Origin of the sequence: Niallia circulans (assembly GCF_007273535.1) — a bacterium.
GTDB lineage: Bacteria > Bacillota > Bacilli > Bacillales > Cytobacillaceae > Niallia > Niallia circulans_B.
On sequence record NZ_RIBP01000004.1, the window covers coordinates 942501 to 1000171 of the forward strand.

Annotated in this window: 53 protein-coding genes, 5 tRNA genes and 3 rRNA genes (2 of these 61 cut by a window edge); 2 read left to right on the plus strand and 59 right to left on the minus strand. The window is 39.2% G+C overall.

Features of this window, described 5'->3' with window-relative positions; translation table 11 throughout:
• The 25 genes from CEQ21_RS12675 to spoIIE form a co-directional block, all read right to left on the minus strand.
• Positions 1-71 (minus strand) — tRNA-Leu (locus tag CEQ21_RS12675); it reaches 14 nt to the left of the window's first position.
• Between the two features lie 4 nt (positions 72-75).
• Positions 76-151: transfer RNA gene (locus CEQ21_RS12680), tRNA-Lys, on the minus strand.
• A 16-nt stretch (positions 152-167) separates the two neighbouring features.
• Positions 168-243, minus strand: a tRNA-Thr gene (locus tag CEQ21_RS12685).
• A gap of 7 nt (positions 244-250) precedes the next feature.
• Positions 251-326, minus strand: a tRNA-Val gene (locus tag CEQ21_RS12690).
• 7 nt (positions 327-333) lie between these two features.
• Positions 334-450 (minus strand): 5S ribosomal RNA (rrf, locus tag CEQ21_RS12695).
• 192 nt (positions 451-642) lie between these two features.
• Positions 643-3576: ribosomal RNA gene (locus CEQ21_RS12700) — 23S ribosomal RNA — on the minus strand.
• Positions 3577-3782: 206 nt separating this feature from the next.
• Positions 3783-5331 (minus strand): 16S ribosomal RNA (locus CEQ21_RS12705).
• The 16S, 23S and 5S rRNA genes sit together here with 4 tRNA genes alongside, the layout of an rRNA operon.
• A 399-nt stretch (positions 5332-5730) precedes the next feature.
• A complete protein-coding gene (gene lysS, locus CEQ21_RS12710) occupies positions 5731-7224 on the minus strand; it encodes a lysine--tRNA ligase (protein ID WP_185764856.1) in 1494 nt (497 codons plus the stop codon).
• Between the two features lie 180 nt (positions 7225-7404).
• A complete protein-coding gene (gene dusB, locus CEQ21_RS12715; protein ID WP_185764857.1) occupies positions 7405-8397 on the minus strand; it encodes a tRNA dihydrouridine synthase DusB in 993 nt (330 codons plus the stop codon).
• Positions 8398-8417: 20 nt separating this feature from the next.
• On the minus strand, positions 8418-8633 hold the full coding sequence (locus CEQ21_RS12720) for a helix-turn-helix domain-containing protein (protein ID WP_127742490.1): 216 nt from the start codon (positions 8631-8633) through the stop codon (positions 8418-8420).
• Positions 8582-9112, minus strand: coding sequence for a 2-amino-4-hydroxy-6-hydroxymethyldihydropteridine diphosphokinase (gene folK, locus CEQ21_RS12725; protein ID WP_185764858.1), 531 nt, complete (start codon positions 9110-9112; stop codon positions 8582-8584). The genes CEQ21_RS12720 and folK overlap by 52 nt, the downstream gene beginning before the upstream one ends.
• The gene (gene folB, locus CEQ21_RS12730; RefSeq protein ID WP_185764859.1) at positions 9112-9471 is read right to left on the minus strand and encodes a dihydroneopterin aldolase; all 360 of its coding nucleotides are present in this window, start codon (positions 9469-9471) and stop codon (positions 9112-9114) included. The genes folK and folB overlap by 1 nt, the downstream gene beginning before the upstream one ends.
• Positions 9464-10294, minus strand: coding sequence for a dihydropteroate synthase (folP, locus tag CEQ21_RS12735; protein WP_185764860.1), 831 nt, complete (start codon positions 10292-10294; stop codon positions 9464-9466). The genes folB and folP overlap by 8 nt, the downstream gene beginning before the upstream one ends.
• The gene (gene pabC, locus CEQ21_RS12740; RefSeq protein WP_185764861.1) at positions 10295-11164 is read right to left on the minus strand and encodes an aminodeoxychorismate lyase; all 870 of its coding nucleotides are present in this window, start codon (positions 11162-11164) and stop codon (positions 10295-10297) included.
• A gap of 2 nt (positions 11165-11166) precedes the next feature.
• Complete coding sequence (pabA, locus tag CEQ21_RS12745) at positions 11167-11748, minus strand: aminodeoxychorismate/anthranilate synthase component II (protein WP_185764862.1); 582 nt, start codon at positions 11746-11748, stop codon at positions 11167-11169.
• An 8-nt stretch (positions 11749-11756) separates the two neighbouring features.
• The gene (locus CEQ21_RS12750) at positions 11757-13154 is read right to left on the minus strand and encodes an anthranilate synthase component I family protein (protein ID WP_235907246.1); all 1398 of its coding nucleotides are present in this window, start codon (positions 13152-13154) and stop codon (positions 11757-11759) included.
• Between the two features lie 114 nt (positions 13155-13268).
• Positions 13269-14201: a cysteine synthase A gene (gene cysK / locus CEQ21_RS12755; protein ID WP_185764863.1), complete on the minus strand. Its 933-nt coding sequence runs from the start codon at positions 14199-14201 to the stop codon at positions 13269-13271.
• Positions 14202-14391: 190 nt separating this feature from the next.
• On the minus strand, positions 14392-15270 hold the full coding sequence (gene hslO / locus CEQ21_RS12760; RefSeq protein WP_185764864.1) for an Hsp33 family molecular chaperone HslO: 879 nt from the start codon (positions 15268-15270) through the stop codon (positions 14392-14394).
• A gap of 42 nt (positions 15271-15312) precedes the next feature.
• On the minus strand, positions 15313-16086 hold the full coding sequence (locus CEQ21_RS12765; RefSeq protein ID WP_144458390.1) for a type III pantothenate kinase: 774 nt from the start codon (positions 16084-16086) through the stop codon (positions 15313-15315).
• A gap of 197 nt (positions 16087-16283) precedes the next feature.
• Complete coding sequence (gene ftsH, locus CEQ21_RS12770) at positions 16284-18203, minus strand: ATP-dependent zinc metalloprotease FtsH (RefSeq protein ID WP_185764865.1); 1920 nt, start codon at positions 18201-18203, stop codon at positions 16284-16286.
• Positions 18204-18310: 107 nt separating this feature from the next.
• Positions 18311-18859, minus strand: a complete 549-nt coding sequence (gene hpt / locus CEQ21_RS12775; protein WP_185764866.1) for a hypoxanthine phosphoribosyltransferase — start codon at positions 18857-18859, stop codon at positions 18311-18313.
• A gap of 22 nt (positions 18860-18881) precedes the next feature.
• Positions 18882-20267, minus strand: a complete 1386-nt coding sequence (gene tilS / locus CEQ21_RS12780) for a tRNA lysidine(34) synthetase TilS (RefSeq protein ID WP_185764867.1) — start codon at positions 20265-20267, stop codon at positions 18882-18884.
• A gap of 145 nt (positions 20268-20412) precedes the next feature.
• On the minus strand, positions 20413-21423 hold the full coding sequence (locus CEQ21_RS12785) for a protein kinase domain-containing protein (RefSeq protein WP_185767259.1): 1011 nt from the start codon (positions 21421-21423) through the stop codon (positions 20413-20415).
• Entirely contained in the window at positions 21395-22132 is a 738-nt protein-coding gene (locus tag CEQ21_RS12790) for a vWA domain-containing protein (RefSeq protein WP_127742514.1), read from the minus strand. The genes CEQ21_RS12785 and CEQ21_RS12790 overlap by 29 nt, the downstream gene beginning before the upstream one ends.
• A gap of 77 nt (positions 22133-22209) precedes the next feature.
• Entirely contained in the window at positions 22210-24687 is a 2478-nt protein-coding gene (spoIIE, locus tag CEQ21_RS12795; RefSeq protein WP_185764868.1) for a stage II sporulation protein E, read from the minus strand.
• A gap of 391 nt (positions 24688-25078) precedes the next feature.
• Here spoIIE and CEQ21_RS12800 point away from each other — a divergent pair.
• Positions 25079-25152, plus strand: a tRNA-Met gene (locus tag CEQ21_RS12800).
• A gap of 154 nt (positions 25153-25306) precedes the next feature.
• On the opposite strand, the gene CEQ21_RS12805 is transcribed toward CEQ21_RS12800, so the two are convergent.
• The 28 genes from CEQ21_RS12805 to metG form a co-directional block, all read right to left on the minus strand.
• Positions 25307-25777: a S1 domain-containing RNA-binding protein gene (locus tag CEQ21_RS12805; RefSeq protein ID WP_185764869.1), complete on the minus strand. Its 471-nt coding sequence runs from the start codon at positions 25775-25777 to the stop codon at positions 25307-25309.
• Between the two features lie 95 nt (positions 25778-25872).
• Positions 25873-26271, minus strand: coding sequence for an FtsB family cell division protein (locus CEQ21_RS12810; protein ID WP_185764870.1), 399 nt, complete (start codon positions 26269-26271; stop codon positions 25873-25875).
• An 18-nt stretch (positions 26272-26289) separates the two neighbouring features.
• The gene (yabQ, locus tag CEQ21_RS12815; RefSeq protein ID WP_185764871.1) at positions 26290-26916 is read right to left on the minus strand and encodes a spore cortex biosynthesis protein YabQ; all 627 of its coding nucleotides are present in this window, start codon (positions 26914-26916) and stop codon (positions 26290-26292) included.
• On the minus strand, positions 26913-27215 hold the full coding sequence (yabP, locus tag CEQ21_RS12820; RefSeq protein WP_185764872.1) for a sporulation protein YabP: 303 nt from the start codon (positions 27213-27215) through the stop codon (positions 26913-26915). The genes yabQ and yabP overlap by 4 nt, the downstream gene beginning before the upstream one ends.
• Before the next feature lie 138 nt (positions 27216-27353).
• Entirely contained in the window at positions 27354-27611 is a 258-nt protein-coding gene (locus CEQ21_RS12825; RefSeq protein WP_185764873.1) for an RNA-binding S4 domain-containing protein, read from the minus strand.
• A gap of 14 nt (positions 27612-27625) precedes the next feature.
• Entirely contained in the window at positions 27626-29095 is a 1470-nt protein-coding gene (gene mazG / locus CEQ21_RS12830; RefSeq protein WP_185764874.1) for a bifunctional methyltransferase/pyrophosphohydrolase YabN, read from the minus strand.
• Between the two features lie 6 nt (positions 29096-29101).
• Positions 29102-30697, minus strand: a complete 1596-nt coding sequence (locus tag CEQ21_RS12835) for a putative polysaccharide biosynthesis protein (RefSeq protein ID WP_235907247.1) — start codon at positions 30695-30697, stop codon at positions 29102-29104.
• A 128-nt stretch (positions 30698-30825) separates the two neighbouring features.
• Positions 30826-31920 carry a DUF1648 domain-containing protein gene (locus tag CEQ21_RS12840; protein WP_185764876.1) on the minus strand — a complete coding sequence of 365 codons (1095 nt, stop codon included), beginning with the start codon at positions 31918-31920 and terminating at the stop codon, positions 30826-30828.
• A gap of 2 nt (positions 31921-31922) precedes the next feature.
• The gene (locus tag CEQ21_RS12845; RefSeq protein ID WP_185764877.1) at positions 31923-32303 is read right to left on the minus strand and encodes a GntR family transcriptional regulator; all 381 of its coding nucleotides are present in this window, start codon (positions 32301-32303) and stop codon (positions 31923-31925) included.
• 141 nt (positions 32304-32444) lie between these two features.
• The gene (gene spoVT / locus CEQ21_RS12850) at positions 32445-32981 is read right to left on the minus strand and encodes a stage V sporulation protein T (protein WP_127742536.1); all 537 of its coding nucleotides are present in this window, start codon (positions 32979-32981) and stop codon (positions 32445-32447) included.
• 408 nt (positions 32982-33389) lie between these two features.
• The gene (gene mfd / locus CEQ21_RS12855) at positions 33390-36932 is read right to left on the minus strand and encodes a transcription-repair coupling factor (RefSeq protein ID WP_185764878.1); all 3543 of its coding nucleotides are present in this window, start codon (positions 36930-36932) and stop codon (positions 33390-33392) included.
• Positions 36933-37171: 239 nt separating this feature from the next.
• The gene (locus tag CEQ21_RS12860; protein ID WP_127742540.1) at positions 37172-37402 is read right to left on the minus strand and encodes an anti-sigma-F factor Fin family protein; all 231 of its coding nucleotides are present in this window, start codon (positions 37400-37402) and stop codon (positions 37172-37174) included.
• A 105-nt stretch (positions 37403-37507) separates the two neighbouring features.
• Positions 37508-38071: an aminoacyl-tRNA hydrolase gene (gene pth, locus CEQ21_RS12865; RefSeq protein ID WP_185764879.1), complete on the minus strand. Its 564-nt coding sequence runs from the start codon at positions 38069-38071 to the stop codon at positions 37508-37510.
• A gap of 216 nt (positions 38072-38287) precedes the next feature.
• Positions 38288-38926, minus strand: a complete 639-nt coding sequence (locus tag CEQ21_RS12870; protein ID WP_185764880.1) for a 50S ribosomal protein L25/general stress protein Ctc — start codon at positions 38924-38926, stop codon at positions 38288-38290.
• A 159-nt stretch (positions 38927-39085) separates the two neighbouring features.
• The gene (locus tag CEQ21_RS12875; protein WP_185764881.1) at positions 39086-40042 is read right to left on the minus strand and encodes a ribose-phosphate diphosphokinase; all 957 of its coding nucleotides are present in this window, start codon (positions 40040-40042) and stop codon (positions 39086-39088) included.
• A gap of 95 nt (positions 40043-40137) precedes the next feature.
• On the minus strand, positions 40138-41508 hold the full coding sequence (gene glmU / locus CEQ21_RS12880; RefSeq protein ID WP_185764882.1) for a bifunctional UDP-N-acetylglucosamine diphosphorylase/glucosamine-1-phosphate N-acetyltransferase GlmU: 1371 nt from the start codon (positions 41506-41508) through the stop codon (positions 40138-40140).
• Between the two features lie 299 nt (positions 41509-41807).
• Positions 41808-42098, minus strand: a complete 291-nt coding sequence (gene spoVG, locus CEQ21_RS12885) for a septation regulator SpoVG (protein ID WP_101658244.1) — start codon at positions 42096-42098, stop codon at positions 41808-41810.
• Between the two features lie 159 nt (positions 42099-42257).
• Positions 42258-42632: a RidA family protein gene (locus tag CEQ21_RS12890; protein WP_185764883.1), complete on the minus strand. Its 375-nt coding sequence runs from the start codon at positions 42630-42632 to the stop codon at positions 42258-42260.
• Between the two features lie 12 nt (positions 42633-42644).
• Positions 42645-43469, minus strand: a complete 825-nt coding sequence (purR, locus tag CEQ21_RS12895) for a pur operon repressor (RefSeq protein ID WP_185764884.1) — start codon at positions 43467-43469, stop codon at positions 42645-42647.
• A gap of 57 nt (positions 43470-43526) precedes the next feature.
• Complete coding sequence (gene ispE / locus CEQ21_RS12900; RefSeq protein ID WP_185764885.1) at positions 43527-44396, minus strand: 4-(cytidine 5'-diphospho)-2-C-methyl-D-erythritol kinase; 870 nt, start codon at positions 44394-44396, stop codon at positions 43527-43529.
• Positions 44397-44803: 407 nt separating this feature from the next.
• A complete protein-coding gene (locus tag CEQ21_RS12905) occupies positions 44804-44983 on the minus strand; it encodes a small, acid-soluble spore protein, alpha/beta type (RefSeq protein ID WP_127742555.1) in 180 nt (59 codons plus the stop codon).
• A gap of 148 nt (positions 44984-45131) precedes the next feature.
• Positions 45132-45395, minus strand: a complete 264-nt coding sequence (gene veg / locus CEQ21_RS12910; protein ID WP_031537121.1) for a biofilm formation stimulator Veg — start codon at positions 45393-45395, stop codon at positions 45132-45134.
• A gap of 295 nt (positions 45396-45690) precedes the next feature.
• The gene (gene yabG / locus CEQ21_RS12915) at positions 45691-46569 is read right to left on the minus strand and encodes a sporulation peptidase YabG (protein WP_185764886.1); all 879 of its coding nucleotides are present in this window, start codon (positions 46567-46569) and stop codon (positions 45691-45693) included.
• A 183-nt stretch (positions 46570-46752) separates the two neighbouring features.
• On the minus strand, positions 46753-47628 hold the full coding sequence (gene rsmA, locus CEQ21_RS12920; RefSeq protein ID WP_185764887.1) for a 16S rRNA (adenine(1518)-N(6)/adenine(1519)-N(6))-dimethyltransferase RsmA: 876 nt from the start codon (positions 47626-47628) through the stop codon (positions 46753-46755).
• Positions 47621-48181: a ribonuclease M5 gene (gene rnmV / locus CEQ21_RS12925; RefSeq protein ID WP_185764888.1), complete on the minus strand. Its 561-nt coding sequence runs from the start codon at positions 48179-48181 to the stop codon at positions 47621-47623. Before rnmV ends, rsmA begins: the two co-directional genes overlap by 8 nt.
• Before the next feature lie 259 nt (positions 48182-48440).
• Complete coding sequence (locus CEQ21_RS12930) at positions 48441-49628, minus strand: G5 and 3D domain-containing protein (RefSeq protein WP_185767260.1); 1188 nt, start codon at positions 49626-49628, stop codon at positions 48441-48443.
• A gap of 238 nt (positions 49629-49866) precedes the next feature.
• A complete protein-coding gene (locus CEQ21_RS12935; RefSeq protein ID WP_185764889.1) occupies positions 49867-50634 on the minus strand; it encodes a TatD family hydrolase in 768 nt (255 codons plus the stop codon).
• A gap of 135 nt (positions 50635-50769) precedes the next feature.
• Positions 50770-52764 (minus strand): methionine--tRNA ligase, encoded by a 1995-nt coding sequence (metG, locus tag CEQ21_RS12940; protein WP_185764890.1) that lies wholly within the window; start codon positions 52762-52764, stop codon positions 50770-50772.
• Positions 52765-53332: 568 nt separating this feature from the next.
• On the opposite strand from metG, the gene CEQ21_RS12945 reads away from it, so the two are divergent.
• A complete protein-coding gene (locus CEQ21_RS12945) occupies positions 53333-53617 on the plus strand; it encodes an AbrB/MazE/SpoVT family DNA-binding domain-containing protein (protein ID WP_127742567.1) in 285 nt (94 codons plus the stop codon).
• Between the two features lie 40 nt (positions 53618-53657).
• Here CEQ21_RS12945 and rsmI read toward each other — a convergent pair whose 3' ends face one another.
• The 6 genes from rsmI to holB form a co-directional block, all read right to left on the minus strand.
• Entirely contained in the window at positions 53658-54524 is an 867-nt protein-coding gene (rsmI, locus tag CEQ21_RS12950; protein WP_185767261.1) for a 16S rRNA (cytidine(1402)-2'-O)-methyltransferase, read from the minus strand.
• Positions 54502-54789: a GIY-YIG nuclease family protein gene (locus CEQ21_RS12955; protein WP_185764891.1), complete on the minus strand. Its 288-nt coding sequence runs from the start codon at positions 54787-54789 to the stop codon at positions 54502-54504. The genes rsmI and CEQ21_RS12955 overlap by 23 nt, the downstream gene beginning before the upstream one ends.
• A complete protein-coding gene (locus CEQ21_RS12960; RefSeq protein ID WP_185764892.1) occupies positions 54776-55519 on the minus strand; it encodes a tRNA1(Val) (adenine(37)-N6)-methyltransferase in 744 nt (247 codons plus the stop codon). The genes CEQ21_RS12955 and CEQ21_RS12960 overlap by 14 nt, the downstream gene beginning before the upstream one ends.
• A gap of 132 nt (positions 55520-55651) precedes the next feature.
• A complete protein-coding gene (gene yabA, locus CEQ21_RS12965; protein WP_144458366.1) occupies positions 55652-56029 on the minus strand; it encodes a DNA replication initiation control protein YabA in 378 nt (125 codons plus the stop codon).
• A 12-nt stretch (positions 56030-56041) separates the two neighbouring features.
• Positions 56042-56869: a PSP1 domain-containing protein gene (locus CEQ21_RS12970; protein WP_127742573.1), complete on the minus strand. Its 828-nt coding sequence runs from the start codon at positions 56867-56869 to the stop codon at positions 56042-56044.
• Positions 56862-57671, minus strand: partial view of a DNA polymerase III subunit delta' gene (gene holB / locus CEQ21_RS12975; protein WP_185764893.1) — the 3' portion only. Its footprint extends 198 nt past the window's final position; the window shows 810 of its 1008 coding nt (coding positions 199-1008); its start codon lies beyond the right edge, outside the window; the stop codon is at positions 56862-56864. The genes CEQ21_RS12970 and holB overlap by 8 nt, the downstream gene beginning before the upstream one ends.

The following is a 57671-nucleotide window of genomic DNA, read 5'->3' on the forward strand; positions in this document are numbered from 1 at the left end:
GGAGTCGAACCCCCACGCCTTGCGGCGCTAGATCCTAAGTCTAGTGCGTCTGCCAATTCCGCCACACCCGCATTATGGTGAGTCATGCAGGATTCGAACCTGCGACCCTCTGATTAAAAGTCAGATGCTCTACCAACTGAGCTAATGACTCATCTTATTTTAAAAGATGGTGCCGACGAGAGGACTTGAACCCCCAACCTACTGATTACAAGTCAGTTGCTCTACCAATTGAGCTACATCGGCGTATATATGGTGGAGGATGACGGGATCGAACCGCCGACCCTCTGCTTGTAAGGCAGATGCTCTCCCAGCTGAGCTAATCCTCCGTTATATGCCTGGCGACGTCCTACTCTCACAGGGGGAGAGCCCCCAACTACCATCGGCGCTGAGAAGCTTAACTTCCGTGTTCGGTATGGGAACGGGTGTGACCTTCTCGCTATCGCCACCAGACTATTATGTTTTTATGAGTTGTTCTCTCAAAACTAAATCATATAAGAAGAAAAGCAAGAACCAAGTAATCTTTTGTCCAGCTTCAAAAGCCAAATCGTACGGCTGTTTCACTCACTCACACACAGTCTTACGACTGCTATTCGTGCGCTCCAACACCCTACCGATTTAAGCGGTCTTTTTCCGCTTTTCATTTTAGTTAAGTCCTCGATCTATTAGTATTTGTCAGCTCCACATGTCACCATGCTTCCACCTCAAACCTATCAACCTGATCATCTTTCAGGGATCTTACTAGCTTACGCTATGGGAAATCTCATCTCGAGGGGGGCTTCATGCTTAGATGCTTTCAGCACTTATCCCTTCCGCACATAGCTACCCAGCTATGCCTTTGGCAAGACAACTGGTACACCAGCGGTGCGTCCATCCCGGTCCTCTCGTACTAAGGACAGCTCCTCTCAAATTTCCTACGCCCACGACGGATAGGGACCGAACTGTCTCACGACGTTCTGAACCCAGCTCGCGTACCGCTTTAATGGGCGAACAGCCCAACCCTTGGGACCGACTACAGCCCCAGGATGCGATGAGCCGACATCGAGGTGCCAAACCTCCCCGTCGATGTGGACTCTTGGGGGAGATAAGCCTGTTATCCCCGGGGTAGCTTTTATCCGTTGAGCGATGGCCCTTCCATGCGGAACCACCGGATCACTAAGCCCGACTTTCGTCCCTGCTCGACTTGTAGGTCTCGCAGTCAAGCTCCCTTGTGCCTTTACACTCTACGAATGATTTCCAACCATTCTGAGGGAACCTTTGGGCGCCTCCGTTACTTTTTAGGAGGCGACCGCCCCAGTCAAACTGCCCACCTGACACTGTCTCCCACCCCGATAAGGGGTGCGGGTTAGAATGTCAATACAGCCAGGGTAGTATCCCACCAATGCCTCCACCGAAGCTGGCGCTCCGGCTTCCAAGGCTCCTACCTATCCTGTACAAGCTGTACCAAAATTCAATATCAGGCTACAGTAAAGCTCCACGGGGTCTTTCCGTCCTGTCGCGGGTAACCTGCATCTTCACAGGTACTATAATTTCACCGAGTCTCTCGTTGAGACAGTGCCCAGATCGTTACACCTTTCGTGCGGGTCGGAACTTACCCGACAAGGAATTTCGCTACCTTAGGACCGTTATAGTTACGGCCGCCGTTTACTGGGGCTTCAATTCAGAGCTTCGCGCGAACGCTAACCCCTCCTCTTAACCTTCCAGCACCGGGCAGGTGTCAGCCCCTATACTTCGCCTTACGGCTTCGCAGAGACCTGTGTTTTTGCTAAACAGTCGCCTGGGCCTATTCACTGCGGCTCTCTCGGGCTTGCACCCAAAAGAGCACCCCTTCTCCCGAAGTTACGGGGTCATTTTGCCGAGTTCCTTAACGAGAGTTCTCTCGCTCACCTTAGGATTCTCTCCTCGCCTACCTGTGTCGGTTTGCGGTACGGGCACCTTGAATCTCGCTAGAGGCTTTTCTTGGCAGTGTGGAATCAGGAACTTCGGTACTATATTTCCCTCGCCGTCACAGCTCCGCCTTCACGGTAATGGGATTTGCCTCATTACCAGCCTAACTGCTTGGACGTGCTAATCCAACAGCACGCTTACCCTATCCTCCTGCGTCCCCCATCGCTCAAACGATTCATAAGGTGGTACAGGAATATCAACCTGTTGTCCATCGCCTACGCTCTTCAGCCTCGGCTTAGGTCCCGACTAACCCTGAGTGGACGAGCCTTCCTCAGGAAACCTTAGGCATTCGGTGGATGAGATTCTCACTCATCTTTCGCTACTCATACCGGCATTCTCACTTCTAAGCGCTCCACCAGTCCTTACGGTCTAGCTTCAACGCCCTTAGAACGCTCTCCTACCACTGACATCATAGATGTCAATCCACAGCTTCGGTGATACGTTTAGCCCCGGTACATTTTCGGCGCAGAGTCACTCGACCAGTGAGCTATTACGCACTCTTTAAATGGTGGCTGCTTCTAAGCCAACATCCTGGTTGTCTAAGCAACTCCACATCCTTTTCCACTTAACGTATACTTTGGGACCTTAGCTGGTGGTCTGGGCTGTTTCCCTCTTGACTACGGATCTTATCACTCGCAGTCTGACTCCCAAGGATAAGTATTTGGCATTCGGAGTTTGTCTGAATTCGGTAACCCGATGGGGGCCCCTAGTCCAAACAGTGCTCTACCTCCAATACTCTTACCTTGAGGCTAGCCCTAAAGCTATTTCGGAGAGAACCAGCTATCTCCAAGTTCGATTGGAATTTCTCCGCTACCCACACCTCATCCCCGCACTTTTCAACGTGCGTGGGTTCGGGCCTCCATCCAGTGTTACCTGGACTTCACCCTGGACATGGGTAGATCACCTGGTTTCGGGTCTACGACCACATACTCTATCGCCCTATTCAGACTCGCTTTCGCTGCGGCTCCGTCTCTTCAACTTAACCTTGCATGTAATCGTAACTCGCCGGTTCATTCTACAAAAGGCACGCTATCACCCATTAATGGGCTCTAACTACTTGTAGGCACACGGTTTCAGGATCTATTTCACTCCCCTTCCGGGGTGCTTTTCACCTTTCCCTCACGGTACTGGTTCACTATCGGTCACTAGGGAGTATTTAGCCTTGGGAGATGGTCCTCCCTGCTTCCGACGGGATTTCTCGTGTCCCGCCGTACTCAGGATCCACTCAGGAGGGAACGAAGTTTCGACTACAGGGTTTTTACCTTCTGTGACTGGCCTTTCCAGACCTATTCATCTACCCCGTTCCTTTGTAACTCCATGTAGAGTGTCCTACAACCCCAAGAGGCAAGCCTCTTGGTTTGGGCTAATCCCGTTTCGCTCGCCGCTACTAAGGGAATCGCGTTTGCTTTCTCTTCCTCCGGGTACTTAGATGTTTCAGTTCCCCGGGTCTGCCTTCTGTTACTCTATGTATTCAAGTAACGATGCTATCCCATTACGGATAGCGGGTTTCCCCATTCGGAAATCTCCGGATCAAAGCTTACTTACAGCTCCCCGAAGCATATCGGTGTTAGTCCCGTCCTTCATCGGCTCCTAGTGCCAAGGCATCCACCGTGCGCCCTTTCTAACTTAACTTGATTTTGGCTAAAGATGTTACTCTTTACCCTAATTCTTCTATTTACATAGAGAATCTAAGATGGCGATTACTCGGTTTAATCTTGGTTTTTCTTCTATATGATTTAGTTTTCAAAGAACAATTTTATATCATGAGGAATTGCTCCCTCAAAACTGAACAACAAACTATCAACAATCTATGAATGGAATAAATCCATTTTCCTTAGAAAGGAGGTGATCCAGCCGCACCTTCCGATACGGCTACCTTGTTACGACTTCACCCCAATCATCTATCCCACCTTAGGCGGCTGGCTCCCAGAAGGGTTACCCCACCGACTTCGGGTGTTACAAACTCTCGTGGTGTGACGGGCGGTGTGTACAAGGCCCGGGAACGTATTCACCGCGGCATGCTGATCCGCGATTACTAGCGATTCCAGCTTCATGTAGGCGAGTTGCAGCCTACAATCCGAACTGAGAATGGTTTTATGGGATTGGCTCGACCTCGCGGTTTTGCTGCCCTTTGTACCATCCATTGTAGCACGTGTGTAGCCCAGGTCATAAGGGGCATGATGATTTGACGTCATCCCCACCTTCCTCCGGTTTGTCACCGGCAGTCACCTTAGAGTGCCCAACTGAATGCTGGCAACTAAGATCAAGGGTTGCGCTCGTTGCGGGACTTAACCCAACATCTCACGACACGAGCTGACGACAACCATGCACCACCTGTCATCCTGTCCCCGAAGGGGAACGTCCTATCTCTAGGATTGTCAGGAGATGTCAAGACCTGGTAAGGTTCTTCGCGTTGCTTCGAATTAAACCACATGCTCCACCGCTTGTGCGGGCCCCCGTCAATTCCTTTGAGTTTCAGCCTTGCGGCCGTACTCCCCAGGCGGAGTGCTTAATGCGTTTGCTGCAGCACTAAAGGGCGGAAACCCTCTAACACTTAGCACTCATCGTTTACGGCGTGGACTACCAGGGTATCTAATCCTGTTTGCTCCCCACGCTTTCGCGCCTCAGCGTCAGTTACAGACCAAAGAGTCGCCTTCGCCACTGGTGTTCCTCCACATCTCTACGCATTTCACCGCTACACGTGGAATTCCACTCTTCTCTTCTGCACTCAAGTCCCCCAGTTTCCAATGACCCTCCACGGTTGAGCCGTGGGCTTTCACATCAGACTTAAAGGACCGCCTGCGCGCGCTTTACGCCCAATAATTCCGGACAACGCTTGCCACCTACGTATTACCGCGGCTGCTGGCACGTAGTTAGCCGTGGCTTTCTGGTTAGGTACCGTCAAGGTACGAGCAGTTACTCTCGTACTTGTTCTTCCCTAACAACAGAGTTTTACGATCCGAAAACCTTCATCACTCACGCGGCGTTGCTCCGTCAGACTTTCGTCCATTGCGGAAGATTCCCTACTGCTGCCTCCCGTAGGAGTCTGGGCCGTGTCTCAGTCCCAGTGTGGCCGATCACCCTCTCAGGTCGGCTACGCATCGTCGCCTTGGTGAGCCGTTACCTCACCAACTAGCTAATGCGCCGCGGGCCCATCTGTAAGTGACAGCGTAAACCGTCTTTCAGCTTTCCTACATGAGTAGAAAAGGATTATCCGGTATTAGCTCCGGTTTCCCGAAGTTATCCCAGTCTTACAGGCAGGTTGCCCACGTGTTACTCACCCGTCCGCCGCTAACTTAAAAAGCAAGCTTTTTAAGTCCGCTCGACTTGCATGTATTAGGCACGCCGCCAGCGTTCGTCCTGAGCCAGGATCAAACTCTCCGATAAAGAGTAAGATTAGCTCATTGCTAAACTCTAGCTTTTTGTTACTTGTTTTTGTTTCTATAACGAAGTTATAAAAACGATTATTGTTGACGTTTGTTTGTTCAGTTTTCAAAGAGCAATTTTCTGTCGCTATCAGACGACTTTATTAATATTACCAGAAGTCATTTATGTAGTCAACAGTTTTTTAAATTTATTTTTCATTTTCGTTACTATCTTGTTTCAGCAACGAATATAAATATACCACCGTAATTAATAGGATGCAACTATTTTTTTAAAGAAAAAATATTCTAATAACTATATTTCCATTTTACCCATAAGAATTGGTTCAAAACCAATAGACAACCTAAATATTTTCTTTATATTAAAAGCCCCGGAATGACAGTCCATTCCGGGGCTTCTACATTATGAGCGATGTCTCATTAATGGGAATAATAGTACATCTCGGATAGATGGTGCATTTGTTAAAAGCATAACTAGTCTATCGATACCGATTCCTAGTCCACCTGTTGGAGGCATGCCATATTCAAGTGCCTCTACAAAATCATCATCCATAAGATGCGCTTCATCATTTCCTTGCTCACGTTCTTTCACTTGCGCTTCGAATCTTTCTCTTTGATCGATTGGATCATTTAATTCAGTGAAGGCATTTGCATGCTCTCTTCCTACAATGAATAATTCAAAACGATCAGTGAAGCGTGGATCTTCATCATTCTTTTTCGCTAATGGTGAAATTTCAAGCGGATGCCCATAAATAAACGTAGGCTGAATCAGCTTTTCCTCTACTCTTTGCTCAAAGAACTCGTTAACAATATGTCCGTAAGTCATATTATCATTGATTTCAATATTGTTTTCTTTAGCTAATTTTCTAGCTACCTCAACAGTCATATGCGGCCAGAAATCAACGCCAGTATATTGTTTAATTGCATCAACCATATGCAGTCTTGTCCACTCTGGTTTTAGATCAACTTCATATTCACCATATGGTATTGTTGTTGTTCCATGTATTTCTTGAGAGATATGTGCTACAAGGTTTTCTGTCAGGCTCATAATATCACGATAGTCTGCATATGCCTCATAAAGTTCAATCATCGTAAACTCAGGGTTATGTCTTGTAGAAACCCCTTCATTTCTAAATACACGCCCAATTTCATAAACCTTCTCCATGCCGCCGACAATCAGTCTTTTCAGATGAAGTTCAATAGCAATACGCATATATAAAGGCATATCTAATGCATTATGATGTGTAATAAACGGACGCGCGGATGCACCGCCTGCAATTGAATGCATCATCGGTGTTTCTACTTCTAGATAACCGTTATCATCAAGATATCTGCGCATAGATTGGATGATTTTGCTGCGAAGAATGAATGTATGCTTACTTTCTTCACTTGAAATCAAATCAAGATAGCGTTGACGGTAACGCTGCTCAATATCTTTTAGACCGTGGAACTTATCTGGCAGTGGACGCAATGCTTTTGTCAGCAATGTGAAATCCTTAACCTTAATAGAAAGTTCACCAACATTTGTCTTGAACAGAGTTCCCTCTACTCCAACTATGTCCCCTAAATCAACCGTATTAAAGATAGCATATTGTTCCTCGCCAACCGCATCTTTTCTTACATAAAGCTGTATTTGTCCTTCAAGGTCTTGAATATGAGCAAAACCTGCTTTACCTTTACCTCTTTTTGTCATTACTCTTCCTGCAATAGAAACGATAATGCCTTTTTCCTCAAGCTCTTCCTTTGTAAAAGCATCGTATTGGCTTTTCAATTCCTGTGATAAGTGAGTACGCTCAAATCTTTTACCAAAAGGATCTATACCTTGATCACGAAGATCAGTCATTTTGTTTCGTCTTACTTGTAATTGGTCATTTAAATTCAATTCTTCATGACTCATACTAAAATCATCTCCACTATCTTTATTTATGTATGACACCCATAAGGAAACCGTAATTTTAATTACATACTTTATTATTCTACACAATGTTACAACTACAGACACTAAAAAAGAAAAAAAACTGCCAGTTTTTTTCACCGGCAGCCTTTAAGTCAGGTATATGCAATAGAAATAAGGTAATTATCCTACTTGTATTTCCTTTTCTTTCGTTTCTAGTACTAAACTATTTAATACAGAAACAAGCTGCTCACGAGTTTCACATTCATTAACAGCATTACGTACCTTCCCATTGCCAGGGACTCCCTTTAAATACCATGCTGCATGCTTTCTCATTTCTCTAATGGCGACATATTCACTTTTCAATTCAATTAAACGGTCTAAATGAAGAATACATACATCTATTTTTTCACGTGCAGTTGGCTCTTCCACAAGCTCTCCTGTTTCGAGATAATTCACAGTGCGGTAAATCATCCATGGATTACCTAATGCAGCTCTACCGATCATTACTGCATCACAACCAGTTTCCTCAAGCATTCTTTTAGCATCCTGCGGCGTGTTCACATCTCCATTCCCGATAAGTGGAATGTTAATAGATTGCTTAACCTCACGAATAATGTCCCAGTTTGCTTGACCTTCATACAACTGCACTCGAGTACGTCCATGCAGTGACACTGCTGAACCACCGGCACGCTCAACCGCCTGGGCATTTCGCACAGCATATATATGCTCTTCATCCCAGCCCATGCGCATTTTCACTGTAACTGGTTTATCTACCGCTTCAACTACAGCTGAAACCATGTCATAAATCTTATTTGGATCAAGAAGCCATTTTGCACCTGCATCGCATTTCGTAATCTTAGGAACAGGACATCCCATATTGATATCAATAATGTCAGCATTAGTATTTTTATCTACAAACCGAGCCGCTTCTACTAATGTATCCTTTTCTCCACCGAAAATTTGCAAGCTTAGAGGATTTTCTCGTTCATCTATATATAACATATTCATTGTCTTTTGGTTTTTTGAAACAATCCCCTTGTCACTGATCATTTCTGCACAAACCAAACCAGCTCCGAATTCCTTTACTGTTAAGCGAAATGCCGAGTTAGATATTCCTGCCATCGGCGCTAAAACAACACGGTTTTTCATCTCAACATTGCCAATCTTAAACAAGCAATTACCTCCTTCTTGCATTACCTATTAACATTTGGGTCTAACTCTTCTCTGCTTATATTTAAAACTCTAACGATTGAGTCAATAATCTCATCAGAGGGAACTCTGTTTCCTCTTTCTATTTCTCCCAATATCGATACAGACACAAGCAGTTCTTTTGCCAACTTCTCTTGTGTATATCCTTTTAGTTTTCGAAAAGCGCGAATACGTCTTCCCCATTTTTCTGATGTCTCCATACTCTTACTCCTTCTTTATCATGCAAAAGCTCTAGACTTTCTTTTAAATGCGTTGATTTATTCGGTACTTTCACGAAAGGAGCTATCTCTATAAGCGGAATTAATACAAACGCCCGCTCCTCCATTCTTGGATGTGGAATAATTAGCTTCTCTGATTCTATATTTTCGTGATTAAACAATAAAATGTCAAGGTCTATTGTTCGTGGCCCCCATCTTATTATCCTTTTCCTTCCAAGCTTTTGTTCTATATCTTGGCAAGCCCCTAATAAATCAAACGGTGAAAGCAAAGTCCTTACTTGTACAGCTATATTCAAAAACATTTCCTGCTCCTCATACCCTACAGGATCTGTTTCATAAATAGAGGAAACACTTACCACCTCTATACTATTATTTTGTTCTAGCATAAGCACAGCTTCTCTTAAATTTTCTAGCCGTTCACCTATATTTGAACCTAATGATAAAAATGCAGTGTTACTCATTAGCGTTTCCTCAATATCTCAACAGAAACAGATTGATAATGACCAGGAATAGGCGGGTCGGGCTTAATAACACGTACCATTACACCGTGCACTCGATTATAGCTGTTTAGCATTTTATCAGCTATCGCTTCAGCGACAGCTTCAATTAATTTGAACGGTTTACCTTCTACAATTTCCTTGACATCAAAATAAAGCTGCCCATAATTAATGGAATACTCCAAGTTATCTGTTGTGCCTGCTTGTTGTAAATCTGTCTCTACTTCTAAATCAACTATAAATCTTTGTCCTAATTTAGTTTCCTCTTGAAAAACCCCATGATAGCCATAGAATTCCATCTTGTTTAATGCTATCTTATCCACTGTACTGCCCCTTTCCCATTAAAGCATCCATCATGCGCGCCATTCTGGTCATTTCCTTAACATCATGAACTCGAACAATTTGGCAGCCTTTTTGTATACCAAAGCACACTGTAGCTCCCGTTCCTTCCATTCTTTCTGATACAGGCAAATCTAGAACATTACCGATCATAGATTTTTTGGAAGTACCAAGCAGAACAGGATAACCTAACGCTACAAACTTGTCCAAGTTCCGCATCATTTCTAGGTTAGTTGTTAAGTTCTTTGCAAAGCCTATTCCAGGATCAAGAATGATCTTATCTTTGTTAACACCGAATTTTAGAGATATATTAATGCTTTCCTCCATGTCAGCAAGTACATCATCTATGAAAGACTGATAGTCCTGATCGTTGCGATTATGCATAAGGATAATCGGCGCATCATAATCCGCTGCTACAGTAGCGATTTCTGGCTCTCGCTTTGCTCCCCATATATCATTAATAATATGTGCCCCTGCTTCCATAGCTGACCTTGCCACACTTGCCTTATAAGTATCAATAGAGATAGGAACATCCACTTCCTTCGAGAGCAACTCAATAATAGGAGCAACCCGATCGATTTCTTCCTCTGCTGTTATCTCGATATATCCCGGTCTTGTTGATTCCCCGCCAATATCTAAAATATCAGCCCCGTTTTCTACCATTTCCACTGCATGCTTCAGTGCCTTGTCCAGTTGATTATACTTTCCTCCATCTGAAAAAGAATCTGGATTAACATTCAATATCCCCATAATCAGTGTTTTTTCATTAAAAGGAAGTGTATACTTTCCGCAACGTATTTCCTGCATTCACCTATTACCTCCCAGCTCCGCTATTGACCATAATGTCGAACAGCTTTTTTTGTATTCCTTATGAAGCATTTGTACCATTTGGCCAGCTGCTCCTTTATAATTTTTCAATCCAATGCTTTTGATTGGAATAATTTCCTGAATGGAGTTTGTGGCGAAAACCTCATCTGCCTGTAGCAGCTCTTCAGGTAAATAAAGTCCCTCCCTTACCTCTAAACCTGTCCGGTTTGCTTGTGCAAGAATATATTGTCTAGTGATTCCATTCAATATCCCCGTTTCCAAACTCGGTGTGTATAAGACCTTATCTTTTATCCAAAAAAGATTGGAGGTTATCCCTTCAGCAACATAGCCTTCTTTTGTTAGAAAGATCCCTTCCGTCAACAAATCATCACCAATTTCTCTTTTCGCTAAAAGATTATTTAAATAATGGTGTGACTTAAGCCTTTCACTACCCTCTGGTGTATTTCTGTTAATCTTCAGCCATTCTGCTTTTTTCTCTACCAGCTTTTCTATTGCTTGTAATGGTTTCATATACATTATAACGTTTGAATCATTATAGGGAGTTGTTTGAAGTCCTATTTCTCCTATTCCTGCAGAAACATTAAAACGAATATACGCATTTTCCAGACTGTTCTTTGTTAATAATCGCTGGATTATAGCATTTATTTCCTCCCTTTGAAACCTGCGGGTAATATTCAACTGTCCGAGTCCCCTATTCAACCGCTCTAAATGGCTGTCTAATAGGAATGGATGTTTGTTGTATGTGCGAAATGTCTCAAACAATCCGGCTCCATACATAAACCCATGATCAAAAACCGATACATATGCCTTTTCCTTAGGGAGGATTTCTTCATTTATATAAATATACATAATCAGGCGTCCCCTTTTTTATATAGCTCCACAAAGTTAGACAAAAGCTCCATGCCGGCAGTTGTCATAATTGATTCAGGATGAAATTGAACGGCCTCAATGGGCAACTCTTTATGGCGTAAGCCCATAATTTCTCCTGCATCAGTCCAAGCAGATACCTCTAAACAATCAGGCAGGGAGTGTTTCTCTACAATAAGAGAATGATATCTTGTTGCAGGGAAAGGATTTGGAAGCCCCCGAAATATTGTTTTGTTATCATGATGGATAAGGGATGTTTTTCCATGCATTAAGTTTTCAGCTTGAATTACTGTGCCGCCGAACACTTGAGCAATCGCCTGATGCCCTAAGCACACTCCAAAAATAGGAAGCTTTCCAGCAAAAGCCCTAATCGCCTCAAGACTTATCCCTGCTTCATTTGGTGTACACGGCCCTGGTGATATCATTAAATATTCCGGCTGATTCCTTCTTATCTCTTCGATAGATGTCTTATTATTACGGCTGACGGTCAGTTCCTTCCCTAATGAGCCCAAGTATTGCACTAGATTATACGTAAATGAATCATAATTATCGATCATGTATATCATTTTTCCACCTACTTCTCTTCTGCCAGCTCTTTTGCATTCCATAAAGCTCTGGCTTTTTTCATTGATTCCTTATATTCATTACTCGGGACAGAATCGATAACAATTCCAGCTCCTGCTTGTACATAAGCTTTATTGTCCTTCACGAGCATTGTCCTAATCATAATATTTAATTCAACATCGTTATTAAATCCGATCCAGCCTAGTGAACCAGTATACGGCCCTCTCCTGACAGGCTCAAGCTCTTCAATAATTTCCATCGTTCGTATTTTCGGAGCTCCCGTTATCGTTCCTCCTGGAAACATACTGTCAATTAAATCATATTCATCACAGTCAGGAGCAAGCCTGCCTCTTACATTTGATACAATATGCATGACATGTGAATACTTTTCTATCGCCATAAATTCATTAACTTCAACAGAGCCGTATTCACTTACCCTGCCCAGGTCATTTCGCTCTAGGTCAACAAGCATAACATGCTCTGCCCGTTCTTTTTCGCTTCCGATTAGTTCATCCGCAAGCTTTTGATCTTCCTGATCATCTTTCCCTCTTGATCTTGTCCCCGCTATTGGACGTGTACTAATCTCATTGTCCTTTTTCTTCACTAACAGTTCAGGTGAACCGGAAACAAGCTGAAATTCAGGTGTGTGGAAATATCCCATATACGGTGATGGATTCAAAATGCGCAGTTGATTATATACATCTAAAGCTGAAACGCCCAAAGGAGTCATTTGCCGAACCGATAAGTTCACTTGAAAAACGTCTCCCTGAGCAATATAATCTTGTATTTTTCTAACCGATTGCTGGAACTCGTTATCCTTTATCGAAACTTGTTGGCCCTCTGTTTTTTCAGGTGCTATCGTTTGAAGTGTGGAATCTTTTCGCTCATGAAATTTTTTCACTGCTGACTCTACACCATCCTTCACAGCAGTAATATTTTCGTCTTTGTAAAGGTTTGATAACCAAAGCTTCTTTTCCTGCAAATCGTAAACATACCAATTGTCAAAGAGCATGAAGAAAACATCTGGCGTTTCTAAATCATCTGCTGCTAGATTTGGCAGTTCTTCGATATAGCGAATATAATCATAGCTGATGAATCCAATTGCTCCTCCTTGAAACTCAGGAGACTCATGGTTACTCTCCACTTCATATTCCTTCATCTTCCTTTTAACAGAATGGAGCGGGTTGCCTTTAATTATTGTTGTACCATCTATGTCTGCTACTTCAAGTGAATTATTCTTTCCAATCATTGTGACAATAGGGTTCATTGCAGCAATACTGTATCTTCCGCCCCTTCCACTTTCCAAAATGGTATAATATTGCGCTTCCTGAGCCATCTGGATAAACTGTTCATAAAACTGTTCATATGAAATGCTTATACTTCTGCTATAAACCTTATATTTTTTCACTTCACTATCGCTCCTTCGAATTCTCTTTTATCATCATACATGATGAATTGGAGGAAAACCAAAAAAATTTGACAACAAAAAAAGCAGCCGATAGGCTGCTTTTTTTCTTTTCTATTACTCTTCATCAAATTGATACAACGCTGTGCTCAAATAACGTTCTCCGTTACTTGGGATAATTGCTACAACTTTTTTGCCCTTACCTAGTTCTTTAGCAACCTTCAAGGCAGCATAGATCGCAGCACCAGAAGAGATTCCCCCAAGAATACCTTCCTCTTTACCTGCTTTTCTAGCGTAATCGAACGCTTGTTCCGTTGTCACTTGAATGATTTCATCATAAACTTCGCTGTTTAGGATTTCTGGAACAAAGCCTGCACCGATTCCTTGGATTTTGTGGGGACCAGGTTTCCCACCAGATAACACTGGAGAATCTGTTGGTTCCACTGCATAAATTTTAATATCATTATACTTTTCCTTCAGAACTTCTCCAGCACCCGTGATTGTTCCGCCAGTTCCAATTCCGGCGATAAATGCATCCACGCTATCATCACCAAAAGCTGCAATGATTTCTGGTCCTGTAGTGTTTCTATGAACTTCGGGATTAGATACGTTCTTAAATTGCTGTGGAAGGAAATAGCCGTTTTCCTTAGCTAATTCTTCCGCTTTGCGGATAGCACCGCCCATGCCCTCAGGACCTGGTGTCAATACTAGTTCAGCACCGTATGCTCTTAGCAGGTTACGGCGTTCTAAACTCATCGTTTCAGGCATTACAAGGATTGACTTATAACCTTTTGCTGCAGCAACCATTGCTAGCCCAATTCCAGTGTTACCACTAGTAGGTTCAATAATTGTGCTGTCCGGTTTCAAGTCACCGCTCTTTTCAGCTGCTTCTATCATTGCTAGAGCAATACGGTCTTTAACACTGCTTCCAGGATTCATATATTCTAATTTAAGGTATACATCTGCACTTGATTCATCTGTTAAACGGTTTAATTTCACAATAGGAGTTTGACCTATTAAATCTACAACTGAGTTAGCAATACGAGTCATTCTTAATCTCTCCCTTATCTTTAATCCGAGTATATTAATTGGTATTGTATTATTAATTTATCAATGAATGCCTATTTTGTCAATTGATTTGTTCTTATTTTCTGAAAAAAGCCAAACGGATTATTTACTGTAAAAACTTACGATAACACAGAAAAAAGAGCCTGTGCACTTTGGCACTTGGCTCTCATCTTCACTTCGCTTCTTCAAGAAGCTCTTCTAGCTCTTCTTTAGTGAAAAGGTACTTTTCATTACAGAAATGACAGTGTGCTTCAGCCTTTTCATCTGTTGCAATCATATCTTCAAGCTCCGCTTTACCTAAGCTGATGATTGCATTAGTAAACCGTTCTTTAGAGCATGTACATGTAAAGGAAATCGGCATTGTTTCAATAATCTTCAAATTATCTTTTTCGAATATCTCTTCAAGAATTTCCTCTGGAGTAAGACCTCTTTGAATTAATTTGGAAATTGGCGGTATTTGTTGTAATCTCTGCTCAATTTTCGTGATTGTTTCGTCATCTGTTCCCGGTAAAAGCTGAATGATAAAGCCCCCAGCTGCTAGAATTGAATTATCAGGATTTACAAGCACCCCAACACCAACAGATGATGGTACTTGCTCAGAAGTTACTAAATAGTAGGTGAAATCATCTCCAAGCTCACCAGAAACAATCGGTACTTGGCCAGTAAAGTAGTCACGCATGCCAATGTCCTTCACAACAGAAAGCGTTCCTTCTGTCCCAACAGCTCTTCTTACATCTAGTTTTCCATTTTCGTTAAGGTCAAAATGTGTTTGTGGGTTTGTTACGTACCCTCTCACTTCACCCTTTGCATTACCATCAGCCAAAATCGCACCTATAGGTCCGCCGCCGTCAACTTTTACAGTTAATTTTTGATCACCTTTTAGCATCGCTCCCAGCATTGCCGTTGCAGAAAGTGTTCTTCCCAACGCTGCAGATGCAGTCGGCCATGTGTAATGTCTGCGCTGTGCCTCTGCAACTGTCTCTGTGCTTTTTACAGCATATGCTCGCACTTGGTCATTAAAAGCTAATGCTTTTACTAAATAGTCACTCATATAATACCCCTTTTCTAATTAGCTTCTCCCAGCAATATGGTGTTATTTGCTTTCTTTGTTCTTTTTATATATAAGCTGCAATCCCTTTAATGTTAAAAACGGATCTACAATGTCAATCGCATTTGATTCTTGACTAATAAGGTTAGCTAAACCTCCAGTTGCAATAACTTTCGGATTTTCCTTGCTCTGTTCCTTCATTCTTTTTACAATACCCTCAACTTGTCCAACATATCCATATAATATCCCAGATTGCATTGCCGAAACCGTGTTTTTACCAACGACTCCATCAGGGCGGGCAATCTCTATTCTTGGCAGCTTAGCAGCCTTTGAGTAAAGTGCTTCTGTCGCAATATTAATGCCAGGTGCAATTGCTCCACCCATATATTGCTTATGTTCGTTTATATAACAAAAAGTTGTCGCTGTTCCAAAATCTACAACGATTAATGGGCTGCCGTACTCATGAATAGCTGCAACTGCATTCACTATTCTGTCAGCACCAACCTCTTTTGGATTATCATATTTAATGTTTAATCCTGTTTTCGTTCCAGGTCCCACCACTAAAGGTTTAATATTAAAGTACTTCTGACACATTCTCTCTAAAGAGAACATGATAGGAGGAACTACAGAGGAAATGATAATCCCATCAATATCCGAGAATTTCAAACCAACATGATCAAACAAGGACTTGATTATCATGCCATACTCATCCTCTGTTTTAAACCGGTTTGTCTCAATTCTCCAATGTTGAGTCAATTTATCGCCATCATATACTCCAAGCACAATATTTGTATTCCCAATATCAAAAACAAAAATCAAAGTCAGTCACCACTTTTTTAGTATTCTTCAAACACCATCTATTTAAGCAGCGGCTGCCTTCAATAGATGTATGGATTATCAGCACTAAATATCATAACATACGAGCATTTGTAAGTGAAATCCAATGACCTCAGGCAAAATAAAAAAAAGGGATGCACCATGTGCATCCCTTCTCGTAACAGCCTATTCACTGAAGATTAATCTTCTTTAGGCTCTTCATCTTCTTTTTTCATGTTGATGTTAACTTTCACATCATCATTAGTGAAAGAGTCAGCTTTTTTTGAACGATCTGGAAGAACTCCATCCTTATAAAGGCTGTTGATTTGCTCTGCATCCAATGTTTCGATTTCCAACAATGTTTCAGCAATCAAGTTTAGTTTTTCCCTGTTTTCAGTTAAGATTGTTTTCGCTCTTTCATAGCTCTCTTTAATGATGCGTTGAATTTCCTGGTCAATATCGTAAGCAATAGCATCTGAATAGTTTTGCTCATTATTCAAATCTCTGCCAAGGAATACTTGACCTCCTTGCGCTTGGCCAAACTGAAGTGGTCCTAGCTTTTCACTCATTCCATATTCAGTAACCATTTTGCGTGCAATATTTGTTGCTCTTTGGAAGTCATTATGTGCACCAGTGCTGACTTCGCCAAAGACGATGTCTTCTGCCACACGACCACCCAGCAAACCAGTAATCTTATCTAATAACTCTTTTTTCGTCATTAGGAAACGATCTTCTTTAGGAAGCATTACTGCATATCCTCCAGCTTGACCTCTTGGAACGATAGTAACTTTGTGCACCATATCTGCTTCATCAAGAACAACCCCAATGATTGTATGACCAGCTTCATGATAGGCAACAATGTTTCTTTCTTTTTTAGAGATGACACGGCTTTTCTTAGATGGACCAGCGATAACACGATCTGTCGCCTCATCCATATCTTCCATATCAATCTTTTTCTTATCTGATCTTGCAGCAACAAGTGCTGCTTCGTTCAATAGGTTTTCCAAATCTGCACCTGAGAAACCTGGTGTACGCATTGCAATACTCTTTAAGTCAACAGATGAATCTAATGGCTTATTGCGAGCATGTACACGTAATACAGCTTCGCGGCCTGTTACATCAGGTCTGTCAACAGTGATTTGACGGTCAAATCGGCCTGGACGTAATAATGCTGGGTCAAGAATGTCCGGTCGGTTAGTTGCAGCGACAATGATTATCCCTTCGTTTGCACCAAACCCGTCCATTTCAACCAATAGCTGGTTCAAAGTCTGTTCACGCTCGTCATGGCCTCCGCCAAGACCTGCTCCACGCTGACGCCCTACAGCATCAATCTCATCTATAAAGATAATACATGGCGCATTCTTTTTCGCTGTTTCAAATAGGTCACGTACACGAGATGCACCGACCCCTACAAACATTTCTACGAAGTCAGATCCGCTGATGGAGAAGAACGGAACGCCTGCTTCACCTGCTACTGCTCTTGCAAGCAATGTTTTACCTGTACCTGGAGGTCCATTAAGAAGGACACCCTTAGGAATTCTTGCGCCTAACTCAGCAAATTTTCTTGGATCTTTCAGGAATTCTACAACTTCCACTAGCTCTTGCTTCTCTTCATCCGCTCCTGCTACATCTTTAAAACGGACTTTCTTCTTCTCTTCATTATAAAGCTTCGCTTTGCTCTTACCGAAGTTCATAACACGACTGCCGCCGCCTTGCGCTTGGTTAAGCAAGAAGAAGAACAAGATGAATATAATGACAAAAGGAATAATAGAAGTAAAGAATGTCACCCAGCTGCTTGTTTCTTGTGCAGGAAGGACATCAATTTTTGATCCTTCTGTAGCCGCTTTATCAATACGGTTTTGAACAGTTTCATTATTCGTTACATAGGATACGAAGTATTCATCCTTGCTGTAAGAGTCTAGCTGTCCTCGTAATTCTAAAACGCCTCGTTCTGGCTGCTGTGTAATCGAACTTACATCACCTGCTTCAAGGTGCTCAATCAGCTCGGTATACGATAATTGCTTGGTTGGTTCGTTATTTCCATTAAAGAAACTTACCACACCAATAATTACTAAAAATATCAATAAATAAAAGATGGTATTACGGAAAATACGGTTCATCCCTTACCTCCTCCCACGGTAAACAAACTATATTGTATAGTAACATAGAAAATTGTGTAAATTCAAGAAATTACCCTCTTGAACTCGAAACTTCCCAGTTACTCCACTTACTCGTTAGTGTTAGTATAAACTTCTGGTTTTAAAACGCCGATATAAGGCAAATTGCGGTATCTTTCTGCATAATCCAGACCGTAACCAACTACAAATTCATCTGGGACGATAAATCCAATGTAATCAGCTTGTAAATCTACTTTCCTTCCAGAAGGCTTATCAAGCAGTGTCACAATCTTGATTGATTTTGCTTTGCGATAGCGGAATAGTTCAACAAGATAGCTCAATGTCAAACCGCTGTCAATGATGTCTTCAAGTATAAGGATATCTCTACCCTCAACAGAAGTATCCAAATCCTTAAGGATTTTCACTTCACCTGAAGAAACAGTGGAATTTCCATAGCTTGATACATCCATGAAATCCATTTCAAGATATGTATCCATGCGTTTTAAAAGGTCGGCCATAAATGGCATTGCCCCTTTAAGCACTCCAACAGCCAAAGGAAACTTATCCTTGTAGTCCTCTGTCAATTGGTGTCCAAGGTCTTTAATCTTGCTTTGTAATTCTTCCTCAGAAATCAATATTTTTTCGATATCATGTTTCATTGCTTGTGTGCCCCCTAGAAGATCATTGCTTTTTATATGTTATTAATAGATTATAACCACTATTCGCCTGCTTTAAAGAATAAACAGATTTTTTTAAACCTGGGAGCCATAAAATGTTATCGTTCCCATCTGTAACAATTGGCCAGCTGTCTCTCTCTTGCAGAGGAATCTTTGCATCGATGAATATACCCTTTACTTTCTTCATCCCATCCATTCCTCTAACTTTTATCCTGTCTCCATTCCTCCTTGTTCTTATAACAATAGGTAATGTAATTAAATCAGAATCGACTATAATAGCATCTCCAGTCACATATGGAGTGTTGCTAGTATATTCTACCCTAATATAATACCCATTTGGTAATAATATCTCTCCCGTTTTTAAAATTTCATAATAAAAGGGTTCATTTGGAGAAATGTTTAATTGAAAGTGCGCCAAATTGTAGGATTTGACTACCTTCAAACCTTCTGGGAGATCAATCTTTCCGGAAGAATGTGGATTTTGAAATAATGTAATTATTTGGTTAGTATGTAAGGCGGATAATGAAGATATCTTCTCTTTATAGAGATAGTTTAATATTAGATGAATACATCTTCTTTGTAAAGAAATAGCTATTGAGAGAAATGCTTCAATGTCAATGGTTATTTCATTTTCCTTCTGATTCTTTACAACTTGCTCCCAAACGGCTTTTGTTGCTGCCATTAAAAAAGTCTCATCCTCAGCCGCTTCTTCGCTAAACCGTTGAAAATGTGCCGTAGCATTTGGGTTCTCTTTTTTCAAAAAAGGAAGAATATGCTTGCGAAATCTATTCCTGCTGTAAACTTCCTTATCGTTACTCGGATCTCTTCTAGGGAAAAGCATATACTTATTACAGTATTCCTCTATTTCCTGTTTTTCTAAACATAAAAATGGCCTAAATAAACTTCCTGGCCCAAACGGACGGCTGAAAGGAATTCCAGCTCTAGCTTTAGCACTGCTGCCTCTAGTCAAGCGCATCAAAATTGTTTCCACCTGATCATCTCCATGATGACCAAGAGCAAGGAAAGGAATCTCATATTCATCCATTACTTCCTTGTAGAATGCATAACGGTACTCTCTTGATGTCATTTGACCATTTTTCCCTGTTTCCTCTATTATTGCCGGCATATTAATTTGTTTCCACTTGATAGGAATAGACCTATCTCTACAAAAATCTTCAACAAATTTTGCCTCATCCAGCGATTCCTCCCCTCTGAACATATGATCCATATGGGCAGCCATCACACTAATATTCCAAGTCGACTCCCTGCTCCATAGGAAATGGAGGAGGGCAAGGGAATCAGGTCCTCCAGATACGCCTACCAAAACTTTTTTCCCGCTTAGGAATACTCCTTTTTTTGTTAAATAATCTTCTACTTTTTCTTCTAACATAAAAAATACTTCCTTAATTTATCACTATTCTGCATAGTAACTTCTTATGACCTTTTTATGTATGCAGTCTGCTTATGTAAGAATAACATTTTTGAGAATGTAACACCAAGTGCTTTACCCACTACCTACTTTCATCAGACTTATATCAGGTCAATTGTCCATAAATATATACAATATACAACAGTGATATGACAACGATTAATAGGATAGATTCCAAATAGCCAGTCCTTTTTTTCTTTTTCGTTATCTTTCCTTGTTGTGCTTGCATCCTTCCCCTTGTTCCTCTAGTACTAACAGTAGGGGTTTTTGTTCTACTTGCTGTATTTAAGCTTGTCCTTGTTGTTGTCCTTGTTTCGTTACCGCTTGAAAGCTGTATTAATTCCTTTCTCATTTCAACAGCACTTCTATAACGGCCTGTCAGTGCCTTTATAAGCACGTTTTCATATTGCACTAGCTCATGTTTTTTTTGAATCATTATTTGGATCTGTTTTAGACCACCTTCTACTTTGTTGAATCTGTTTGGATAATAGATATTTATCATAATCATTGCAACCGCAAACAGGTCATATGAGGGTTCTGCCTTTCTTGAGCCGAGTCCCCAGTAGCCACGATCGTAAAACTCTGTAAATTCCTTGATTGCTCTCCCAATAATGGTAGTACCGCCAACGTCAATGCATCTTATTCTTGTAGGCGGCCCATTAATAATTAAGTTTTCGGGCTTTAAGTCACCAAATACCCAGTTATTTTCATGCAGGACCTGCAAATCTTTTAAAAGCTGAATCATTAGAACATTAACCCAAGAATTATCCTTATTCTCAATAAAGGCTAGAAGATTAGGGCCGTTTATATACTCCATGACGTAAAAAGAAATGGTGCCACTTGTTGTGTTCCAATCATCAACATCTATTAAAGAAGGTCCAAGGCTGTAACCTTGGACCTTAGCAAAGGATTTCAATACATTTACCTCTGAAATAATGGACATGCCATTTTCACTTAGCTTTAAAGCCACTTTTCCGAGACTGGAATCTGCAAGAAAAACTGTGCCATTCGCGCCAAAACCAAGCTCTTTAATAATAGTATATTCCTTTTTATGCCATTTGCCTCTAATTACCGTTCCCCGATTTATCTTAAATGGACTCTTCATAGAATTCATCATCGTCACGTCTAATCAGACTCCTTAATGAACGTTTTTGCTTAAAGTATTGGATAGCTTCCTTTAAAGCAGGACCTGTTGGAGTAATGCCTCCCGTTGTAAGCTTAGAGAAAATACTAGTTAATGATTCTAGACGTGGAGTCCAATCAAGCATTTTTTCGACATCTTTCTTTTTCCCGGGAAATACGAACACAGAATACCTGTTTTCACCTGATCTTGCATTCAAGCTTAAAGATAAATCAATCAGTGCTTCTTTAACTGTTGGAAGCTTATGCTTCATGCTTGCACTAGTATCAACCAAAACAAGTACTTCTAGTTCAACCGTTTCGCCGAGCTCATCCACAACCTCCATCACTTCTCCTCTTTTTTCCGGGGGCAAATCCTCCACCTTGCTTGCACTGCCTAATATTTGCTGTAATTCTTTGTTTACAACTCCCTGCAAGGTTTGCGTCATCGCTTTTTTTGTTACCATTTGAACTGTTTGAGCAAGCTGCTGTGCATAAACAACTTGGCTCACGCCACCACCGGAAAGAGCAATCTCCTCTATTTCCTTTAATCCGCGATCATCAATTATATCCTTTTCCATCACACCAATTACATTTACTGTAATTCCTTGCTCATTTGCTAAGGCAGCCATTGCAATAGGGTCATTCCCCTGATTGGAGCAACCATCTGTAATGAGCAAAATTTGCTTTAATGTACCTGTCTTCATTGTTTCTCCCCTCCATCTCGAATGATTAGTCCCATTTTCGACGGAAAGAAGAGCATTTATACCTCTAATTTATAGAACTAGTTCGCTTTTTGATGAAAACCTCTCATTGGAATAGAAGACCATTTCGGAATATTGTGATTAATTTGCGCAACTAGAACTGTCATATCGTCTTCAATAAGGCCAGAACGTGAGCGAATCACTTCTTCCATAATAAGGTCAGCAACCTCCTGCGGGCTATCTGTCTTCAATTCTTTAATTTTTCTCTTCATCCACAGGTCAAAGTTTTCGACATGCTTCGGCCCTTCAAAAACGCCATCACTCATCATAATTAACAGGTCCCCTGCTTTTAACTGCTCACTGACCACATCGACATCAAACTCCTGAACAATTCCCATTGGCAGGTTGCTTGCTTGAATTTTAATTACCTTTGATCCTCTTTTAATAAAGCTTGGTGTTGAACCAATCTTGAGAAACTTAGCATTTGCATTTTGCAAGTCAATCATGGCTAAATCTAAAGTTGCAAAAATTTCATCTGTTGTTCTTAGGGACAGTACAGAGTTGATTGATTTAATAGCAACCTGTTCTTCTATTCCAGACTGAAGTATTTTTTGGAGGAGCTGCAATGTTTCTTCACTTTCTAAATGTGCTCTTTCCCCGTTACCCATGCCGTCACTTATTGCCACAGCATACTTTCCTAACCCTAACTCTATTGTCGAATAGCTGTCTCCAGATATAAAACCTCCGTCCTTAGCAGCATGTGCTACACCAGTTTCCACCACAAATGCCTTCGCAGAACGGAAAGTAGCATGGCTATAATCATGGCCGTAACCTGCACTCTCCTCTTTATTAACAATGATAGTTTCTTTTAAGATGTCTGAAAGCATTGGTGCTATCAGCTTTTCACATTCTCCAAAGCCAGTATTATATGGAATGGTTATATCTATATCCACATTACCTTGCTCAAGACTGTAAATTTCCACATTTTCAATATGAATGCCAAAATCCTGGATAGCTTCAAGTATAAGCTCCTCTTGTTTGTGGTGATTTTCTCTTTCTCTCTGTATTTCCTTTGCAAAATCACCCATAACCTCTGAAACTCCGAGCAATTGGTCTGCAACTAGCTTTCTGCTCTCTTGTACTTGTTTTTTCAGCTTTTGATTTGCCTGATATAATGTCAATTCTTGATGAATGGCATCCGTTACTTTTTTTGATCTAGTGCAATGTTTTTCCCATTCTCTTGATAGTCCTAAAGAAATACTTCCGTCTGTCTCTGACATTTCTGTCATAATATCTTTCATATAATCATATGTTGTATTAAAGTTTCTTGCCCAGCAAGCTTCCTTTCTAAAGCATGTTTGACAAGTTTTTTCTGTCACATTGCTTAGGAAGTAATCGAGCTCTCTGTCTGTGTCATCTATATCATTTGTTGTGCTTTTAGCAGAAAAACTGTTTGAAAGAGCCTCAAAGACTGTGGAAAATTGAGAAACCCTTTGTGCTGTAACATCACGCATTTTCCTCATATATTGCTGCTGTTCCTGCGAATATTCTGTAGTGCCTGGAATATGCTTGGCTATTCGGGACGTTAAGAAAGACGGAGTTAACATAAATAGAAAAACAGAGACGGTGGTTTCCATAAGAGATACTGACAATACCCCTCCGCCTTCTCCATACATACCAATTAATAGTGTTGCAATATACAGTCCGAGTGCTACGCCTACCTTCCTGCCTTCCTTCAGTAAACCTCCGAGCAAACCAGAAAATGCAAGCAAACTCATATGATAAAAGCTTGAAATACTGGCAAGACTAAATATCAATCCTGTCACTACTCCTACAGTAGAACCGATTGTCGCACCTGCTATAAATGCAAATAAAAGGACCAGATACCGCGACATAATATGCTCAATCGACAAGTCATATATTGACCATCCGATTGTTCCGGTCATAACAGAAGCAAGCATGATGATAAGACAAACAATTTCTTCTGTCTTTAAAGCTTGCCTTCTTTTGCTAATTGTCAGTAATGGAAGACTTTGCATGAATATTAATGTGAGAATATATCCTAAGCTAGCTTCTACAAGTGCCATCATAGCTCCGTACATAGTAATTGTGTCTAATAAAATATAAGACTCTGTCAAAGATCCTAGCAGGACAGTCGCAAGTACAAGCATCGGAACAAATGTATTCTCATTTCTCCTCCATTTGCTTAGGAGTTTGTACGCTATGAGGAATAGAAACGCAAGTATAAAGCTAACAAAAGCCTCTTTCAAGGAAAGGGTTGCAGCTCCTCCAATTAATCCAACTAGTGCTAATGGAGCCTTGTCCTTCCGTGTCAAGTAAACTGCTGCAAAGAAAGGGAGGACAAACGGTGTTAAGGTCGCAAGTATCAGCGCTCTCCCTAAAAGAAAACCAATAACCAAAAGTATATAGCCTTTGGCCAAAAAAAAGTTCTCTACTTTTGTATGGAATTTATGATAAATCACGCCAAATCCCTCTTTTGATTTGCCAAAGTCTACATCTGCAATACCGTCGATAATATCCCTTTCCACTTTTTCCATTTTACTCAACTCCCTATCAGGTATCGTTGCACATCATTATAAAAGTTGTATTAGTAAAAGTTTGTCAAAAGAGCGGACAAGCTTTCATGTTTCTCTCGACTTGTTTCAATCAATTTCTTGAATTAAAACAAATTTCGCTAAAATAAAAATAGACAGTCTCTCTCTTTCTATTAACTATCAACAAGCTGCCGCCCTTTTTTACTGCTGTAACTTTCCTATCCTTCACACGATAATTTTTCGTTTTACCCTTTTTCAACATTTGTTCTATTCCTGAATCAATTTGTCAAAATATGAATTATATCTACAACTAATTTCCTCTCAAAAAAAATAGTTGACTTTTAACATAGAATTTTGTAATATATACCTTGTGCTTATGACGCATTAAATACATGGCGGTGTAGCTCAGCTGGCTAGAGCGTACGGTTCATACCCGTGAGGTCGGGGGTTCGATCCCCTCCGCCGCTATCTGTAAAGGGCGATAGATTATTCTATCGTCTTTTTTTATTCTTTTTTAAGAATAAAAAACAAAAAAGCAAGCCGTAATGGCTTGCTTAAGCTATGGGAATATATAAACGATAAACCCTGCTTTTATTTATAATAAAAAATTTTCAGCAGCAAGTTACCCTCGTCTAGCGCCTCTTCCCCCGCGTTTAGACTCAGTATTTCGTTTAAGAGAAGCTAACCGATCTTCACTGTCTTTTAAGAAACGGGCCACTTTGGATTCAAAGTTCTCTTTTGGAGCACGATTATCATGGTGCGATTTCGTGTTACGAGGTCTTGACGAGTTATTTGAATAGCCGCCTCTTGACTCTCTACGATCTCCGCGGTCATTTGATCTTTCTGGTCGTTCCGGTCTGTCTTTAGCTTTTTTAATAGACAGGCCAATCTTGCCATCTTTCTCAACATTAATAACTTTCACTTCTACTGCGTCTCCGACTTTCAAGTGATCATTAATGTCTTTTACATAATTGTCTGCGACCTCACTTATATGAACAAGACCAGTTGCGCCTTCTGGTAGTTCAACAAACGCACCAAAATTAGTAATTCCTGTTACCTTTCCTTGTAACTTGCTGCCTACTTCGATTGACATAAAAAAGTTTTGCCTCCTTAAGGATTTAAAAAATCGTACTTATATTATATTATACAAAATGAAAAAAAAGGGTGTCAATATAACTGTTGTCCTTATTATTTTCCACTATCGCTTGTTTTATTTTTTCCGTCTGGAATATTAAAAATTATTTCTCCTTTTTCTGAGAGAAGTAAATCTTTTCTTGCAAGCTTGGCCAAATAATCTTCATCGTTTAATTTTACGATTTGTTCCTTTAAACTCTTTTCGTCTTTCTCCAACAGAGCTATCTTTCCATCAAGCTTTTTCTTTTCAGCAGCCTTTTCTTCCAAAACGGAGCCCTGGGATATGAGTGCTGAAATCATAAAAAAGCCTATTGCCAGTGCACAGATAGAAAAAGCAGCCAATCTCCGGAATAAAAGCTTCTTTTTTCTCGCTGCACTAATGCTTAATTCTTCTTGTTGTACGGTATAGTCTGTTTGTAGTTTTGTCACGTCCGGTTTTCTTAATACACTCATACTCTGCTCCTCCCTTCCTTACTGTTTTTTTCTATTTTTTATCCATTCCTTAACATATTTCTTTATCATGGTATAATATCCTGCCAATTTCCCAGAATATTTATCGACGTTTAATTTAACCTTTTTCGGCAAAACCAGCCATATTAAGGATAATAGCCATTTAAGAGGTAATAAAACAACCTTCAGAATAAATCTTAATACCCTGATTACACCATTGACAAGTGCCATAAGTCCCTTTAGAAGGAAAATTACAACTGACACCAAAAATAGGATAAGTGTTTTTATAGGTTTATAGATAAGATTCACCACTAGCTTGACAGTAAGCTGGTAGAATCGGACACTGAGGGAAATAATTAGCTTTAAAAAGGATAGATAAATTGATTTCAAAAGGGCCTGGTATGTGGCAAACCCCAATAATAATGCCAATACTAAGTAGATTCTAATTTCACCTTGGTTCACTAAAAATAACACATAAAACATTAACAAAGCCTGCAGGACCCAGAATAGGAGATCATGAAAAAAGACGATAATTCGTTTTCGCTCAGCTCTTTTTAGAAAGAACTGATACGTATCTAAGCTAATTCCAAAAAACAGACCCATGCCAACCATAGCCAGCATGGTCATGAATTGAGTGGATAAAGTCATCGGAATATCTTGCTAAAGAAGCCTTTAGCTTTATCTCCACTTTGCTCATCTACATACAACAACTCGAATACTTTGCCTTTAATAGAAACAATCCCTTTTTCTACGTCCAAGTTTTTCATTTGCAGGTTTTGACCCCTAATAGATAAGAAGCCCATTACTGTTTCTAATAAAAATTCTTCATTATCAAAGCTCTCTACTTGCTTGACTCCTGTTATATCAAGGAGCCTTCTTCCTCTCATAATGACATCATGCTCTATGTTGCTAGTTTTTGCAGTATTAGAATCATAATTTTGGTTCATCTTAATCCCTCACAATCACAAAAGTACAATCATTTGTACAAGTGTATGAGAAGGGATAAGAAAAAAGAACAAGCTCTTATTTGAAAATTGCTTCTTTCATTATTCGCTCATTTATACCCTGATACGTCACAGATGAAACTAGGAAACAGTTTCTTCTTTAATAATTTTATACATATTTGCTGCATCTTCTTTTTTCGTTGAGTCCTGCAGTAACTCAATTTTTACCGTTACAACTTTTTGGCCGAACCTCACTTGCAGTTCATCGCCAACTTTAACATTACTGCTCGCCTTTGCTTGAATTCCGTTTATGAGAATTCTACCTTGGTCTGCAACCTCTTTAGCTAATGTTCTTCTTTTTATTAAGCGGGAGATTTTCAAAAATTTGTCTAAACGCATATTATCAGCACTCCTTATTTGTTTTTATCAACCTGTTTAGCCTCTTCCCAATATCCATCTAATGTTTCCAAAGGAACTTCCTGCACCTCTTTACCCATTTCCTTCACCTTTGCTTCAATATAGTGAAATCTGTTAATGAACTTTTGGTTTGTACTAAAAATCGCTAACTCTGGATCTATTTTGTAATATCTAGCTACATTAACAAAGGAAAACAAAATGTCACCAAACTCTTTTTCCATTTTTTCCGGACTGGCTCCATTTTCTACTTCTTCCCTAAACTCACTGATTTCTTCCTTTACCTTTTCCCAAGCGCCTGAAACATCTGGCCAATCAAAGCCTGCTTTTGCCGCTTTCTTTTGAAGATCATAAGCTCTGGAAAGATTCGCTGAGCTGTTCAGTACTCCATCAAGCACTGACGCTGGTTTATTTGGTTTTTCTGCATTCTTCGCTTGCTGCCATGTGTCTAAAACATCTTCCACTGTTTCTGCTTTTGCCTTTCCAAACACATGCGGATGCCTGCGCACCATTTTAGCAGCTATTCCCTCAATTACGTCATCGATAGAGAAATATCCCTCATCTTCTCCAATTTGGCTGTGAAGCATAACCTGAAGCAACACATCCCCAAGCTCTTCTATCATATTGTCTATATCGTCTTCATTAATTGCCTCAATCAGCTCATAAGCCTCTTCAATAAGATGGCTTCTTAGTGACTCGTGGGTCTGCTCTCTATCCCATGGACATCCGTCTGGAGCACGCAGTGCCGCAATTATTTTCCTTAAGCTCGAAAACTGCTTATAAAGCATGCGTTCCTCTTGAACTGGAGGTACATATAGTGAGGTTAAATTATTTAACTCCATCTCTCTATCCAACTCATGAAGTTCTATTCTTCTTATTTGCTCCTGTTTACTGCCTGCAGCCGTTACGATTGTTACAGGATAATCATACGGAAGCTTCTCCATTAAGGTAAGCTTAACCTCTGATGCGGAAAATGCATCATACACTTGTCCGATTATTAAATGCTGTGTGAACTGCAGCTCATCCTTACGTAAATCTGTTCCGTCCAAAAGCTGAAATCCATCGATAGGATCAATTTTCAAAGCTTGAAAAATACTGTCCAAAAAGCTTTGGCCACCGCCAATTTCAAGGTTGACCTCACCTTCTTCACTTCTTTCTATTAGAAGCTGCACCGTTTTTTCCGCTACGAGCGGATGTCCAGGTACGGCATAAACTATATCCTCTTGCTCTGCTTCCTTCATAAGAACAGCTACAATTTCATTGTAAACTGCCTCAAATTGGTCGTACTTCTCATATATATAATCCATATAAATAAAGTTGCTACCCTCTTGTTCTAATACAGTTAAAACAGGGTGATCCTTTGTACGCACATAAACCTTATTTTTATTATTTGTTAAGCTTCTATAAACCCCTAGCGGAAGCTGTTCCATATCTCCAGCACCAAGGCCTATTACTTTAATATTTCTCATTGTCCACTACCTTCCTTTCTTAGGTAAAAACCAGCTCAATTTACTACCAAACGGCAATGTAAGCAAATCCTTCTCTTTAAAAACATTGCCTCTGAGAACAAGAAAGACATAGACGAAGCCTCCCAATGCTACTCCGCTTAAGGATTGAAAGGCTGACAGCAAACGACTTCCATCTTTAAGGGCTAAGTTATCTGTCAGATAAATGTACCCTTTAACAGTTAGGTACATACAAAATGCTGCAAGTAGGATGACCGTAACTTGTTTCTGATTTATGAGTGGCAATTTTAACAGCATATACAATCTAACAGCCAAAAATACTAGAATCAAAGCTAACGACAAATTAGTAGCATATGCAGCGCCACTTGTGCCATAAGCTGCAACAAACGGTCCGTTTATAGCATATTTAAAGATAAATCCTAGCAACACAATGACAGCAGGATAGAGTGTGGCACCTAATCCCTGAAGAACTGCGGTATAGGTGACAATCATTGCATTTAGCAAAATGACAAAGCATAAAATCGCCAATACATGTGAACCTTGTTCATTTTGAAAAAGCATACTGTTCACTTTGTTAATCATGCTGAATAATCCTATGGATGCACCGAATCCAAAGAAAAGGCTGACCACTAGTGAAAACCTGACTTTTTCAACTAAAAGGCCCTTCTTCTTTTTCAGCATCTCTCCTGTTATGAAGGGAACTAATGTTAAAGCCATGGAAGTAGAGATAACCGTACCTAGTTGAATAAGCGGCTGACCTCTATCATAGATTCCCTTCAGCACCTTTGCTTCATCTTTATGAGCCCCTGCAGTTATGAGTTCCGAATATATGGTCAAAGAATCAGCAAGCTGTAATAGGATGAGGAGCATACTGCTTATTGAAATAGTTATACCTTCGTATATAATTCTTTTTATTATTTTTTTATTATCACGGTTCCTTATGCGCGCATGAATTACCGTTCGTACGGACTGCTTTCTATAAAAATAAAACAGCACGATAAAGGCGAGCATACCACCTGTAACAGAACCAAGCATCGCTCCTGCTCCCACCTTATACAAGGAGTAGCCTTTGCTAATGAAATAGATGGAACAGAATAATATCGTTCCCACGCGCATTAGTTGCTCTGCCACTTGAGAAACAGCAGTTGGAATCATATTACCTGTCCCTTGAATAATTCCCCTCGATGTTGCAATAAAGGGTGTAAACAAGAATGCAAAAGAAATCACTTTTATTAATATGGATAAATCTCTATCACCCATTGCAGATGAGAGAAACTCGGCCCCAAAGAACAATATTAAGAATGCACATATACCCAAAGAGTATAAAAGGATAAAAGAGGAACTTATAAGTCTTTCTATCCCAATCTGATCTTCTTTTGACTTCATTTCCGTATATAGCTTGGATATAACAACAGGAAATCCATATGTACTTAAAGCTATTGCCACCCCATAAATAGGATAAACTTGCTGGTATATATAAAAACCGGTATCTCCGACTATATTTTGAAAGGGTATTCGGTATACCGCACTTAAAATCTTGACAACAAGCGCTCCGACAGTCAGTATGATAGCACCTGTGAACCAGTTGTTTGATTGTTTAGGCACAAGCTTGGCCCCTTCCATCTTCTGTTTCGCTTGTATTATAGCATAATTTTATCTCAGTTGCCCTTGCACACTGCACCCGAATGCTAAAAAAAGGAAAATGCTTCAGGCATTCCCCTTAATGATTAACACTATAAGAAAACTGATAAGATAACAATAAGAACAAGAGGACCTACAATATAGATATATGCTAATGGTCTGGCCATATTAATGGTCCAGCCCACCCCAAACCTTTTCTCGACAAAAATGGATGGATCATTTTTATTAAAGTAGAAAATACCAGCTTTCCAATGATAGTCTGAATCAAAATCAGATACTTCCTTTTTGTCTGAATAAACAACCCCATGCTCATGATTAAGCTTTCCAATTTTCATTGCATAAGCAAGAGTTCCGATTAACACAAATGCTAAAAAGGCTAACGGAACAAGCAGCATAAGGGACTGATTAAATATACCTGGATATATAATAGACAATTGCAGGAAGGATAATAATATAGTAAGTACTAAATTGATAATCGCCAGAAACCAACTATTGTACTTTCTCAATCCCAATTGTCTTATCCTTGAACCAGGTTTATTAGCAGTACTTATCTTAATCCCCGATTTTCTAGTACCCTCATGGATGCCAACAAACATAATTTGTAAGACAAACTGGAGTAACAAACTGGCAATAACCGAAAAATAGCTTTTTTCAGTAAAGCTGTCTGGCTGACCATTTGCTCCCCAATGTGTTGGGATACTTTCTGGAATATGCGAGTACTGGGTAAAAGTGAGCACACTTAATCCTATTGTAAATATTATAGGCATCGCTATTATATACCACGGCAGCATTTCATCGAGCTTTCTTGCACCCAGGTCTGTTATATTCACTTTCTTTAAAGCAGAAGACCAGCCTGTGTGCCTTTTTAGCTGCAGCAGCTTACCATGGCAATAAAAGTATAAAATTAATCCCCAAATCATCAAAGAAAAAACAAGCACCAATCCTAAAGCAGCTGACGCACTGATATCCAGCTTATTCATCCATAACGCATAACCTAATATTAATATCCCAGACACTGCTATATAACTAACTACGTATAGTTTTTTATAAAACAGGACAGATTGATTATTTTGATATTCATCCGGGACATACACACCAAATACATGTGACTTTCGCATTAGTACAGGGATAATACTCTGCAGTATTGTTAAAAAGACCATGATGGTTATGAAAATTGCTTGCTCCATGTTTATTCCTCCTTATATTCTTTTACCAGCAATTCAACCAGGCTGTTAATCTCAGCTTTTCCCATTCCTAATGTCATTGCCTCAAGTAAAACGGGTTTCATTTCTCTAACTAGTCGTGCGTAATGTTCTGATCCTTGTTCTGCTTGCTGTGGCCTGACAACTGCCCCGGATTTAGGAACAATTTGAATGATCCCTCTTTTTTCAAGCTCATGATAGCTTTTATTGACCGTATGCATGTTAATGCCTAAGTCTGCAGCCAAAGATCTTACAGAAGGGAGCATATCTCCTTCCTTTAAATCACCTTTTAAAATTCCCTCCATTAATTGATGTATTAATTGCGAATATATAGGGAAGTCTGATTGAGGGTCTAATTTAATATACATTTAGATTCTCCTATTTTTGTTATATATTTATTATAACAGAACTGTTCTACATTTCATATAACAAAAAGCACCAATTTTATTTTTTAATAAAAAAGCACAATAAAAAGGCAGCCTTAGCAGCTGCCTTGAAGTAAATAAGTTTTAGGATTCCATTTGTCTAGCTAAAAAACCAGCAGCAGTTTCTACCGCTTTCTTTTCTACCTCACCAAGAGAAGTTTCTTTAGAAAAAATGATAACTGCACCAATTGGATCTCCGTTTGCAATAATTGGACCGATTGTATAAGCAGAAACAGATTCTGTATTGTTATCAACTAGCGCAATTTGCTCTTGCTGTGTAACTAGTACTGACCCTCTGTCTTCCATAGCTTTTTCAATTACATCGCTGATATTTTTGTTTAAGTATTCCTTTTTCGATCCGCCCGCGACTGCAATATAGGTATCTCTGTCACATATTAAAACAGAATTTCCTAAGCTATCATATAAGGCCTCTGCATACTCCTTAGCAAAATCGCTTAACTCACTTATAGGAGAATATTTCTTCAAAATTACTTCTCCATCACGATCTACGAAGATTTCCAGTGGATCTCCTTCACGGATACGTAAAGTTCTTCTGATTTCTTTTGGGATGACGACACGGCCCAAATCATCGATTCGACGCACAATTCCAGTTGCTTTCATTTCATGTTGCCTCACTTTCATCAGATGATTTTTTTAATATTGGTAAGTATTTCTTCTGTAAAATATGAAATGCTACCATATTTAAACTTAGTATCTTTCATATGGAAAGTTCTATGCATTAACTACGTAAAATTTTCTCTTCGATGTGAATATTACCATCTTAGGTAACTTGGAGCATAACTTACTAAAATTACAATCAAGCCAACGTACATTTCTTCTAAGAACAAAATCTTTGGTTTTTTGATTGCGAGGGGAATCCAACCCTTGTACAATCATATGTTTTTTAGCATTATCTCTACCTGTCTTTTACCCTTGTCCAAAATAGTTAAAACTTCCCCTAAATAAAAAAAGACAAAAACTGTCTAATCCAGGCCTTATGCCTTCTTAAACAGTTTTTGTCTACTATAATCAGCTTGCTTCCTGTGGCTCTTTTTTAAATGTACTCAATGCTTCTACCATTTCGTAACAAGCATTCAGCCACTTATCTGTTTCGATTCCTTTTACATGGAGAACCATCTTCAATTTCTTGCCATCCATGCCTAAGCCAATCATCCGGCCAAACTTAGAGCTTTTTTCGAATATTTTCTGGCCATCCATTTGGCTGCTGCCTTGCTCAGACAACAAGATAAGCACTTCTTCCTTCGATTGTTTAATAAGCTCAACTCCAGCGGCTTTGCCGTATAGCTTCATTTCTGTCAGCTTAAATAAATAGGCAACCTCAGACGGATAATCTCCAAATCTGTCGACCATTTCCTCCTGAAGCTCTGAAAGTTCATCGAAGGATGTAACCCCTCTAAACCTTTTGTACATTTCAATCTTTTGCTGACCGTCATTGATATAAAAGTCTGGTATATAAGCATCAATATCAAGATCTAAATCAATTGTTTGTCTCTGCTGTTCATCAAATGTTCCTTTTCGCTCCTCAATCGCATCTTTGAGCATTTGAGAGTACAGGTCAAATCCGACTGAATCAATGAATCCATGCTGCTGTGCACCAAGAAGATTACCTGCTCCCCTGATCGTCAAGTCACGCATCGCAATTTTGAAACCAGACCCTAGCTCTGTAAACTCCTTGATTGCCTGCAGTCTTTTTTCAGCCACTTCTGTTAACACTTTGTCCTTACGATACGTAAAGTAAGCATAGGCTACCCTGTTAGAGCGGCCAACACGTCCACGCAATTGATAAAGCTGGGAAAGTCCCATGCGGTCTGCATCTTGAACGATTAATGTATTAACATTCGGTATGTCTACACCTGTTTCTATGATTGTCGTGCTTACTAAAACGTCAAACTCTCCTTCTAGAAAGCTGAGCATCACTGATTCTAATTCATTTTCGGTCATTTGCCCATGGGCATACGTCACCCTTGCATCTGGAACCAGCATGGATATTTCCTCTGCTTTACGCTCAATATCTTCCACCCGATTATATAGGAAGTAAATTTGCCCGTTTCTTGCCAGCTCTCTCTCAATAGCTTCACGCACAAGTCCACCATTGTATTCCATGACATATGTCTGGATAGGGAAACGATTTTCAGGCGGAGTCTCAATAACAGACAGGTCACGCACACCGAGCATAGACATATGCAATGTTCTTGGAATCGGAGTAGCTGTTAATGTCAAAACGTCTACATTTGTCTTTAACTGCTTAATTTTCTCCTTATGTGTAACACCAAATCGCTGTTCTTCATCAATGATAAGCAAACCTAAATCTCTGTAAATGATGTCCTTTGAAAGGATGCGGTGTGTGCCGACAACAATATCTAGTGTGCCTGCTTTTAATCCCTTCATTGTTTCTGTTTGCTGCTTTCTTGTCCTAAATCTACTTAGTAAGCCTATCTCAATCGGATAATCCTGGAATCTTTCTCTTAAAGTTTCATAATGCTGCTGTGCAAGGATTGTTGTAGGTACAAGAAAAGCAACTTGCTTTCCATCAGCAATAGCTTTGAAAGCTGCGCGGATAGCAACCTCTGTTTTTCCGTAACCAACATCTCCACATAACAGCCTATCCATCGGGCGTTCCCTTTCCATATCTTTTTTGATTTCATGGATAGAACGCAACTGATCCTCTGTTTCTTGATAGGCAAACGATGATTCAAACTCCCGCTGCATTTCTCCGTCAGGAGAGAAGCCATAACCGACAGCTGCCTCTCTTTCTGCATACAGCTTAATAAGATCGTCAGCAATATCTTGAACAGACGATTCAACCTTTTTCTTAACCTTCTTCCAATCATTCCCGCCAAGCTTATATATTTTTGGCTCTTTGCTTTCAGACCCAACGTATTTTTGGATTAAATCTATCTGGTCGACTGGAACATACAGCTTATCACTGCCTTGGTAGCGCAAGTGCAGATAATCTTTATGAATACCGTTGATTTGCAGTGTTTCAATTCCTAAGTACTTACCTATTCCGTGATTTACGTGAACAACATAGTCCCCGATTTTCAGCTCAGAATAGCTTTTTATTCTCTCCGCATTAGACAGCTTTTGTCTTCGCGCTGATGTTTTTTTGATCTTAGTCTTAAAAAGCTCCTCTTCAGTGATGACAGCCAGCTTCATTATCGGCATTTCAAACCCTGACTGAAGGCTACCCTCAATCAGCTGAATTTTGCCTTTGGCAATTTTATCCGGGTCCTTCTGAATCATTGCTTGAATTTCATAATCCTGCAATACTTGCTCCAGCTTTTCCAGCCGTTCTTCACTGTTCGCCAGCACAATAACAGAGTACTTGTTCTTCTTCCATCGATCCATCTCTGATTTAAGCACATTCATTTGTCCATGGAAGCTTTGCATCTGTTTGCATGTTACGTTAATAATATTTTGCGGATTCGTATTTGGAACATGGCGCAGGAATAAGGACATATAAACAATAGGCTGTACAGACCTTTGAAGCAATTCCTGGACACTTTGGGACAGCTTCATATCATGAATGATTTCTCCATCATTAAGCAAGCTTGTATACCAATCTGCCTCTTCCTTCTCCAAGGTATCATTCATTTCTTGAACTCTACTAATTTCTTCAACGAACAGAAGACCATTTTTCGGTAAATAATCTATTAAACTTGTATGATCAGGATAAAGAAGAGACAAATATTTATAAAGCTGCTCTGGTTTCTGGCCATTTTTGAGCTGTTCAATCTCATAGCCTATATTCTGGGCAAGCAATGTCTTGGTTTTATCATCCTTTATTTTCTTCAAGCTTTTTGCCAGACCCGCTTCAACCTTCTGACCAAAGGCTTCGAGTTCATCTGTTCCGATAATTACCTCTGTTGCTGGGCCTATAATAATGGACGATAGCTTCTCCTTGGAGCGCTGGTCTTCTAGAGAGAAGGTTCTGATAGAATCAACTTCCGTGTCAAACAGCTCTATTCGAAGGGGATTTTCCTCTGTTAAAGGATAAATATCTAGTATCCCTCCTCGAAGACTAAAATCACCGGGAGCCGAAACCATGTCTGTACGTACATATCCAATTGTCACAAACCGCTGGATAAGCGCTTCAAGATCGATATCCTTTCCAACCTCAAGTTCAATCTGCTGCTCTTTCCAAAGGTCTTTAGGTGGAAGCAGTTTGCGTAACCCCGCTACAGGAACTATCAATATCCCTTTTGCTGTCTTTTCATTTGTCCAATGATTCAGTACTTCGATTCGCTGTGCCTTCAGCTCTGGACTGGAAATACTTATCTCTGCAGCTATAAGCTCATTTGCAGGATATAAAAACACTTCGTTCTCATCCACTACATTTGTAATATCATCATATAGCTTTTGAGCCTGAAGTAAATTAGGTGCTATTACAATTACTGGCCTTTTTGTCTTTTTATATATGGAAGCCATAAACAGTGTTCTTGCAGAGTTAGACATTCCAGAAACAATCTGTTCCTTTAATCCTGCATTAACACCAGATATGACATTTTTAACGTCTTCCTGTTGATCAAATAATTTTTTAAGCCCTAACAATAGAAGATTCCCTCCCTACTTGAAAAATGAACAAACAATTCTGTTCTCGTTCTCACATATATTAACTCATATCCAATTTATCTGTTTTTGTAGCCTGCTCATCTATCTTTAACAATATTTTCCACTTTAACTCTAGTACATATATTACATCTATTCTTCAAAATTTTGTAAACAACAAAACGGAAAAATGCTTTGGAATCGCTCCAAAGCTTCTTTCACCGTAATGCCCTAAATACCTATTAATGAATTAAATAATCATTTTCATAATATCCTGGATTTTTCGCTAAAGATTCATGGCAATCCTCACATATGGCTTTAATATGAATATCGCCAGCTTCACTGTAATTAATCATCTCTGCTCTTTCTTGTTCTGTCAACATATCAAAACCAAGTCGAGCTGTTTCCACAGAACTTTCATCTATGCTCCCTAACTTTACTCCACAATGCCTGCAATTATAATGTATGGCCACGGGCGCAAGCCTCCTTAAAGCTTTTATGAACTAGTGCTAGTATTTACCTTTTGGAGGGAAGTTATACTAAGGAACATCGAGTAAAAAAGATGGTTCATCCAAATCCTACTGGATATTATATATATTCATCACTTGTAAAAATGGTTCTTTCATCCATTGAGCACAAGCATCCGAACATTTTTTCACAATCATCTCTAATTCAGCTTGCTCTTCTTTCGTAAATTTACCTAAAACATAATCTGTAACCTTCATTCCGTTTTGAGGTCTGTCAATCCCCACACGAATGCGGTTAAACTTTTCCGTTCCTGTATGGGCAATGGTTGATTTAATTCCATTATGCCCGCCAGAGCTGCCCTTTTGCCTTAAACGTATTCTACCAACAGGTAAGTCTAAATCATCATATATAATTACAATATCTTCCGTAGCAATATCATAAAAGTCCATAATTGGACGAATGGATTCACCGGATAGATTCATGTATGTAAGCGGCTTTAATAAAATCACTTTTTCTCCATTAATCATTCCTAATCCATATTGTCCTTTGAATTTCGATTTATCTAAAGGAATTCCATATTCCTCAGATATATAATCTATAACATCAAATCCAATATTATGCCTTGTTTTTTCATATTGCTTTCCTGGATTGCCCAAGCCAACTACCAATTTCATTTATTTCACCCTTTTATTCTTGTTTATATACAGAAAAAGAAGGCTTGCCAACAGCTGTTAATCGGCTAAGCCTCCATTTTATTTATTCCAATAGCCTGTATGCATATATCCATTTAGAAAAAGCTCTTCTATTTGATATTCTACATACAATTACTGCATACCTTCCTCTTTTGGGCAATTAATCAATTAAAAATATAAAGGGTTTACTCTTTACACTCAATCGGTTCCATCAACAGAAGTTTCTCTGCCTTCCACATTTTCTGGGATTCCGCCATCTTGCTGTTCCCCAGTGCTGATTTCTTCCTCTTGTCTTGGAGGAAGTACGGAAGCAATCGTTTCATCTGCCTCATGATTGATTTCCAGATTATCATAACCTTTAATATCAGCAACAGAAAGTGTTTCACCAACCTCAAGGCTGCTAATGTCAATATCAATAGCGGTAGGGATATCATTCGGCTTAGCTGTTACTTCAACTTCATGCAACGCTTGCTGCAATACACCACCGTCTTTTACACCGCTTGAATCTCCTGTAAGGTTGACTCTGACTGTTGCAGTTATTTCTTTTGATAAATCAACTGCTAAAAAGTCTGCATGCAGTATGCTTCTTTTAATCGGATCAGAATGGTAATCGTTCAGCACGACATTGTGCTTCTCTCCGTCAACATCCAAGGAGATGACTCCGTTACGACCAACATCCTTCAATACTTTCAAAAAGTTTGCTTCACTTAAAGAAATAGATGTACTGTCTACCTTTGTTCCATAGACAACTGCTGGAATGTCCCCGTTATTTCTCAAATCCGATAATACTGAATGCTTAGAAACCGTACGTTTTTTTGCTTGTAATGTTGCAGTCATAAAAAAATCGCCTCCATCATTTTATATCGCTATATATAAAAAATTCCCTAAAACCGCCTATTTTAAACATGCAAGTTTGAAACTAGGTAACTTTTTCCTAGATGGAGTGCGCCTTTTTAAATTGAAATAAGTCGCCCCTTAAAGGGAGCGACATACTTCTTAATCGAATAGATAGCTGACTGATTGATCAGAATGAACTCTAATGATTGCTTCTCCAAGCAGGTCTGCCACAGAAAGTTGTACAACATTTTCTGTAAGCTTTTCTTCTGGAAGCTCAATAGAATTTGTTACTACAAGCTCTTTAATTTTAGAATTTTTAATTCTTTCCATCGCAGGACCTGAAAGAACTGGATGTGTACAGCAAGCGTATACTTCCTTCGCTCCATTTTCTGCAAGAGCATTTGCTCCAAGAGTAATTGTGCCAGCAGTGTCAATAATGTCATCAATCAGGATGGCAATTTTGCCTTCGATGTTCCCGACAATATTCATGACTTCAGCCACATTCGGCTTTGGTCTTCTCTTATCAATAATAGCAATTGGCGCTTTAAGACGCTCTGCAAGCTTACGAGCGCGTGTCACACCACCATGGTCTGGTGAAACGATAACAATGTCACCGTCGAATTCTCTTTTGCTGAAGTATTCTCCTAAGATAGGTACACCCATAAGATGATCGATAGGGATATCGAAGAATCCTTGAATTTGCGGCGCATGCAAGTCTAACGTGATAACACGTGTAGCGCCAGCAGTTTCAAGCAGATTTGCCACAAGCTTAGCAGTAATTGGTTCACGTGCACGAGCTTTGCGATCTTGTCGAGCATATCCGTAATAAGGAATAACTAAGTTAATTGTTTTAGCAGAAGCGCGTTTTAAAGCATCAATCATAATAAGTAGTTCCATGATATGCTCATTTACAGGAGAACTTGTTGACTGAATGATGTAAACATCACAGCCACGAATGCTCTCTTCAATATTAATTTGAATTTCTCCATCACTGAAACGTGTTACAGAGCATTTACCTAATTCCACTCCGATTGATTTGGCAATTTCAGCTGCCAATGCTGGATTGGAATTCAAGGTAAATACCTTTAAGTTTGGATCTGTATTTTTTACTAGCATGATGAACCTCCACTGGCTTTTTTCCTAACTAATAGCTTGTCCTCTTTTAGAACAGAATAAGAAGCCATTATTTTCTTCTTATTCTTCAATGCTTTTTAATCTTGCTTTGATTTCTTCACGTACTCATCTTTATTAACTTGGCGGGCCCTTGCGATAGATAACGATTCTGCTGGAACATCATCTGTTATGGTAGAGCCAGCTGCAACGTAAGCTCCTTTGCCAACCTTAACCGGTGCGATCAGGTTGGAATTACAGCCAATGAATGCCCCATCTTCTATTGTAGTCAAAAACTTGTTTTCTCCGTCATAGTTAACTGTTATCGTTCCACAACCAATATTGACATCACTGCCAACCTTTGCATCGCCGATATAACTCAAATGAGATGCTTTACTTCTATCACCAAACTCAGCCTTTTTGATTTCAACAAAATTGCCTATCTTCACATCATCACCGATCGAAGAAGCTGGACGAATGTGAGCAAAAGGTCCAATATTCACATTTGCACCTATTTTGCTATCAAATGCTGCAGATTGTCTGATTTCAGTGCTTTCTCCAACAACACAGTTACCAATTTCCGTATTCGGGCCAATAACACAATCAGAAGCAATCGTTGTTTGCCCTGAAATGATTGTACCTGGCAGGATGACCGTATCGCTTCCGATCGTTACATCTGTACCAATATAAGTATTAGAAGGGTCTATAATTGTAACTCCATTGCGCATATGTTCTTCATTTACACGCTTTTTCAAAAGTCTCTCTGCTTCAGCCAGTGCAATTCGATCGTTTACACCAATCGTCTCACTAAAATCACCTGTCTTATATGCAGAAACTATTTCTCCTTGCTTTTTGAAAATTTCAATGACATCAGGTAAGTAGTATTCCCCTTGTACATTCTCATTTGTAACATTATTCAATGCCTCAAATAAGGCCGCGTTATCAAAACAGTACGTTCCTGTATTGATTTCAACTATTTGCTTTTCTTCTTCAGAAGCATCTTTATGTTCAACGATTTTTTCAACTTCACCAATATTATTACGCACAATTCGACCGTAACCAGTCGGATCCTCTGCAACAGCAGTCAAAACAGTTGCTTTGGCAGAAGTTTTTAGATGGTAGCTGCTAAGAGCCTCTAATGTCTCTGAAGTAATTAATGGCGTGTCGCCGCAAACAACGACCGTAACACCGTCTTTGTTCTCCAGAAAATCCTTCGCCTGCATAACTGCATGCGCCGTCCCTAACTGTTCAGCTTGATAGGCATAACTTATCTTATCTCCAAGTTGTGCTTTTACCAGATCTGAACCGTGACCTATAACAGTTACAATACGCTCCATTTGAAGCTTTGATACTTGATCGACTACATGCTGCACCATCGGCTTGCCGCAAACTGGATGAAGTACTTTATATAGCTTTGACTTCATTCTTGTTCCTTGTCCTGCGGCCAAGATCACTGCGTATCGATTTATCATTTACAGGCCTCCAATTTAACCTTTTTATCCATTAAAAATATATCTCAAATACAGTTTGATTTCAAGGAATGTTTGTATCCAAATATATGAAAATAAAGAGAAAAACAAGGGGTTATAAGGGTTTAATCCTCCATTTTTTTTATTTTCTTTTTTTATACGGTTCCCAAGAATCCGCTTACCTAAAACCAACCAAATTAGGTTGTTATAAAATTTTATTATATTTATATATTTAGAAAGCAATAAATGTGCAAAAAAAAGAGCCTTACTCTTCAGAAGTAGGCTCTAGCTGCTCGTATTCTTTAGGAAGCACCGGCTTCTTCAAATTCAACTTCTAATTCACCTAAGCGGTGGTACTCTGTTAAAACAGCTTCCTGGATTTTACCTCTTGTACCTGAGTTAATCGGATGTGCAATATCCCTAAATTCACCATCCGGTGTCCTTTTGCTTGGCATTGCCACAAATAGACCGTTATTACCATCAATTACTCTTATATCGTGAACAACAAACTCATTATCTAGAGTAATAGAGGCAATAGCTCTCATTCTTCCATCCGTATTGACTCGGCGTAGTCTTACGTCAGTTACTTCCATTCTGTTCACCACCTTTACTAGAAGATAAAATCTAGTTAAGTAATTCAACAGAATTTTCGTAACTCCTTCTTTATCAGCAAATTTTTTTAGAATATTTAATATAAAATACTAAAAAACGCTAAGTAAAGCTACAAAAACTAACATATCCCTACTTTTATACTATTTGCAAAGTGCAATTACTTCAATTTCAACCAATACATCTTTAGGCAATCTTGCAACTTCCACACAAGATCGTGCTGGTTTATGTACATTGAAATATTGTCCATACACTTCATTAATTGCAGCAAAATCATCCATATTTTTAATAAAGACAGTAGCCTTAACGATAGTTTCAAAGGAAGCATTTGCTTCTTTTAAGACAGCAGCAAGATTTTTAAAGACTTGATGTGTTTGTTCCTGTACATTTCCTTGCAATAACTCTCCTTCTGCTGTCAAAGGGATTTGGCCTGAGCTGTAAAACATATTATTAACAATAATCCCTTGAGAGTAAGGTCCGATTGCTGCTGGTGCACCACTTGTTTGTACAATTTTCATTTTCATTTCCCCCTATCGTTTCTTATCAAAATAATTTCCAATTTCAACAGATATCTTTTTCTCTTTAACATCCACACCTGAAAGCTTCACTAATGATAAATAATCATCGACAAGTCTTTCCTCTGCTTCCTCTGCTTCAATCAAGACAGCAATGCCAGCAACATTGGCATTAAACTCATCCAGTAAGCTAATCATGCCATTTACTGTACCGCCAGCCTTCATAAAATCATCGACAATAAGCACATTTGAGCCTTGTTCTAAGCTTCTTTTCGAAAGGACCATCGTCTGGATTCGCTTTGATGAACCAGAAACATAGTTAATGCTGACTGTTGATCCTTCTGTCACTTTGCTGTCTCTTCTTACCATAACTACAGGAACATTTAAGTAAGACGCAACAGCATATGCAAGCGGAATACCTTTTGTTGCCACAGTCATGACAACATCAATATTTGTTTCAGCAAATGCGGACGCGAATATTTTTCCTACTCTTTGAACAAGAGCTGTGTCCCCTAATATATCTGTCATATACAGATATCCTCCAGGAAGGAGCCTGTCTGGTTTTACAATTAGTTGACAAAGCTCCTCTATAAAGGCTTTTGCTTCTTCTTCATTAACTTTTGCGTGGTATTTAACACCACCTGCAGCACCTGGCAAAGTTTGTAGAATACCTATACCTCTATCTTCAAAGGTTTCCTTGATTATTGCCAAATCCTCACTTATTGAAGATTTCGCTGAACCATATCTCTCTGAAAAATAGGATAAGGACACTAATTGCCTTGGATGCTCCAGTAAATAATTCGTCATGTCTATTAAACGTTCACTACGACGAAATTTCATAAGGCGATCCTCCAAAATCCGAATATTTTACCTTTAATTTTACAGTATTATACGGATTTAATCAAGAGTATGACGATTTCCCATCATACGAACCGCAAAAACCTGATCACAAAAACCTCTTAGTCCATTGTAAACGCGATTCATTCTTGAATCATGCTCAATTAAACCAAAAACAGTTGGACCGCTTCCGCTCATTAATACTGCATCCGCACCGAACTTTTTCATCTGATCCTTTATTTGCGCTACCTCAGGATAAAGATTTAATGTAACATCTTCCAGCACATTACCGACATTTCTGCACATATCATCGTAATCACCTGTTCGTATGCATTCAATCATCTGTTCTGTGTCAGGATGCTTTATTTGAGAAACATCCAGTTTTTTATAGATGTCAGCAGTAGAAACACCTATAAATGGCTTCGCTAACACGACCCAGCATATAGGCGGAGCAGGAATCTGTTTAATGATTTCTCCTCTTCCGGTTGCAAGAGCTGTGCCTCCATATACACAGAAGCTTACATCAGACCCAATTTCCGCTCCAATTTCAGCAAGTTCATCAAGAGTCAGGCGAAGGTCCCAAAGTTTATTCAACCCCCTCAAAACTGCAGCAGCATCACTGCTTCCCCCTGCAAGACCTGCAGCAACTGGAATGTTCTTTTCGATCTTTATTGTAACTCCCTTTTTAACATCAAACTTTTTCTTTAATAGATTTGCTGCTTGATAAGCAAGATTCCGTTGGTCATCTGGCACAAATCGATTAAGGGAATTTATTTTTATAATATCCTTTTCCTCCAGAATAAGTTCAATTCTGTCAGCAAGGTCAATGGTCGTCATGATCATTTCTACTTCATGATAGCCATCTGGCCTTTTATTCAATACATCCAACGATAAGTTGATTTTAGCTGGTGCTTTCACCAAAAGCTTCAATATTTCCACCTACTTAACATTTTCATTGTCCGCTTTTTCGTCCTATTGTACCATACAACAGGAAATAAAAAGAATGACTGAAATAATAACCTAATTCCTCTATGTATGAAACATTAACAAAGAAGCATCCTATGCTTTGTGTTTTTGTTTACAAATAATTTCACAGTGTTTTATGGCTATAGTGATTTTACCATAAAATTTGTCATATTAAGCAAAATACTAAATATCATTTATGTTTTCCCAAGAAAATTCAGGGGTTTTTCTTGTGTCTGAAAAAAGGTGCAAAAAAAGACCTAACTCCACATCCCTTTAGAATGCAGAGTTAAACCTAATACCGTGAATAAATCCTTGATAGTTAATGCTGAACTTAGCAAACAGGGATTTAACTTAAAGGTACAAAAATAAGACTACTTTTGATTATTCAGAAGACTTTGTTCTGCAATTTCTATTGCCCGCTTGACCATGTTTCCTGCATCCTTTGCTCGGATACCACCCCATCCATCCTTTTGGACAACATCATAGAACCCTAGCTCTTTTGCTAATTCTTCTTTTAAACCTTCTGACATAACTCCTCGTCGTCTACTCAACTTAAAAACCTCTCCTTTCATTATTCACGGTAAGTTTAGTATGTAACCCTGTTTTTAAATCATGTGTTGAATCTGTTTCCAGTTTTTTTAGATTTCTCCATGAAAAAAGCAGCAACCGATTGGTAACTGCTAGTCTCCATAATATATATTAGCTTAGAGCAACTTGTCCTGATGTATCTTCAAAGAAGGTAATTTGAACCGTTTCTGTTAAAACATCTGCATAACTGTACGATACCCGTTCAAATGCATTTTCATCCTGATCTAACTCTACTACAAACACAGAAGGATATGTTTCAGCTAGTACACCGGAACGTTCAATCGTTTTACGACGACCACCATTAGCCTTTAGCATTAATCTCTTCCCTAAATTCGAATCAAGAGCTTTTTTAATATCTGATAATGTTTTTGCCATATTCGGTCCACCTCACTGTGTAAAGTATATCACACTGACACAACAGAGTCAAACAAAAATATAAATTATAACAGTCTCTTTTAGAAGTTGTCAATATTTTTTATTCTTATTTTTCTCCTATTTTTCAACAATCTTATTTTTTCCCATACTGGGATAATTATGTATCTATATTTTTTTAAATTTACAAACTCTTTTTTTAAATAAAAAATAGGCTGCTCTCTTTAAGAGTCAGCCTATTTTGATTATGCCAAAGCTGTATTGCAACTATCGTTGTTTTTATAATATTTCTATTTATCTATTCAGGTGGATTCGTGTTATAAGGCATGCCTGTACGCAGTACTCCCTTTGTTTCTATTCCGCCAAGGCCTTTTTCCCCTGTCAGTGTATTTCGCAGTATATCCCAAACATTAACTCTCTCCATGAAAGGCGTAAAGCTTATTTTTGCTACAATATACACCGGATCAAGAGCGTGAATATTAACTCTTGAAGGAGAGCTAGCAAAGTTCGCGCCTGCATGGATTAAAGATTCAAAGTGGGATTGACATGCACCAGCAAAAATAACGAGTTGATCTAAGTGAGGGATTTTTTTGCGAGCCTCTCTGACTGTCTGCACAAAGTACTTTGAGTGGCGATAAGCATTTAAGTCTGCTTTATCACCCAATGACTTTGAATAGGCATCATGACCGGTTATTACGAGTATATCTGGTCGATAGTACTCAAGCAGTTTCGTGATTTTTCCTGGCATTTCCTTTTCGTTAGAATGAATACCTGTTACGGGAATCCCTATTTTCTCGTATAAATCAAGGCATTTCTTTAAATAGTTCGGATCCCCGTCTAAATGTAATACCTTCCCTGGCATTTGAAAATAATTAAATGGTTTACTGTATGCATCTGTCGACGAATACTCCTGTTTCCTATTCAGCAGATTTACATCCTGCCTAAAAAGTTCTAATGACTGTTGCTCTAAAAACTGTATCTCCTGAGCCATCTTCCTCTGCATCGGCTTATTGATAGAAATTAAGTCCTCAAAAGGAGCGTCTGCGATAAGACGGAAATCCTCTCCATATAAAACAGCGCTTTTCCGTCCATTTTCTTCCTTTATATCAATAATTCGAAAAGCTAAATCGCAATGATAGGATTTTCTGCCGACGATATCCATGATATTTATGCTCACTAGTCGTCACTCCAGTATGCCCCTGTCTTAAGAATGGGCTATGTGTCTTATTTATCTCTCATTAACCTATGCAAAGGTCCAGAAAGATGTGAGGAGCAATTTAAGGTTTCATATAACCTCCAAATAAAATAAAACAGTCAGCCCCATCGTAAGGAAACTGACTGTTTACCGTACTATACACTTTTAGAAAGACTCATACAATGCATCACTAAGTGCAGCGAACTCTTCAATGGAGAGAGATTCTCCACGCCTTGAAGGCTCAATTCCGGCAGCTTGCAAGGCAGATAGTATAGAATCTTTTTTCTCCTTGCCGTTGTCGAGTTGGCTCGTTAAATTGTTAAGGATTGTTTTTCTTCTTTGTGCAAAGCTCGCTCTAGTCACACGGAAGAGGAATTCCTCACTTTTAACTTCAACAAGTGGCTTTTGTCTTATCGTTAGCCTGATAACGGCAGAATCGACATTTGGCTGTGGCACAAAAACTGTCTTAGGAACAATCATTACAACCTCTGGAACTGTATAGTATTGTATCGCTATAGACAGTGAACCATACTCCTTTGTGCTTGGTTTAGCTGAAATACGGTCAGCCACTTCCTTCTGAAGCATAACAACAATTCCACGTAGAGGCAGATTCTCCTCTAATATTTTCATGATGATTGGTGTTGTTACATAGTAAGGCAAGTTTGCAACAAGCATAATATCATCTATGCCTGCAAATTCCTGTTCAATCATTTCCTTTACATTTGCTTTCAATACATCAGAATGGATTACTTTAGCATTTGGGTACGGCTCGAGTGTTTCACTTAAAATCGGCAGTAAACGCTGGTCAATCTCATATGCAACTACCTTTTTAGCCCGCTTTGCCAATTGCTCTGTTAAGGCTCCAATACCTGGTCCAACTTCAATTGCACCTGATGACTCTGACAACTCTGCATGGTCCACAATATTTCTTAAGATATTTGTATCAATTAAAAAGTTCTGACCTAAACTCTTTTTGAATGAGAAACCATACTTTTCTAAAATTGCTTTTGTTCTTACAGGTGTCGCTATATCTTTATACATCTTTTTCCTCCTGCCAAATAGCATTTACCGCTGCTGCAAAGTCTTGCTTGGTGATGTTAAACATCATCAGCCTTTTATGAAGCTGTTTGCCATTTGTATACCCTATTTTTAATATCCTGCCGAGCTTCTCTCTGCGTTCCCTTGACCCCGGACCGCCAACTAGCTGTGCATCCAGCAAGTCTTCCTTAGTAATTTGCTCTATAATGCCTTCTTCCATGTGATGAGCATCCTTAAGCGCCTCCCTGATTACTTCTACAGAGGCGTGCTCTACTCCAACGCCCTTCCCATGTTTATGCAGAGCTTTATCTTTTGCAATGAAAGCATGTTTACAGCTTGGCACATGTCTTTCTATAGTATTGCGTATCTTTTGGCCAGGAAAGTCTGGATCTGTCAGTACAATAACTCCTCTTGTTTCATTAGCCAGCTTTATTGCCGCAATTGTTTCCATACTTATAGCAGAACCATTTGTTTCAATTGTATCAGCATCAACTGCCCTTTGGACAGCGGTAGTGTCATCTCTTCCTTCCACTACAATGATTTCTTTAAGTTTCATGAAGCCTCCAAAAAAAAAATTAAGATTTGCAAAAAAAATGAAACATTTTTGTAACATTAAACGTCTATATATTATAGAAAGAGTTAAATGAATTCTAAAGGTTATTATAGCTCAAATTTTTCTTTTCAACAAAATCCGTTAAAAAAGAAAAAAACAGAGGAATAATTCCTCTGTTAAAGATGTGCTAATAGTAGATGTTCAATGTGTATTAGGTTTTGGCAGACACTAACAAACACATGCAAGTAAGAAGTCTAAAAGGTTACTTTAAAATCTTGATTCTTACCTGTTTATTTCCCCAGCGATAAGCTTCTGCCTTCGTTGGGAAAAAGACGTCGATTTTCTTCCCTTTCACAGCACCACCAGTATCACCAGCAATAGCGTATCCGTAGCCTTCCACGTAAACCTTTGTTCCTAACGGTATAACGCTTGGGTCAACGGCAATTACTTTTGCATTAGGATTTGACTTAAGATCAATTCCAGTAGCGGTATGTCCAGAACAACCGCTGCAGCTTGCTGTATATGCAGTGGAATTAACATAAAGTTCTGTGCCTTCCTCACTGACATTTTCGCCACGGGAAGCAACTTGGGTAACTTCAATAGTTCCAACTGCCACTACTTTGTCCTGTTTTTCTTTAACTTGTTTTTCACTAAGCAGATCTCTCGAAACTTCTTTACCGTTTTCTAAAGTAACTTCAAAGGTTTTCGACATTACACCGTTTTTGCCTTCTTTTATTACCTTTTCTGCACCCTTTTCAAGGCTATCATCCTTTTGGGTCACAACAGCATAATTAATCGGTTGTTCCACTACATCGGTGACCTTTTCTATACGTGTAATTTCTACAGCGTCCTTCTTGTTCACTACTTCCTTTAGATCTGGCTCAACTCGGTCTAATTTCGTAAGTGATATCTCCTGTTGTTTTAAAAAGTCAGCGACCGTAGTCGAAGTGGACCATAGTTCTTTTTTCGATCCTGCGTCTACTAGTGTAACTGGAAATGCAGTATGTACAACAATCTCCATATTGTTCTTTATATCGTTATTCTGCTTCTGATTGACCTTGTCGTGCTCATTCAAAGAGATTTTTTGTTCTTTGAGAAACTCCTTAACCGTTTCTGCTGTTGTCCATACCGTTTTCTTCTCGTCGTCTTTGCTCAATTCAACCTGTTTTGCTTGCTTCCAAACAACCTCCATCTCGTCAGCTACATTTGCATCTAACGGGGGAGACACCTCATCTTCTGAGCTTATGGCAATATCAAGTTCATCAAATATATCTTGAATAGTGGATGAGTGCGTTTCGATGACCTTCTCTTTTCCATCCAATGTCAGCGCCACAGTTTTTTTCGTTGATTCGTAAATAACAAACCCTAAACCACTTATAAAAACTATGAAGCTAGCAATAAGAATGAATATTTTCTTTGTGCTCAAAGATTTGGAAAACAGGCTTTTCATGTTTTGGATTACGATGAAAAACGCCTCCTTTTCTCTCGGAGTGATTATATAGAGTATCGTGTCTGCTGTCAACCCTTCTACATTCTTTGAACGTATCTCCTATTATGCAAAAAAACTCCAGGAAAGGAAAGAAAGAAATCTCGACATGAACATTCTATGAGAAAAGGAAGCAATGTAGAACTTCTTAGAACAAAGTAATATTAGGACAAGCTATACAATTATTCGACAGCATCTCTTATCACTTTATGCCGAATAGTTTTTTGGCATTTTCCGTAGTTTTAGCAGCAACTTCTTCAAAACTGATCCCTTTTATCGCTGCAATTTCCTCAGCGACAAGTTTTACATAACTCGGTTCATTTCTTTTGCCCCTGTATGGAGTCGGTGCAAGGTATGGGCAATCAGTTTCAATAAGCAGTTTATCCAGCGGAATAGCTGCTGCCGCTTCCTTAGGTTTTCTGGCATTTTTGAAAGTGACAGTTCCCCCTAAAGAGATATAAAAATTCATGTCGATGCATTGCATTGCTGTCTCAACACTTCCTCCGTAACAATGCATAATACCCCCAACCTCTGAGGCACCTTCCGCTTTAAGAATCTCCACAATGTCAGCGGTTGCTTCCCTGTTATGAATGATAATTGGAAGCTTCACTTTTTTCGCTAAATGAATTTGCTTTCTGAACACTTCCTTTTGGATATCCTTAGGAGACTTGTCCCAATAATAATCCAAACCCATTTCTCCAATAGCAACTACCTTTGGGTGACTTGCCAATGATTCAATCCAATTTAAATCCTCTTCTGTCATATCAATAGCATCTACAGGATGCCAACCGACACTAGCATAGATAAAATCGTATTGCTCCACTAATTCCATTGCTCTTGTAATTGTTGGACGATCGAAGCCGACTACAACCATTTTTTCCATTCCGGCTTCCATTGCACGGTTGATTACTTCTTCTAAATCTTCATCAAATTGGTCTGCATTTAAATGTGTGTGTGTATCAAATAACATAATAAATCCTTTCCTTATCGCGATTAGTCATATTTCTTTCTTATTCCCTTAATTGCTAGCTAGATATCCCCCATTGGACAGAAAAACATAGAAATATGCTTAATAAACGCAATTTCTATGTTTCTCCAGCTTTTATTATTTAACTTTTGAGCCTAATGGAAGCGATTCATCTACTGATGCAATCGACAGAACTCCATCCTGGCTTCCAGCAAGGATCATGCCTTGTGATAATTCGCCTCTTAGCTTAACAGGCTTAAGGTTTGTAACGCAAATAACTCGTCTGCCTACAAGCTCCTCTGGCTTATAATATTGCGCAATGCCTGATACAACTTGTCTTTTTTCATATCCTAAATCCAGCTGCAGCTTCAGCAACTTATCCGCTTTTTTTACAGGTTCTACTTGAAGGACTTGTGCAACCCTTAAGTCTATTTTCATGAAATCATCAATTGAAATTTCTTCTGTTTCAGGAACTTCCTGCTTTTCTGGTTGTTTTTCCTTGCTCTCTTCTACTACTGCAGGTCCTTGCATTTCCTTTTTGATGTATTCCACTTCTTCGGCAATATCAAGTCTTGGGAAAATAGGCTCTCCCTTTTCTACCTTTGTACCTGATGGGATTGCTCCAAACTCGTCAAGACTTGACCAAGTTTTCAGTTCTTCAGGTTGAATATTCAACTGTTGGAAGATTCTATCAGGTGTTTTTGTCAGGAATGGTTTTAACAGAACACCAATTCTTCTTAATGACTCTGCAAGATGAACCATTACTGTTGCAAGTTCTTCCGTTCTTTCTTCTTTAGCAAGAACCCATGGCTGTGTTTCATCGATGTATTTATTATTTCTGCTGATAAGCTGCCATAGATTAGTAAGTACTACAGAAAACTCCATATTATCCATATGTTTTTCATATAATGCTTTTGTTTCCTCGTGTGCTTCTACAAGTGACTTTTCAAAGTTTCCTTCAGATCCCTTGTAATCAGGCACTACTCCATCAAAATACTTGTTGATCATTGCAACCGTTCTGTTTAACAGGTTTCCTAAGTCGTTTGCCAGATCAAAGTTTACTCTTTCAACAAATCCTTCTGGAGTGAATACACCGTCAGAACCGAATGGTACCTCACGCAGCAAATAATAACGCAATGCATCAAGACCATATCTTTCGATTAATGTAACAGGATTTACTACATTTCCTTTTGACTTGGACATTTTCCCATCCTTCATCAATATCCACCCATGAGCAAAAACCTTCTTAGGCAATGGTAAATCAAGTGCCATCAACATGATTGGCCAATATATTGTATGGAAACGGACGATCTCTTTTCCAACTAAATGGACATTTGCCGGCCAAAACTTCTTATAAAGCGAGTCATTTTCAGAACCATATCCTAATGCTGTAATGTAGTTAGATAATGCATCAATCCAAACATATACAACATGCTTAGGGTCCCCAGGTACTTTAATTCCCCAGTCAAAGGTTGTACGAGAAACAGCCAAATCCTCTAGTCCTGGTTTAATAAAGTTATTAATCATTTCATTTTTGCGGGATTCTGGCTGGATAAACTCTGGATTTTCCTCATAAAACTTAAGAAGTCTGTCCGCATATTTGCCCATTCTGAAAAAGTAAGATTCTTCTTTTACCAGTTCCACTGCGTGACCGCTATCAGGGCTTTTTCCACCGATAATTTTGCCGTTTTCATCATATATTGGATCTACAAGCTGAAGCTCTGTGTAGTATGTTTCATCAGACACAGAGTACCAGCCTTGGTATTCATCCAAGTAAATATCACCTTGTTCAACAAGCTTTTGGAACATCTTGCTGACTACTTCTGTATGTCTTTTTTCCGTTGTACGGATAAAGTCATCATAGGAAATATCCATTGAGTCCCAAAGCTCCTTAATCCCTGCCACAATACCGTCAACATATTCCTGAGGGGTGATTCCAGCTTCCTCTGCTTTACGCTGAATTTTTTGACCATGCTCATCTGTACCTGTTAGGTAACGAACATCGAATCCTTTAAGTCGCTTATATCTTGCCATTGCATCTCCTGCAACAGTTGTGTAGGCGTGTCCAATATGTAGATTTCCGCTAGGATAATATATTGGGGTTGTTATATAGAAAGTATCTTGCTCTTTCAACTTTTTCCCTCCTAAAATTATTGCTTATGTAATATGCATAATACTTATTGTATCAATACTTGCTCTAATCTTAAAACTAGAAGTTATATAATTGCTCCTGAAATTTTATGGTATTTTTGTAGACTTCCTGTTTTTTCATGATATGTCATAAAAAAAGGAAGCTAATCATTGCCATTTTGCCCTTATATCCCCTCAAAATATACCCAAAATCCAAAGTTTTTGCAACTGGCTGCAAGTGCTTAACTGTTTCATTATAACTCCTATATTTGTTCTATATATTTAACGTATAATTCGACATAAATAATGTTGTTTTTTGTCGAATTCTAATTCTTTTTTACTCTAAAAAAAAATTATTTTGTTTTTACATTTATAAGCTTTTTCTGGTATTTAAAGTATATATAATGTGCTATTTAACCTATAAACAAAGGAATTCTTTTATGTTATCACCCTTTAAAAATAAAATAATTGACGTATATGGGAATGGCTGGTATTATATATACAAACAAAGAAATTTGTCGAATATTATCGAAAAAAATATATATAAGGTTTATCGGGAGGAGAAAAGGAAATGAAATCTACTGGAATTGTTCGTAAAGTTGACGAATTGGGACGTGTTGTAATACCTATCGAATTAAGACGTACATTGGGAATTGCTGAAAAGGATGCTCTAGAAATTTACGTGGATGATGAAAAAATCATCTTGAAAAAATATAAACCAAACATGACTTGCCAAGTAACAGGTGAAGTTTCTGATGATAACCTAACACTTGCAGATGGAAAATTAATTCTAAGCCGTGAAGGTGCAGAACAACTTATCAACGAAATCAAAAGTTCATTTGAACTTTCTAAATAATAATAAAAAAGCATGGGCCTCTTAAGAAGCCCATGCTTTTTTAATCTATATGATATTCTTGATAAACTTCCCGTTTTGGCATGCTTCGATCAACAGCGGTACGCTTAATGGCCTCTTTTGCCTGTAAATCGTCTACTTTTATATAATGATTTACATGCTCTACAATTGTAAGGCTTGTCCACCATTGTTCATCTGAAACTTCTACTGCTTCTCCCTTTTCAATAACGATACAAAATTCGCCTCGTATCTCATCAGTATTTGCCCAGTCGATTACTTCATCTATTGTTCCTCTTATGAACTCCTCATAAATCTTCGTTAATTCTCTGCATAAGGAGATATTTCTGTCGCCTAAAATATCCTTTATCAACTGTAAGGTTTCCTTTAACCGGTGGGGAGACTCATATAATAGAACTGTTCCAGATATATTCTTTAATGCTTCCAGCTCCTTTTTCTTCTCCTTTTTTTGTCTGTTAAGAAACCCGTAGAAGTAAAAGGGATGTGTTGGCAATCCTGATGCAATCAAAGCAGTTAATGCCGCATTTGCTCCCGGCAGTGGAATGACAGGCAGTTTGCTTTCCACTGCTGCAACGACAAGTTCGTAGCCTGGATCAGCAATTGTTGGCATTCCAGCATCACTGACAAGGGCCACAGTCTTTCCAGCTTGAAGTGTCTCAATCAGCTTGCGACCGCTTGCTTCCTTATTATGCTCGTGATAGCTTACAATTGTAGTGGTTATTTCAAAATGATTGCATAGTTTTTTTGTATTACGCGTATCCTCAGCTGCAATGACATCTGCTTCCTTTAAAATCCTAACAGCTCGAAAGCTCATATCTTCTAAATTGCCAATTGGAGTCGGAACTAAGTAAAGAAGCCCGCCATCATTTTTATAGCTTTTTTGCTGCCACATGTTTAACACCATTTTCCTTCCTCATATAAGACTCTTTTCCTTTTCGGTTCAACTGCTTGAAGGCATACTCTGCTTTTAAAGCCTGTGATTTATCCAAAAACACTTCATGGTAAATCAATTGCACAGGCAATCTTGCTCTCGTATACTTAGCCCCTTTTCCTTCATTATGTGTTTTAAGGCGCTTTTCAAGATTATTTGTGTAGCCTGCATAATATGTATTATCCTTACATAACAGGACATAAAAATAGTGGTTAGTTGTCTCCATATAAAATACTAGCCATTTCTTCTGTGTACTCATTCAAGCCTTTATAAACATATAAAGGGGGTAATACTTTCAAATCAGGTTTCCCATCCTTAATACCTTCCAATAGCAGTATATTTGCTTCCTTACCCTCTTTTGGATAAACAAACCTAATCCTTTTTGGTTCTATTCGATATGCCCTCATTAATGTAATGATATCAAGCAGTCTTCCTGGTCTATGTACAAACGAAACCTTTCCACCCTGCTTTGCTAGCTGGCTTGCTGAGCGAATAGTATCTTCAAGTGTACACATTATTTCATGTCTTGCAATGGCCAAGTGCTCGTTTACATTTCGTTCCTCAAGTGAGTCTGTTTGAAAATACGGCGGGTTGCAAGTGACTGCATCGTATTTCTCAAAACCAAGCTGTGCTGGTGCATCCTTGATATCTCCATTGACCATTTCAATATTATCTTCCAATTTATTATAGGCAACACTTCTGCATGCCATATCATATAACCGCTCCTGAATTTCTACCCCTATAATTGAAGCTTTTGTTCTTAAACTCAAGAATAACGGGATTACACCATTTCCACTGCAAAGATCCACTATCTTTCCTTTTGCGATAGGCACTGATGCAAAGTTTGCCAATAATACTGCATCTAAAGAAAAAGAAAATACGGTTGGACTTTGAATAATTTTCAGCTTTTCTGCCAACAAGTAGTCAAGCCTCTCATCTCCTATTAGCTGAACCAATTATGCTACCTCCATTTTGTTATGTATTCTATAATATTACCTAAATATACTTAATAATAATCATTCTGCCTATACTTACTGAACTAATTTAACACCTAAAAAAATAGGGTGCCCTTTTTTGAAGGACAAACCCTATTTTTTATTAAGGAAGGAAAGACAAAACAAGCAATCTCCGTCTTTTCTTGGGCTTCCGAAATGAAGGTTACAAATATGAAAACCTTCTTGATAAAGCCTAGCTAGATTATCATATCCTTCTCCAATATCCATGTGTTTTTCTTCTATATGCTTAGTGGACTTTCGGTGTTTCTTTTTAGTCTGTTCCTTTTGTTCCTTGCCTGCTTGGGACTGACTTTCCAAATGCCTTCTTAAATTTTCATTTTCAAGCGTTAGTGTATTATTTTCCTCAATCAATTCGGCTACATGCTGCTTAAGTTCACCTAATTGTTGATATAAATGACCAATTTGGCTTTCCATATTTATTACTGAATCAAAGATTTCTTTTTTATCCACTCTTCCACCTCATTAATCCGTGGATTGAACTGAAACAGTATCTTTTTGCAGTATTTCTTCCAAAGTATATTCAAGCACTCGTTCTTGTTCAGAAATTTCCACTTGGAGTACACGTTCTAATATATTTAATCCTACGACTTTTCCTCTTCCATCAGGTGTTGATATCCATTCCCCTAAATCTGGAAGCTGTTCTTTCGCAGATTCATATTCATCATTCTCATACTTAAGACAGCACATCAGCCTGCCGCAAAGTCCTGAGATTTTGGTTGGATTCAAAGAAAGATTCTGGTCTTTAGCCATCTTGATTGATACTGGTTCAAAGTCACCTAAGAATGTCGAGCAGCAAAGCATTCTTCCGCATGGTCCAATGCCGCCAAGCATTTTTGCTTCATCTCGAACACCAATCTGACGCAGCTCTATCCTAGTCCTGAATATGGCAGCTAGATCCTTCACTAACTCGCGAAAATCCACTCTGCCATCTGCGGTAAAATAAAAAATTACTTTATTGCGGTCAAATGTATATTCAACATCTACTAGCTTCATATCTAACTCATGCAGACTTACCTTTTCACAGCAAACCTCATATGCTTCCTTTGCTGCAATCCGGTTTTCCTCTACAATCAATTGATCTTTTTGATCCGCGATTCGGAGCACCTTTTTCAGAGGCAAGACTACATCATTTTCGTCAACCTGCTTAGGAGCAATTACAACTTTCCCATATTCTACTCCACGCACTGTCTCTACGATCACGAAATCCCCTTTTTGGATATCCATTTCATTCGGATCAAAGTAATATATTTTTCCAGCTTTTTTAAAGCGGATTCCTACAACATTATACAACTGAAGATCCCTCCTGCAGCTTCAATACAAGCTGTTCCATCAATAACTGTGGATTCATATTACCCTGCAGCTTTCGTTTTGCTTCAAAGATGGATGTCATTTGTTCTGTCAGCATTTGGGATGATGTTTTAAGCGCAAGCTCTTCTAACTGTGACCGCTCATTAACAAAGACTATTTGTTTATCCTTACCTAACTGGATATACAATAAATCCTTAAATAGCAGCAACAGTAAATCTAATCCCCTATCATACTGATCTTTCTCTTTAAAATGGACAAACCACTCTCTTTGAAGGGCAACTAATGCTTCTAAAGGATTTCCTTTAAGAGTCATATATAATTTTACCACTATTTTTTGCGCTTGTACAAACCATTCATCAGAACTTAGCATAAACGCTTCATCATAATCATTGGTAATTTGCGCAATTATTGGTGCATCACTTGCCTTCATTCCATCTGCCTTGAGCTGCTCCTGCATTTTTAATGGGGAGAGAGGTGTATATGACAGTACTTGGCACCTCGATAAAATGGTTGGGAGAATCTGATGTATTTGTTCAGTTAAAAGAATTGCTGTAGTATCTGCATGTGGTTCTTCAAGGAATTTCAGCAAACTGTTTGCAGCATTTGTTGTCATCTTGTCTGCATGTATAATTACATAAATTTTCTGCCTTGACTCAACACCTGTTTTTGAAAACTCTTCCTGTAAGCTTTGAATTTGGTTTTTCTTAATAGATAAGCCATCCGGCTCGACTATATGTACGTCCGGATGGTTGTTATTATTAATTCTCTTGCAGTTTGAACATTC

What these genes read in the sequence shown, in the direction of transcription:
- CEQ21_RS12945 (WP_127742567.1), top strand. Translation starts at nt 53,333, where the DNA reads ATGAAATCTACTGGAATTGTTCGTAAAGTTGACGAATTGGGACGTGTT.
- hpt (WP_185764866.1), bottom strand. Translation starts at nt 18,859, where the DNA reads ATGAAACATGATATCGAAAAAATATTGATTTCTGAGGAAGAATTACAA.
- CEQ21_RS12825 (WP_185764873.1), bottom strand. Translation starts at nt 27,611, where the DNA reads ATGCGTTTAGACAAATTTTTGAAAATCTCCCGCTTAATAAAAAGAAGA.
- spoIIE (WP_185764868.1), bottom strand. Translation starts at nt 24,687, where the DNA reads ATGGAAAAAGTGGAAAGGGATATTATCGACGGTATTGCAGATGTAGAC.
- pabA (WP_185764862.1), bottom strand. Translation starts at nt 11,748, where the DNA reads ATGATATACATGATCGATAATTATGATTCATTTACGTATAATCTAGTG.
- yabQ (WP_185764871.1), bottom strand. Translation starts at nt 26,916, where the DNA reads ATGACTTTATCCACTCAATTCATGACCATGCTGGCTATGGTTGGCATG.
- CEQ21_RS12930 (WP_185767260.1), bottom strand. Translation starts at nt 49,628, where the DNA reads ATGAAAAGCCTGTTTTCCAAATCTTTGAGCACAAAGAAAATATTCATT.
- tilS (WP_185764867.1), bottom strand. Translation starts at nt 20,267, where the DNA reads ATGTTAGAAGAAAAAGTAGAAGATTATTTAACAAAAAAAGGAGTATTC.
- CEQ21_RS12875 (WP_185764881.1), bottom strand. Translation starts at nt 40,042, where the DNA reads ATGCTAGTAAAAAATACAGATCCAAACTTAAAGGTATTTACCTTGAAT.
- CEQ21_RS12870 (WP_185764880.1), bottom strand. Translation starts at nt 38,926, where the DNA reads ATGACTGCAACATTACAAGCAAAAAAACGTACGGTTTCTAAGCATTCA.
- CEQ21_RS12805 (WP_185764869.1), bottom strand. Translation starts at nt 25,777, where the DNA reads ATGTCAATCGAAGTAGGCAGCAAGTTACAAGGAAAGGTAACAGGAATT.
- CEQ21_RS12810 (WP_185764870.1), bottom strand. Translation starts at nt 26,271, where the DNA reads ATGAGTGTATTAAGAAAACCGGACGTGACAAAACTACAAACAGACTAT.
- hslO (WP_185764864.1), bottom strand. Translation starts at nt 15,270, where the DNA reads ATGAGTGACTATTTAGTAAAAGCATTAGCTTTTAATGACCAAGTGCGA.
- ftsH (WP_185764865.1), bottom strand. Translation starts at nt 18,203, where the DNA reads ATGAACCGTATTTTCCGTAATACCATCTTTTATTTATTGATATTTTTA.
- yabP (WP_185764872.1), bottom strand. Translation starts at nt 27,215, where the DNA reads ATGAACCAAAATTATGATTCTAATACTGCAAAAACTAGCAACATAGAG.
- CEQ21_RS12955 (WP_185764891.1), bottom strand. Translation starts at nt 54,789, where the DNA reads ATGGAGACAACTAACCACTATTTTTATGTCCTGTTATGTAAGGATAAT.
- CEQ21_RS12785 (WP_185767259.1), bottom strand. Translation starts at nt 21,423, where the DNA reads ATGATGAATTCTATGAAGAGTCCATTTAAGATAAATCGGGGAACGGTA.
- mazG (WP_185764874.1), bottom strand. Translation starts at nt 29,095, where the DNA reads ATGAGAAATATTAAAGTAATAGGCCTTGGTGCTGGAGATATGGAACAG.
- spoVT (WP_127742536.1), bottom strand. Translation starts at nt 32,981, where the DNA reads ATGAAAGCAACTGGAATTGTGCGTCGAATCGATGATTTGGGCCGTGTC.
- rnmV (WP_185764888.1), bottom strand. Translation starts at nt 48,181, where the DNA reads ATGAAACTTAAAGAAATCATTGTAGTGGAAGGAAGAGATGACACTACC.
- folK (WP_185764858.1), bottom strand. Translation starts at nt 9,112, where the DNA reads ATGAGTAACACTGCATTTTTATCATTAGGTTCAAATATAGGTGAACGG.
- CEQ21_RS12890 (WP_185764883.1), bottom strand. Translation starts at nt 42,632, where the DNA reads ATGAAAATTGTACAAACAAGTGGTGCACCAGCAGCAATCGGACCTTAC.
- rsmI (WP_185767261.1), bottom strand. Translation starts at nt 54,524, where the DNA reads ATGTGGCAGCAAAAAAGCTATAAAAATGATGGCGGGCTTCTTTACTTA.
- cysK (WP_185764863.1), bottom strand. Translation starts at nt 14,201, where the DNA reads ATGACTCGTATTGCTAACTCAGTTGTAGATTTAATAGGTCAAACTCCT.
- pth (WP_185764879.1), bottom strand. Translation starts at nt 38,071, where the DNA reads ATGAAATTGGTAGTTGGCTTGGGCAATCCAGGAAAGCAATATGAAAAA.
- CEQ21_RS12845 (WP_185764877.1), bottom strand. Translation starts at nt 32,303, where the DNA reads ATGTATATTAAATTAGACCCTCAATCAGACTTCCCTATATATTCGCAA.
- purR (WP_185764884.1), bottom strand. Translation starts at nt 43,469, where the DNA reads ATGAAATTTCGTCGTAGTGAACGTTTAATAGACATGACGAATTATTTA.
- glmU (WP_185764882.1), bottom strand. Translation starts at nt 41,508, where the DNA reads ATGATAAATCGATACGCAGTGATCTTGGCCGCAGGACAAGGAACAAGA.
- rsmA (WP_185764887.1), bottom strand. Translation starts at nt 47,628, where the DNA reads ATGTATAAAGATATAGCGACACCTGTAAGAACAAAAGCAATTTTAGAA.
- lysS (WP_185764856.1), bottom strand. Translation starts at nt 7,224, where the DNA reads ATGAGTCATGAAGAATTGAATTTAAATGACCAATTACAAGTAAGACGA.
- CEQ21_RS12840 (WP_185764876.1), bottom strand. Translation starts at nt 31,920, where the DNA reads ATGGAGCAAGCAATTTTCATAACCATCATGGTCTTTTTAACAATACTG.
- CEQ21_RS12720 (WP_127742490.1), bottom strand. Translation starts at nt 8,633, where the DNA reads ATGGAGACATCAGAAAAATGGGGAAGACGTATTCGCGCTTTTCGAAAA.
- veg (WP_031537121.1), bottom strand. Translation starts at nt 45,395, where the DNA reads ATGGCAAAAACATTATCAGATATTAAAAAAGCTCTTGATTCGAATTTA.
- pabC (WP_185764861.1), bottom strand. Translation starts at nt 11,164, where the DNA reads ATGTATATTTATATAAATGAAGAAATCCTCCCTAAGGAAAAGGCATAT.
- spoVG (WP_101658244.1), bottom strand. Translation starts at nt 42,098, where the DNA reads ATGGAAGTAACTGACGTAAGACTACGCCGAGTCAATACGGATGGAAGA.
- CEQ21_RS12790 (WP_127742514.1), bottom strand. Translation starts at nt 22,132, where the DNA reads ATGAAGACAGGTACATTAAAGCAAATTTTGCTCATTACAGATGGTTGC.
- CEQ21_RS12935 (WP_185764889.1), bottom strand. Translation starts at nt 50,634, where the DNA reads ATGTTATTTGATACACACACACATTTAAATGCAGACCAATTTGATGAA.
- folP (WP_185764860.1), bottom strand. Translation starts at nt 10,294, where the DNA reads ATGCAGGAAATACGTTGCGGAAAGTATACACTTCCTTTTAATGAAAAA.